51 protein-coding genes and 3 tRNA genes (1 of these 54 cut by a window edge) are annotated in these 50,415 nt (G+C 65.9%); 24 read left to right on the forward strand and 30 right to left on the reverse strand.

Features of this window, described 5'->3' with window-relative positions:
• The 5 genes in view from C4N9_RS15370 to C4N9_RS15390 are tightly spaced (at most 9 nt apart) and all read right to left on the reverse strand, a layout consistent with a single transcriptional unit that may run on beyond the window.
• Nucleotides 1-427: the 5' portion of an ABC transporter ATP-binding protein gene (locus C4N9_RS15370; protein ID WP_109534228.1), read on the reverse strand. Its footprint begins 332 nt before the window's first position; the window shows 427 of its 759 coding nt (coding positions 1-427); it begins with the start codon at nucleotides 425-427; its stop codon lies off the left edge, out of view.
• Nucleotides 424-1,218, reverse strand: coding sequence for an ABC transporter ATP-binding protein (locus C4N9_RS15375; protein ID WP_109534229.1), 795 nt, complete (start codon nucleotides 1,216-1,218; stop codon nucleotides 424-426). Before C4N9_RS15375 ends, C4N9_RS15370 begins: the two co-directional genes overlap by 4 nt.
• A complete protein-coding gene (locus C4N9_RS15380) occupies nucleotides 1,215-2,201 on the reverse strand; it encodes a branched-chain amino acid ABC transporter permease (protein WP_146195175.1) in 987 nt (328 codons plus the stop codon). The genes C4N9_RS15375 and C4N9_RS15380 overlap by 4 nt, the downstream gene beginning before the upstream one ends.
• A complete protein-coding gene (locus C4N9_RS15385) occupies nucleotides 2,194-3,063 on the reverse strand; it encodes a branched-chain amino acid ABC transporter permease (RefSeq protein WP_109534231.1) in 870 nt (289 codons plus the stop codon). Before C4N9_RS15385 ends, C4N9_RS15380 begins: the two co-directional genes overlap by 8 nt.
• Nucleotides 3,064-3,072: 9 nt before the next feature.
• On the reverse strand, nucleotides 3,073-4,233 hold the full coding sequence (locus C4N9_RS15390; RefSeq protein ID WP_168192251.1) for an ABC transporter substrate-binding protein: 1,161 nt from the start codon (nucleotides 4,231-4,233) through the stop codon (nucleotides 3,073-3,075).
• 218 nt (nucleotides 4,234-4,451) lie between these two features.
• Here C4N9_RS15390 and C4N9_RS15395 point away from each other — a divergent pair, with 218 nt between their 5' ends.
• Nucleotides 4,452-4,991, forward strand: coding sequence for a MarR family winged helix-turn-helix transcriptional regulator (locus C4N9_RS15395; RefSeq protein WP_109534233.1), 540 nt, complete (start codon nucleotides 4,452-4,454; stop codon nucleotides 4,989-4,991).
• Nucleotides 4,992-5,003: 12 nt separating this feature from the next.
• Here C4N9_RS15395 and C4N9_RS15400 read toward each other — a convergent pair whose 3' ends face one another.
• The 7 genes from C4N9_RS15400 to C4N9_RS15430 form a co-directional block, all read right to left on the reverse strand.
• The gene (locus C4N9_RS15400; RefSeq protein ID WP_109534234.1) at nucleotides 5,004-5,492 is read right to left on the reverse strand and encodes a GFA family protein; all 489 of its coding nucleotides are present in this window, start codon (nucleotides 5,490-5,492) and stop codon (nucleotides 5,004-5,006) included.
• Complete coding sequence (locus tag C4N9_RS15405) at nucleotides 5,492-5,908, reverse strand: acyl-CoA thioesterase (protein WP_210404053.1); 417 nt, start codon at nucleotides 5,906-5,908, stop codon at nucleotides 5,492-5,494. Before C4N9_RS15405 ends, C4N9_RS15400 begins: the two co-directional genes overlap by 1 nt.
• Entirely contained in the window at nucleotides 5,908-7,329 is a 1,422-nt protein-coding gene (locus C4N9_RS15410) for a phenylacetate--CoA ligase family protein (RefSeq protein WP_109534235.1), read from the reverse strand. The genes C4N9_RS15405 and C4N9_RS15410 overlap by 1 nt, the downstream gene beginning before the upstream one ends.
• A 63-nt stretch (nucleotides 7,330-7,392) precedes the next feature.
• Complete coding sequence (locus C4N9_RS15415) at nucleotides 7,393-8,592, reverse strand: thiolase family protein (RefSeq protein WP_109534236.1); 1,200 nt, start codon at nucleotides 8,590-8,592, stop codon at nucleotides 7,393-7,395.
• A gap of 81 nt (nucleotides 8,593-8,673) precedes the next feature.
• Nucleotides 8,674-10,128 carry an aminomethyltransferase family protein gene (locus tag C4N9_RS15420; RefSeq protein WP_109534237.1) on the reverse strand — a complete coding sequence of 485 codons (1,455 nt, stop codon included), beginning with the start codon at nucleotides 10,126-10,128 and terminating at the stop codon, nucleotides 8,674-8,676.
• Between the two features lie 219 nt (nucleotides 10,129-10,347).
• Nucleotides 10,348-10,704, reverse strand: coding sequence for an Hpt domain-containing protein (locus C4N9_RS15425; RefSeq protein ID WP_109534238.1), 357 nt, complete (start codon nucleotides 10,702-10,704; stop codon nucleotides 10,348-10,350).
• A 41-nt stretch (nucleotides 10,705-10,745) separates the two neighbouring features.
• Complete coding sequence (locus C4N9_RS15430) at nucleotides 10,746-11,750, reverse strand: response regulator (RefSeq protein ID WP_109534239.1); 1,005 nt, start codon at nucleotides 11,748-11,750, stop codon at nucleotides 10,746-10,748.
• Nucleotides 11,751-12,023: 273 nt separating this feature from the next.
• Here C4N9_RS15430 and C4N9_RS15435 point away from each other — a divergent pair, with 273 nt between their 5' ends.
• A complete protein-coding gene (locus tag C4N9_RS15435) occupies nucleotides 12,024-13,856 on the forward strand; it encodes a sensor histidine kinase (RefSeq protein ID WP_109534240.1) in 1,833 nt (610 codons plus the stop codon).
• A gap of 58 nt (nucleotides 13,857-13,914) precedes the next feature.
• Here the strand turns inward: C4N9_RS15435 and C4N9_RS15440 are convergent, their stop codons facing one another.
• From C4N9_RS15440 to C4N9_RS15450, 3 genes are all read right to left on the reverse strand, one after another.
• A complete protein-coding gene (locus tag C4N9_RS15440) occupies nucleotides 13,915-14,892 on the reverse strand; it encodes a response regulator (protein WP_109534241.1) in 978 nt (325 codons plus the stop codon).
• An 82-nt stretch (nucleotides 14,893-14,974) separates the two neighbouring features.
• The gene (locus C4N9_RS15445) at nucleotides 14,975-15,358 is read right to left on the reverse strand and encodes a response regulator (RefSeq protein ID WP_109534242.1); all 384 of its coding nucleotides are present in this window, start codon (nucleotides 15,356-15,358) and stop codon (nucleotides 14,975-14,977) included.
• A 304-nt stretch (nucleotides 15,359-15,662) separates the two neighbouring features.
• A tRNA-Ala gene (locus C4N9_RS15450) sits at nucleotides 15,663-15,738 on the reverse strand.
• Between the two features lie 171 nt (nucleotides 15,739-15,909).
• Here C4N9_RS15450 and C4N9_RS15455 point away from each other — a divergent pair.
• Complete coding sequence (locus tag C4N9_RS15455) at nucleotides 15,910-16,380, forward strand: GatB/YqeY domain-containing protein (RefSeq protein ID WP_109534243.1); 471 nt, start codon at nucleotides 15,910-15,912, stop codon at nucleotides 16,378-16,380.
• A 4-nt stretch (nucleotides 16,381-16,384) separates the two neighbouring features.
• Here C4N9_RS15455 and C4N9_RS15460 read toward each other — a convergent pair whose 3' ends face one another.
• The 3 genes from C4N9_RS15460 to ctaD all read right to left on the reverse strand — a co-directional run bounded on the left by C4N9_RS15460 (nucleotide 16,385) and on the right by ctaD (nucleotide 18,990).
• The gene (locus C4N9_RS15460) at nucleotides 16,385-16,879 is read right to left on the reverse strand and encodes a DUF2244 domain-containing protein (RefSeq protein WP_109534244.1); all 495 of its coding nucleotides are present in this window, start codon (nucleotides 16,877-16,879) and stop codon (nucleotides 16,385-16,387) included.
• A 4-nt stretch (nucleotides 16,880-16,883) separates the two neighbouring features.
• Complete coding sequence (locus C4N9_RS15465) at nucleotides 16,884-17,234, reverse strand: cupin domain-containing protein (RefSeq protein ID WP_109534245.1); 351 nt, start codon at nucleotides 17,232-17,234, stop codon at nucleotides 16,884-16,886.
• Nucleotides 17,235-17,334: 100 nt separating this feature from the next.
• Complete coding sequence (gene ctaD / locus C4N9_RS15470) at nucleotides 17,335-18,990, reverse strand: cytochrome c oxidase subunit I (protein ID WP_109534246.1); 1,656 nt, start codon at nucleotides 18,988-18,990, stop codon at nucleotides 17,335-17,337.
• 362 nt (nucleotides 18,991-19,352) lie between these two features.
• Between ctaD and C4N9_RS15475 the strand changes: the two genes are divergently transcribed.
• Nucleotides 19,353-20,591 (forward strand): aminotransferase-like domain-containing protein, encoded by a 1,239-nt coding sequence (locus C4N9_RS15475; RefSeq protein WP_109534247.1) that lies wholly within the window; start codon nucleotides 19,353-19,355, stop codon nucleotides 20,589-20,591.
• 83 nt (nucleotides 20,592-20,674) lie between these two features.
• Here C4N9_RS15475 and lipB read toward each other — a convergent pair whose 3' ends face one another.
• Nucleotides 20,675-21,457 carry a lipoyl(octanoyl) transferase LipB gene (gene lipB / locus C4N9_RS15480; RefSeq protein WP_109534248.1) on the reverse strand — a complete coding sequence of 261 codons (783 nt, stop codon included), beginning with the start codon at nucleotides 21,455-21,457 and terminating at the stop codon, nucleotides 20,675-20,677.
• Nucleotides 21,458-21,649: 192 nt separating this feature from the next.
• Here lipB and C4N9_RS15485 point away from each other — a divergent pair, with 192 nt between their 5' ends.
• Complete coding sequence (locus tag C4N9_RS15485; protein ID WP_168192252.1) at nucleotides 21,650-23,341, forward strand: peptidoglycan-binding domain-containing protein; 1,692 nt, start codon at nucleotides 21,650-21,652, stop codon at nucleotides 23,339-23,341.
• Between the two features lie 43 nt (nucleotides 23,342-23,384).
• On the opposite strand, the gene C4N9_RS15490 is transcribed toward C4N9_RS15485, so the two are convergent.
• Nucleotides 23,385-24,185, reverse strand: a complete 801-nt coding sequence (locus tag C4N9_RS15490) for a LytTR family DNA-binding domain-containing protein (protein ID WP_109534250.1) — start codon at nucleotides 24,183-24,185, stop codon at nucleotides 23,385-23,387.
• Nucleotides 24,186-24,280: 95 nt separating this feature from the next.
• Between C4N9_RS15490 and C4N9_RS15495 the strand changes: the two genes are divergently transcribed.
• The 6 genes from C4N9_RS15495 (at nucleotide 24,281) to C4N9_RS15520 (ending at nucleotide 29,708) form a co-directional block, all read left to right on the forward strand.
• The gene (locus C4N9_RS15495; protein ID WP_109534251.1) at nucleotides 24,281-24,778 is read left to right on the forward strand and encodes a DUF2306 domain-containing protein; all 498 of its coding nucleotides are present in this window, start codon (nucleotides 24,281-24,283) and stop codon (nucleotides 24,776-24,778) included.
• Between the two features lie 64 nt (nucleotides 24,779-24,842).
• Nucleotides 24,843-24,929: transfer RNA gene (locus C4N9_RS15500), tRNA-Leu, on the forward strand.
• A gap of 238 nt (nucleotides 24,930-25,167) precedes the next feature.
• A complete protein-coding gene (locus C4N9_RS15505; protein WP_109534252.1) occupies nucleotides 25,168-26,265 on the forward strand; it encodes an ABC transporter ATP-binding protein in 1,098 nt (365 codons plus the stop codon).
• A gap of 88 nt (nucleotides 26,266-26,353) precedes the next feature.
• Nucleotides 26,354-27,469, forward strand: coding sequence for an extracellular solute-binding protein (locus tag C4N9_RS15510; protein ID WP_109534253.1), 1,116 nt, complete (start codon nucleotides 26,354-26,356; stop codon nucleotides 27,467-27,469).
• A 106-nt stretch (nucleotides 27,470-27,575) separates the two neighbouring features.
• On the forward strand, nucleotides 27,576-28,850 hold the full coding sequence (locus tag C4N9_RS15515; RefSeq protein ID WP_245902581.1) for an ABC transporter permease: 1,275 nt from the start codon (nucleotides 27,576-27,578) through the stop codon (nucleotides 28,848-28,850).
• A gap of 6 nt (nucleotides 28,851-28,856) precedes the next feature.
• Nucleotides 28,857-29,708, forward strand: a complete 852-nt coding sequence (locus C4N9_RS15520; RefSeq protein WP_109534254.1) for an ABC transporter permease — start codon at nucleotides 28,857-28,859, stop codon at nucleotides 29,706-29,708.
• A 132-nt stretch (nucleotides 29,709-29,840) separates the two neighbouring features.
• Here C4N9_RS15520 and trxC read toward each other — a convergent pair whose 3' ends face one another.
• The 8 genes from trxC to C4N9_RS15560 all read right to left on the reverse strand — a co-directional run bounded on the left by trxC (nucleotide 29,841) and on the right by C4N9_RS15560 (nucleotide 34,696).
• On the reverse strand, nucleotides 29,841-30,287 hold the full coding sequence (gene trxC, locus C4N9_RS15525; protein ID WP_109534255.1) for a thioredoxin TrxC: 447 nt from the start codon (nucleotides 30,285-30,287) through the stop codon (nucleotides 29,841-29,843).
• Between the two features lie 65 nt (nucleotides 30,288-30,352).
• Nucleotides 30,353-30,982, reverse strand: a complete 630-nt coding sequence (locus C4N9_RS15530; protein ID WP_109534256.1) for a trimeric intracellular cation channel family protein — start codon at nucleotides 30,980-30,982, stop codon at nucleotides 30,353-30,355.
• Between the two features lie 20 nt (nucleotides 30,983-31,002).
• On the reverse strand, nucleotides 31,003-31,455 hold the full coding sequence (gene rnhA, locus C4N9_RS15535; RefSeq protein WP_109534257.1) for a ribonuclease HI: 453 nt from the start codon (nucleotides 31,453-31,455) through the stop codon (nucleotides 31,003-31,005).
• Between the two features lie 42 nt (nucleotides 31,456-31,497).
• Nucleotides 31,498-31,908, reverse strand: coding sequence for a class I SAM-dependent methyltransferase (locus C4N9_RS15540; protein WP_109534258.1), 411 nt, complete (start codon nucleotides 31,906-31,908; stop codon nucleotides 31,498-31,500).
• Nucleotides 31,905-32,516, reverse strand: a complete 612-nt coding sequence (locus C4N9_RS15545; protein WP_109534259.1) for a LysE family translocator — start codon at nucleotides 32,514-32,516, stop codon at nucleotides 31,905-31,907. Before C4N9_RS15545 ends, C4N9_RS15540 begins: the two co-directional genes overlap by 4 nt.
• Before the next feature lie 93 nt (nucleotides 32,517-32,609).
• Nucleotides 32,610-33,560, reverse strand: a complete 951-nt coding sequence (gene ispH, locus C4N9_RS15550) for a 4-hydroxy-3-methylbut-2-enyl diphosphate reductase (RefSeq protein WP_109534260.1) — start codon at nucleotides 33,558-33,560, stop codon at nucleotides 32,610-32,612.
• Between the two features lie 95 nt (nucleotides 33,561-33,655).
• Complete coding sequence (locus C4N9_RS15555) at nucleotides 33,656-34,087, reverse strand: YqaA family protein (protein ID WP_109534261.1); 432 nt, start codon at nucleotides 34,085-34,087, stop codon at nucleotides 33,656-33,658.
• A 3-nt stretch (nucleotides 34,088-34,090) separates the two neighbouring features.
• The gene (locus C4N9_RS15560) at nucleotides 34,091-34,696 is read right to left on the reverse strand and encodes a LabA-like NYN domain-containing protein (protein ID WP_109534262.1); all 606 of its coding nucleotides are present in this window, start codon (nucleotides 34,694-34,696) and stop codon (nucleotides 34,091-34,093) included.
• Nucleotides 34,697-34,811: 115 nt separating this feature from the next.
• On the opposite strand from C4N9_RS15560, the gene folK reads away from it, so the two are divergent.
• From folK to C4N9_RS15610, 10 genes are all read left to right on the forward strand, one after another.
• Entirely contained in the window at nucleotides 34,812-35,396 is a 585-nt protein-coding gene (folK, locus tag C4N9_RS15565; RefSeq protein WP_245902582.1) for a 2-amino-4-hydroxy-6-hydroxymethyldihydropteridine diphosphokinase, read from the forward strand.
• Nucleotides 35,397-35,498: 102 nt separating this feature from the next.
• Nucleotides 35,499-35,855: a DNA-directed RNA polymerase subunit omega gene (rpoZ, locus tag C4N9_RS15570; RefSeq protein ID WP_109534263.1), complete on the forward strand. Its 357-nt coding sequence runs from the start codon at nucleotides 35,499-35,501 to the stop codon at nucleotides 35,853-35,855.
• A gap of 22 nt (nucleotides 35,856-35,877) precedes the next feature.
• Nucleotides 35,878-38,031 (forward strand): RelA/SpoT family protein, encoded by a 2,154-nt coding sequence (locus tag C4N9_RS15575; RefSeq protein WP_109534264.1) that lies wholly within the window; start codon nucleotides 35,878-35,880, stop codon nucleotides 38,029-38,031.
• A 70-nt stretch (nucleotides 38,032-38,101) separates the two neighbouring features.
• The gene (locus C4N9_RS15580) at nucleotides 38,102-38,755 is read left to right on the forward strand and encodes a DUF2062 domain-containing protein (protein WP_245902583.1); all 654 of its coding nucleotides are present in this window, start codon (nucleotides 38,102-38,104) and stop codon (nucleotides 38,753-38,755) included.
• Nucleotides 38,752-39,507, forward strand: a complete 756-nt coding sequence (locus C4N9_RS15585; protein ID WP_109534265.1) for a pyridoxine 5'-phosphate synthase — start codon at nucleotides 38,752-38,754, stop codon at nucleotides 39,505-39,507. The genes C4N9_RS15580 and C4N9_RS15585 overlap by 4 nt, the downstream gene beginning before the upstream one ends.
• Nucleotides 39,508-39,531: 24 nt before the next feature.
• Entirely contained in the window at nucleotides 39,532-40,155 is a 624-nt protein-coding gene (locus C4N9_RS15590) for a LysE family translocator (protein WP_109534266.1), read from the forward strand.
• Between the two features lie 79 nt (nucleotides 40,156-40,234).
• Nucleotides 40,235-40,693: a hypothetical protein gene (locus C4N9_RS15595; RefSeq protein WP_109534267.1), complete on the forward strand. Its 459-nt coding sequence runs from the start codon at nucleotides 40,235-40,237 to the stop codon at nucleotides 40,691-40,693.
• A 24-nt stretch (nucleotides 40,694-40,717) separates the two neighbouring features.
• Nucleotides 40,718-41,146, forward strand: a complete 429-nt coding sequence (gene acpS, locus C4N9_RS15600) for a holo-ACP synthase (protein ID WP_109534268.1) — start codon at nucleotides 40,718-40,720, stop codon at nucleotides 41,144-41,146.
• A 130-nt stretch (nucleotides 41,147-41,276) separates the two neighbouring features.
• Nucleotides 41,277-42,851, forward strand: a complete 1,575-nt coding sequence (locus C4N9_RS15605; RefSeq protein ID WP_146195176.1) for a trypsin-like serine protease — start codon at nucleotides 41,277-41,279, stop codon at nucleotides 42,849-42,851.
• 137 nt (nucleotides 42,852-42,988) lie between these two features.
• Nucleotides 42,989-44,509 (forward strand): MORN repeat-containing protein, encoded by a 1,521-nt coding sequence (locus C4N9_RS15610; RefSeq protein WP_109534270.1) that lies wholly within the window; start codon nucleotides 42,989-42,991, stop codon nucleotides 44,507-44,509.
• Nucleotides 44,510-44,700: 191 nt separating this feature from the next.
• Here the strand turns inward: C4N9_RS15610 and C4N9_RS15615 are convergent, their stop codons facing one another.
• The gene (locus tag C4N9_RS15615) at nucleotides 44,701-45,351 is read right to left on the reverse strand and encodes a ribonuclease T2 family protein (RefSeq protein ID WP_109534271.1); all 651 of its coding nucleotides are present in this window, start codon (nucleotides 45,349-45,351) and stop codon (nucleotides 44,701-44,703) included.
• A gap of 139 nt (nucleotides 45,352-45,490) precedes the next feature.
• Between C4N9_RS15615 and C4N9_RS15620 the strand changes: the two genes are divergently transcribed.
• A complete protein-coding gene (locus C4N9_RS15620) occupies nucleotides 45,491-46,273 on the forward strand; it encodes a DUF1013 domain-containing protein (RefSeq protein ID WP_109534272.1) in 783 nt (260 codons plus the stop codon).
• 75 nt (nucleotides 46,274-46,348) lie between these two features.
• Here the strand turns inward: C4N9_RS15620 and C4N9_RS15625 are convergent, their stop codons facing one another.
• Entirely contained in the window at nucleotides 46,349-46,732 is a 384-nt protein-coding gene (locus C4N9_RS15625; RefSeq protein ID WP_109534273.1) for a hypothetical protein, read from the reverse strand.
• 257 nt (nucleotides 46,733-46,989) lie between these two features.
• On the opposite strand from C4N9_RS15625, the gene pheT reads away from it, so the two are divergent.
• Entirely contained in the window at nucleotides 46,990-49,407 is a 2,418-nt protein-coding gene (pheT, locus tag C4N9_RS15630; protein ID WP_109534274.1) for a phenylalanine--tRNA ligase subunit beta, read from the forward strand.
• A 449-nt stretch (nucleotides 49,408-49,856) separates the two neighbouring features.
• Nucleotides 49,857-49,933 (forward strand) — tRNA-Pro (locus C4N9_RS15635).
• Nucleotides 49,934-50,415 lie beyond the last annotated feature (482 nt).

The raw sequence follows: 50,415 nt of genomic DNA on the forward strand, positions 1-50,415 counted from the left end.
GTGCCGTCAGGTCGCACAGATCGAGGATCCGGGCGATCTGCGCGCGATGCTCGCGCTCCTGTCGTCGCGCGCCGGGCAGGCCCAGCATTTCGGACAAGGGATTCGAGCGGATCGCCAGATGCCGCGCGGCCATCAGGTTGTCGGCGACATTGAGCCGCGCGAAGACCTCGCCGTGCTGGAAGGTGCGCGCGATGCCGAGGGCGGCCACCTCATGCGGCTTCTTGCCGATGATGTCCTGCCCGCGAAAGCGCACCGCGCCCGTCGGCCGGTAAAGCCCGCTGATGCAGTTGAACACCGTCGTCTTGCCCGCCCCATTGGGGCCGATCAGCGCCAGAAGCTCGCCCTCGTTCACCGAGAGCGACACCTCGTTGAGGACCTGCAGACCGCCGAAGGACAGCGAGATCTTGTCGACCACCAGTTCGCTCATGCCTTCAGCTCCTTGTCGCGCGCCATTGCCAGATCGCGGTAGCTGCGCCGCCCCTCGCTGCCGGTGCCCAGATAGGCGTTGCGCACGGCGTCATTCGATTCCAGCTCGGCTGAACTGCCGCTGAGCACCACCCCGCCATGCTCCATCACGAAGGCCCGTTCAGCCAGACGGAAGGCCACGGCGGCGCTTTGCTCGACCAGCAGGATGGTCAGGCCCAGATCGGTGCGGATGGATTTCAGATGCTCGACGATCTCTTCCACGATCACCGGCGCCAGACCCAGCGACAGCTCGTCGATCAGCATCAGCCGGGGCGCGCAGACGATGGCGCTGCCCAGGGCCAGCATCTGCCGCTCGCCGCCCGACAGAAGCCCCGCCTCGCGTTTTTTCAGCGCGCCGAGACGCGGGAAATGGGTATAGACCAGATCCTGCAGCCGCGCGCGCTCGGCCCCGTCGCTGCGCGACGAGACGACCTCGAGATTCTCGTGCACGCTGAGATTGGGAAAGACCTTGTCGCGCTCGGGCACAAGGGCGATTCCCTGCCGGGTGATCTGATAGGGCGGGCGGCGGGCCAGTTCGGTTCCGTCGAAGCGGATGCTGCCCTGTGTCACGCGCGCATTGTCCAGCCCGATGAAGCCCGAGATCGCGCGCAGCGTCGTGGTCTTGCCTGCGCCGTTCGCGCCGAGGATGGCGACGATCTGCCCCGAATCCACGCTGAGCGACACGCCGGTCAGCGCCGTGATCGCCCGCTGATACGAGACATGCAGGTTCTCGACCGTCAGAAGCGTGCTCATCGCGTTCCCCTCTTGCCGCCGATGCGCCGCAGGATGCCGACCAGCCCGCCCGGTTCGAACACCAGAAAGGCGATCATGATCAGCCCGAAAGCCGCGTAGTTCATGGCGAAGATTGACCCGGCCAGACCGCCGCTTGACGGCAGAACGCCGCTTGCGGCTTCGATGGCATGGGGCAGGATGGTCACGAAAGCCGCGCCCAGCACCGCGCCCAGCAGGCTGCCCATGCCGCCGATGATGATCATCGCGACATACTGGATGGTGACGAAAAGCGAGAACGCCTCGATCGACACGAAGCCGCGGTAATAGGCGAACAGCGCACCCGCCATCGCGGTGATGGCCGAGCTGATGACGAAGGCCCATAGCTTGGTGCGCGCCACGTTGATGCCCAGAGCCGCCGCGACCGGCTCGGTGTCGTGGATCGCCGCCCAGGCCCGCCCGGTGCGCGAGCGTAAAAGGTTGCGCGCCAGCAGCCAGACCAGCACCGCGACCACCAGCAGAACGGGGTACCACGCGACCGGGTCCCAGAATTCAAAGCCGAAGACGACGGGCGGGTCGATCAGGATGCCCGTGGAAAAGCCGCGCCGCGTTTCGTATTCGCCGCCGACATAGACCACGAGGAAATGCAGCGCCAGGGTACTGACGGCCAGATAGATGCCGCGCAGCCTGAGCGAGGGCAGGCCGAAGATCACGCCCAGAAGCGCGCCGGTCAGCGCGGCGGCGGGGATGCCGATCCAGAAAGGCGCCGCGATCTCCTGCGCGAGGATCCCGGCGGTGAAGGCCCCCGCCGCCAAGAGCCCCGCGTGGCCCAGCGAGATCTGCCCGGCAAAGCCCGTGAGCAGCATCAGCGCGATGGCGCCGATCGTGGCCAGCAGGATCTGGTTGGCGATGTCGAGCGTCGCGCCCGAGGCAAGGAAGGGCAGCGCGATCAGGGCCGCGATGGCGACCAGCGCCGTCACGACGCGCATAGGGGACAGGTCAGACACGGTCCAGCGCCTCCCGCGTGCCGAAAAGGCCCCAGGGCCGCACGACCAGCATCACGATCAGGATCAGGAAGGGTACCACATCGGCCAGCAGCGGGTTGACGTACTGGATCAGCAGCACCTCGGCCGCGGCCACGATCAGCGAGCCGATCAGCGCCCCCAGCAGGCTGTCGAGCCCGCCCACCAGCGCCGCCGGGAAGGCCTTGAGCCCGATCATGATCAGCGTCTGGTCCAGCCCTGCATCCAGCGAGATCAGCATCCCCGCGACCGACCCCGTGAACATCGCGATGGCCCAGACCATGGCATAGATGCCGTGCAGGTTGATGCCGCGCTGCGCGGCCAAGAGCGGGTTCTGCCCCGCCGCCCGCATCCGCAGCCCCCAGCGGCTGAGCCGCAGGAAGGCGAAGAGCGAGGCGTAGACCAGCGCCGTCACGATCACCAGGATCAGCGACAGGCTGGAGATCCGCGCGCCGGGCAGGACCTGCACCGAGCTGGAATGAATGCCCAGCGGGACCGCCGGGTATTGATGCGCGGCCGAGAAGAAGATGACGATCAGCCCGCGCAACAGGATGCCCAGAGCGATCGTCGTCAGGATCGCCGCCAGCACCGATTCGCCGGTCATCCGCCGCATCAGCAGCAGGTAGACCAGCGCCCCCATCGTCAGGCTGAGGATGGCCGCGACCGGAATCGCGACCATCGGGTTCGAGGTGAAGCTGGCCGTCATGAGAAGCAGATACGCCCCCACCATCATCAGCTCGCCATGGGCAAGGTTCAGAACGCGGCTGACGCGGTAGATCAGGACGTAGCCGCAGGAAATCAGCGCGTAGATCGCGCTCAGGACGATGATATTGGCAACCAGCTGCATGGGACGTCCTTATTCGACGGTATAGGCGGCCCAGTCCTGGACCACGTCGATTGCGCCTTCATCGGCATTCCAGCGGTAGACGCGGTAATATTGCGTCGCGCGGAAATGGTTCTCGGGCGTCCATTCGATGGGACCGCCGCGCAGGCCCTGCGTATCGACGTTCAGATTCTCCATCGCGGCGTTGACGGCCTCGGCATCCGCGGGCCAGCCCGCCGATTGAAGCGCCGCGTCGATCACCAGACCGGCGATCCAGCCCTCGGCCATCTGGTCGGGGGCATAGGTCGCGCCCGCCGCTTCGGCCGCTGCGCGGATTTCCTGGTGGACCGGCAGATCCTCGGCGAAGAGCGAATTGGCACCGATGGCGTAGAAGCCTTCATCCTGCAGACGCGCGAGTTCGCCTTCGGCTTCCAGATGGGCCCAGGCGATGTATTCGCCCTCCCAGCCCAGACGGCGCAGGGCTTCGAAGGTGCGCACTTCGGTCACCCAGGGCGCCCAGGAATAGACCCAGTCCGCTCCCGCCTGGCTGATCGTCGTGGCGAAGGGCGTGTAATCGGCGGTGGGCGGCGGCACGATGGTCGGCGCCTGCGGGCGCATCCCGCGCTCGGTGGCGAGCCCCTCGGCGGCTTCGATCTCGCCGCGCGACAGCGGGATCGCCATGGCCGACAGGCCCAGCGAGATATCGGTGCCCGCCTGCGCCTCGATGAAGTCCAGCGTGGCCTGGCTGTCATAGCGCGCGGCGAAAGCGGTGGTGCAGAACAGAAGCGGCTCGGCCGGCGGATAGACCTCGGCCGGGCAGGCCGAAGCGGCAAAGAGCAGCGGCACCCCGGCGCGGCGGGCGTCGGCCATCATCGGCGCATAGGTCGAGGACAGGCTGGCATTGATCATCAACACCACCTCTTCCTGGCCCAGCAGGCGGCGCGAATTGGTGGCGCCGCGCGACGGCTCGCCGCTGTCGTCAAGCACGATCAGCTCGACCGGGTGGCCGTCGATGCCGCCGCCCTCGTTCAGGCGGTTGATATACAGCTGAAGCCCCTCGATGGCGGGCGCGTAGCTGCCGGCAACGGGGCCGGTGAGCGCGCCGCTCAGACCGATGCGATAGGCGTCTTGTGCGCCGGCTGCCGTACCCAAAAGGCCGGCCGCCGCCGCAAGGGCGATGGTCCGCGAAATCATGGTGTCCTCCCCTGGACGGTTTCCTCCCCGGACTGCTTTCGCAGCCGGTCCATGGAAAACCATGGACAGCGACAGGTTGTCATAGCAATATTTGCTATGTCAACGCTTTTGATGCGGTGACGGCCGTCCCTGCGACGATGGCTTGCGCTGCAATGCGGCAGTGGTCTTCGCGGCGATGCGCCAGTAAAAGGGGGACGTGACCTGAGGAGAGAGACGCCATGACCCGCGATGCGGCCCGCGCGGCACCGAGCGACCTGAGCAACGGATCGAACCTGCCCGCGCTGGACCGCGACGGGCATTCCGTTCTGGATCTCGACGGCTATATTCCGTTCCTGATCAGCGCCGTCGGCAACAAGTGGTCGCGCAGTTCATCGAACCTGTACCTGAAGGAATTCGGCATCGGCGTGACCGAGTGGCGGATGCTGGCGATGCTGGCGATCGAGCCGCGCATCACCGCCTACCGGATGTGTCAGGTCATCGGCCTGGACAAGGCCGCGGCCAGCCGGGGACTGAAGGCGATGGAAGCGCGCGGCCTCGTGCGCAGCTGGCAGGAAGACCCGCAGAATCACCGCAAGCTGATCGAGCTGACGGACGAGGGCTGGGCGCTGCATGATCGCATCATCGTCGTCGCAAGGCGGCGCGAGGCGCTGATGCTGGCCGATCTCAGCCGCGACGAGGTCGCCACGCTCGCCGCACTGCTGCGCCGGATGCACAAGCGTATCCCCGACCTCTTGGCCATCGACAGCGAGGATTTCTGAGGCACCGGCCCGCTACTGTCCGCTGATGCGGGGTGCATCCAGACAAAGCGGCGCGATGCGCGCGCCCTCGGGCGTCGACAGATCCCCGCCATAGACCCGCGCGCCTTCGGGCATCACCGTCCAGTCTGCCGCCTGATCGGCGAAGATGTAATGCGTCCGCGCCGGGCTGCGGTCGAAGCCGTTCGGGTCGTCCAGCGTGCCGGCGTAGATCCCGACCAAGTCGGGCCAGCGCTGAAACTCCAGCCACAGTTTCGTGCCGCAACGCTGACAGAAACGGATCTGCACGATGTGGCCGCTGCCCTCGGACAGGTGGTCATAGGTGGCGGGTTGCCCCTGAACCAGCCGGAACCGCGCCCGTTTGTAAAGCGCATCGACCAGATAGGCGCCGCCGGTCGCGCGCTGGCAGAAGCGGCAGTGGCAGACCGTCACGGTGGACGGCTGCCCCTGTGCCTCGTAGACCACATCGCCGCACAGGCAGCGCCCCTGATGCGGCTCGCTCATCAGCCTTCGCCCTTGAAGCGCGCGACCAGCTCGGCCGGGATCGGCGCCGACTTGATGCCGCGTTCGGGGTCCTTGACGGTCCAGACGCGGGTTTCGAACCCTTCGACGCAAAGCTTGCCGTTCAGGGTCAGCGTGTGGCGGATGTCGAAACTGCGGTCCTTCACCTCGGCGATCTCGGTGGTGATCTCGACATCGTCGCCATAGCGGCAGGGCGCCTTGAACACCGCGCGGGTATCGACCAGCGGGCAGCCCGCCGCGTCGAAGCGCTTCAGCATTTCCTGCTTGGGCCAGCCCGCGGCTTCGTACAGCATGGTCGTGCCGTGGTCGAACCAGCGGAAGAATTGCGGATTGAAGACGATGCCGGCGGGGTCGCAATCGCCCCATTCGACACGGCGGCTCAGAGTGGATTTCAGCATCAGCCCTTGTTCCTCAGGTCGTTCACGCGCTTGGCTTTCATCTCGGTCTTGGGCAGCGTGTCGGGCGCCAGAACCTCGACCGCGCAGCGGATCTCGCAGCGTGAGCGGATTTCCCTGGCGACCGCCTCGCCCGCCGAGGGATCGGTGTGCTCGACCAGCACCGTCATCACATCAAGCCCGTCTTCCTGCGTCACCAGCTTGATCTGGAACTCGTCGCCGGTGCCGCGCACGGCGCGCACGGCTTCCTCGATCTGCACCGGGAAGAACTTGATGCCGCGCAGGTTGATCAGGTCGTCCGAGCGCCCGGTCATGCAGCCCATGGCGCGGACGTGGTTGCGGCCACAGGCGCAGGGCTCGGTCGACAGGCGGGTGTAATCCCCCACCAGAAACCGCAGCTGCGCCGAGCTTTCGCTGTTGAGATTGGTGCAGACGGTGAGGCCCCTTTCGCCTTCGCCCACCGGCTTCAATTGCGTCGGGTCGACGGTTTCCCAGACCTGGATATCTTCCATCAGGTGGATGAAATTCTCGTCCCCCTCCTGGTATTCCGGGCAGGAATAGCCGCCGCAATGGGGCGAGACCTCGGTGCAGCCGTAGAATTCCAGCGACTTCGCGCCCCACAGGTCCTGCAACCGCTCCAGCGTGCCCGCGACGCCCGAAAACGGCTCGCCGCCCGTCACCAGCCACTTGACCGACGACGCGGCCGGATCGAGGCCCATATCCTGCATCACCCGGCCCAGATACAGCGCGTAGGACGGCGTGCAGACCAGAACCGTGGGTTTGAAACGGTCGATATGATGGACCCGCGCCTTGCCGTCCATGCCGCCGCCGGGAATGACCGGCAGTTCCATCTTGGCCAGCGTGTATTGCACCCCCCAGGCAAAGACATGGGGGCCGAAACCCACCATCGGGAAGGCGACATCGCCCTTGCGCAGCCCGCCGGAAAAAAGAGCCCTGGCATTGGCCTGCTCCCAGAACCGGCGGTCGAAATGGGTGTAGCGGAAGACGCGCGGCACGCCGGTCGAGCCCGAGGACGAGAAATGCATCCAGCCGCGATCGGCCCATTCCGCCTGTCCGCAGGTGGTGTAGGTGCCATAGGGCGGATGCGCGACCGCGTCCTCCATCATCTCCTGCTTGGTGACGACGGGCCAGTTCGCGACCAGGCTGTCCACGTCGCGAAGATCGGTCGGCGCCACGCCCAGCCTGTCGAAGCGGCGGCGGTAGAAATCGCTGTTCTCGTAGAGAAACGGCGCCACGGCAGCGATCTTCTCATCCTGCACGGCGCGGATCCTGTCGCGCGACCAGGTGTCCTTGTCGGACCAGTATTGCGCGTTCAGAGGCGTGCTGCGGTCCTCGTCGTACTTTTCGAGCACCGCTTTCCACGCTGCGCGGGTCTCCTCGGCCCGCTTGGGTTCTTGTGCCATCTTTCCCTCCCTCGATGCCGCCCGCCAGCCTCTGCCGGGCGCGTGTTGCGCGTCAAGGACCGCTCAGCGGACCTCGATAATCACCGCCATGCCGCTATCCCCCGCGGCACAGCCCTGAAACAGACCATAGCCGCCCCCGCGCAGTTCCAGCTCTTCGATCATCTCGATGATGGCGCGCAGCCCGGTCGGGCCCTGCGGATGGCCCCAGATCAGTGACGAGCCGAAATTGTTCATGCTCTTCCAGTCGAGCTGAAAGGCGCGGGCAAAGGCGATGTCGTTCACCGCGAAAGGGTTGTGCGACTTGATGACGTCGATCTGCGTCATCTCCAGCCCCGCGCGCTGGAGCGCCTGTTTCGCCGCAAGGATCGGTGCGGCGGGCATGAAAGCCGGGTCTTCGCGTCCCGATCCGGTCGCCAGCACCCTGACCAGCGGCCCGTCTCTGACCGGCGACAGGTCGCGGGCGCGCTCGGCGGTCTTCGTCATCACCAGCGCGGCGTTGCCGTCGGCGGGATGGGTCTGCCCGGCATAGGTCACAGTGCCGCCCGGACGCATGGGTTTCAGGCCCGCCATCTTGTCGGCGCTGGTCGGATAGACGCCTTCGTCGCCCCTGAGCGTCGTGACGGTCTTGCGGAACTTCGCGTCGGGAACGTCGAAGCTGTCAGCCATGAAGCGCTTCTGAAACGCCCGGTCATCGGCCAGAGCCGCCTGGTATTGTTCGTGACGGTACAGCGCCACGTCGTGTTGTTCCTCGGTCGTGATGCCGAATTTCCGCGCGACATTCTCGGCCGTGTCGACCATCGCGCATTTCGCGAAGGGATCGTCCATGAAATTGTCGAACATCACGTTCTCGGTGACGCCGGCACCGCCGGGCGCGTGGGGCGCCGGGTAATAGACCTGCGCCGCGTTCGAGGTCCGGTCGCCCGACATTAGAAGCGCGACCTCGCTGTTGCCCGCCGCCATCTCGCCCACGCCCGTCGCGACCAGCCGCGCGCCGGTGGCGCAGACCTGATTGACGGTCGGGCCGGGCAGATGCTCGATGCCCATCATCGCCGTGACCCAGGGCAGGCCGTAGAACGCGTGATGCTGGATCATCGTGATGCCAAGCGCGGCGAAGTCGAAGACGCCGGGGTCGATATTCCGCCGCGCCAGTTCGGATTTCGCGGTGTGGGCCAGGAATTCCATCGAATGCAGATGCGAGAGCGACCCCTGCCAGCGGGCGAAGGGTGTCGACCAATAGGCCCCGTAAGGGATGTAGGTGTGCATGGCTTCTCCTCTTGCGTCAGGAGCCGACCGACCGGCCTTCTGGCGATAGCCCCGGCGCCGGGAGCGCCGGGGCCTTGCCGGTCACACGTCCTGAAGCGAGCCGCGCTTGATACCGATATCCGAGCGGTAGCTCTGCGCCGCGCGGCTGATCGGGCTGGGCGCGACGGTGGCGCGGATCTTCACCTGCTTGTGCGGCTCGATATTGCCCGCGCTGCGGCTGCCGCCGCCATCCTCGCCCCAATACAGCACGACCTCGGTGCCCGGCTCGGCGAAATCGGCATCGACCGAGGCCAGCGACATCATCGCGCGCTCGTTCTCGGTATAGCCGGGATAGGTGGCCAGACCGATCATGTTGCCGTCCTTGTCCGTCACCTTGTCGTAGTGCATCCGGCCAATCGCGGCCAAGGGCAGGGTGATCGGCAGCGGCTTGTCCTTGGCCTCGCCGCCCTCGAACTGCGCCTGCATTACCGACAGCACGTCATCGGCGTTCCAGACCAGCGTCACCTTCCGGCGATGCGGCTTGTCGGCCATCGCTTCCAGCGCCTCGCGGCCGATGAAATCGTGGTCAAACTTGATGATATGGCCGTAATTCACGTCATAGGGCGTGACGTAGTAATCCTCGATGTTTTCGCTATAGAGGCTGCCGCCCAGCGACATCCGCATCGCCGCGTTCTTGGCCGAGCACCAGTCGCGATAGGGTTTCGTGCCCTGACCGGTATAAACGCCCGAGACCGGAACGGCCCACCAGCCGCTCTCGATCACGGTGGTGAAATAGGCGATCGAGCCGACCATGCGCAGGCCGTATTTCTTGCCCGCCTTCTGCAACAGCCGCTTCACGTCCTTGTACTCGGCCCAGGGACCCGAGATTTCCAGCCCCGGCATCCCGCCCATCGAATGGCGCATCCCGCGCGCCTTGTGCGGGCCCATGTTGATCTCGGCCGATTTGAAGAACTTGATTTCGGGCAGCGGGCCGCCGTTCAGCTCTTCCAGCAGCTCCCAGGCCTTCGGGCCTTCGACCTGGAAGCGGTAGAATTCGCGCTTCTTGGCCTTGTTGAGCGTCCACATCGGGTCCAGCTCGGTCGTGACGTCATAGGAAAGCGTCTGGGCGTTGAACTCGACCCATTCGGTCGTCGCGGGGTTGCCCACGACCATGTAATCGTCCTCGTCCATGCGGTAGAGGATCGCGTCGCCGATCAGGTAGCCTTCGGGCGAACAGCAGACGAGCTGCTTGGCCGCGCCGATGCCGAAATTCTTGAAGCTGTTGACCGACAGGTATTGCGTGAAGGCCAGCGCATCCTTGCCGCGCACATGCAGCGACTGCATGTGATAGCTCTGGTCGTGCACGGCGATGGTGTTCCGCCACGCCCATTGCTCGTCGCGCCATGTGGTGAATTCGGGCCGCACGCCGTCGCCGGGCATCATCTGGCTGTAGATGGTCAGCGCCGCCTTGGGGGCATTGCTGAACAGATGGTCGGTGATGTTGGGCACGGTTTCCATCAGGTCGCTGAGCGACTGGGCCTTGTCCTGAGCATTCATTGTGTCTCTCCTCCACGGGTCACGAACGCGTCCTGAGCCGGGAAACGAGAGCCGACCGGAATGCGTTGCCATGACAACGGTTCAGGGATGACGGATCGACGTTGTTATGTCAACGGTTAACTTGACGCGCAAAGGAAAGCCCCCGCCGAAGGGGCGGGGGCCGGGGTCTTGCCTGTCTGTAGGAAAAGAAAAGCCGCCGCTTTTTCAGCGCGGTCTTTGTCAGCGCAAGCGTCGGGGCGTCGCTTCGGCGCGCGTCGCCCTGAGCAGCATGTCGCGCAGCTTTCGGACCGGTGTCAGGTGGCGATGCGAATCGCAAGTCTCGGCGTCGCAGCCGGTCATCAGCGTATCCACCTGCGCGGCATGGGCGCCGATCTCGCCCCAGCCGAAGGATTCCGCCGTGCCTGCCAGCCGGTGCGCCACGAACCGGATCTCATCCAGGGCCGCATCATTGGGCCCGGTGCGGGCCTGCTCGTCCAGTGCCGCGCTCAGGCGCTCGGAGAAATCCGTCATGGTCGACACGTAGCGCGGCCTAAGGCGGTCGATTGCCGCGTTCAGCTGTTGCTGCGATTCGTCCATCGTTTCCGGTCCATTCCCAACCACAATTCTTGCATTCGTGTTCACGCGATGCTCCAGCGACTGTCATTCGCCGGGATCGCCCGCGGCCGGTCCACGTGGTGGTGCACCGACGCGAAGGCCACGTCGAGCGACCTGTCGACAGCGCCATGCGAGAACAGAACGCCGATCCGTTGCGGCGTTCCGCCCTGAAACGCGGTCGTCGTGCAGTCGAAGCTGCCGGGGAACCCGGCATTCCACAGCGCCAGACTGGCCTTGCGGGCGATATCGGCGCCGTCGAGGCCCGTCACGCTTTCCAGTTCGGCGATGAAACACCCTTCGCCGGCATAGGCGATCAGCGCGTCGGGATGCCCGATCGCCTGTTTCAGCTTGCGCGTGGCCAGCGTCAGCAGCGCACGGAATTCCCGCGCCGAGAGACGGCCATAGGCATGATTCAGTCCGTCCAGCCGGAACGCGACCAGCGCCGTCGAGAACAGGCGCGAGCGCGACAGCTGCTTGAGGTAATTCTTCATCGCCACGTAGTCGATCACGCCGGGAATGCCCTCGATCACGATGGCTTCGTCAAAGCCGACGCTTTGCCGGGCAGGGCCATTGGCAGAGGCGCTGCCGGTCTCGCGGGTCGCGGCGATCAGGCGCTCTGCCATTTGCGCGCGCGACCGCAGCTCGGCCATGTCGAACGGCTTGGTGATGTAATCTATGGCCCCGGCGGCAAAGGCATCCCGGATGAACGCGCGTTCAGAGCGCGCCGTCACCATGATGGCCGGGGTTTCGCGATACTGCTCGTGGCTCTTGATCCAGCTGCACAGCTCGATCCCGGAGCCGCCCGGCATCTCGATATCGAGAAAGAAGCAATCGTAGGGACGCGTGCGGCGGGTGATCGCCTCCATCGCCTCTGCGGCGCTGTTGACGGATTCGACCTTATAATTGCCGAACGCGCCGAGCCCGGCCTTCAGCAACTCGCAGGCGATCTCATCGTCATCGACCACCAGCATGGTCAATGAGGCGGGCTGCCAGTCCGAATCGGAATCGTACCTGTTTCTCGGTTGCATCGCGCCGGTTTCTCCTTCGCTGAACCCAATGTGGTCGGCGAATGTGGCGCAAGTTTGGCGTGTTTTTAGTAATGTTTAGTTCAACTGAGGGGGCTTTCGGGCCCGTGGCGACGCCTCTCGGCGTGTGTGTGCAGGACTCGTGCGCCGGCGCGCCGGGAGCCGGATTTTTCCATCGGATCCAGAGTTTAGCCACATTCTTGGCCGAGAATATATGTCGAATCATGGTGAACCGGCTCCTGCGGTTTCCCACGGACCAAGACGGATAGACGCCCAATGATCACTGCCCAGGTGAAGCCGAATTGCCGCAATTGCGGGATTCCGATGCTGATTGTCGGACGTGACGGACATGTCGCCGATGTCTGCGAGCTGCTCGAACCGTTGCTGGGCGGCCCTGCCGATGAGATCGTCGGCCATCCGATCACCGACTTCCTGCCGGGATACTCGCTGGAGCGGCTGATCGAACACGTCAACCCGGCGGCCTCGGATGCCGTGGTGCGGGGGGTGGCAGGGCGCGATCTGAAGGGCCGGGATCTGGATCTGGGGCTTTTTATCTCGCCGTTCCTCGATCCCGACGGGGGCATGTCGTGCTCGATCCTGGTGCGCGACATCCGGCACGAGGTCCGCACCGAACGGCTTTTGCGCGACGAGCTTCTGTTGTCGGACAGCGTGGTGCGAAGCGCCCGGATCGGCGTGTTCGAGTTCTATCCCCGGACCGATACCGTCAAGGTTTCGCGCGTGTGGCGCGAAATGATGGGGATTTTCGGCGGCGATTCCGATTACCTGCAATCGGAATGGCGTCGCCGCGTGCATCCCGACGATCTGGAACGGGCCCTGGCGCCGGTGCGGAAATGTCTGGACGGTCGGGCACGCCATGCGCATTCTGACTACCGGGTGCGCAAATCCGAAGACGAGGAATGGCGCTGGGTGCGCGCAGGCGTCACCGTGGGCGAACGCGATGCCGACAACAACCCGATCTGCCTGACCGGAGCGATGATCGACGTGACAGACATGAAGGAAACCGAGCACGAGATCCGGCGCAGTGCCGAAACGCTGCGGCTCGCCTTCGACCATGCGCCCATCGGCAAGGCGATCAACGGGCTGGACCTGCGGATCCTGCGCGCCAATCAGGCGCTTGCCGATCTTCTGGGCTACACGCCCGAAGAACTGTCGCAGCTCAGCTTCCAGGACATCGTCCGCCCCGAGGATTGCGAACAGGCCACGGCGCGTGTCCGGCGCATGATCGCGGGCGAGATCGGCACCTATCAGGTCGAGAAGAGGTTCGTGCGCAAGGACGGGTCGCTGATCTGGGGGCTGATGATCGCCGGCGTCGTGCATGATAGCGACGGCCAGCCCGTCGAATGGGTTCTGCAGATCGTCGACGTGTCAGAGCAGCACCGACTGACCGACATGAAGGGCGAGTTCATCGCGACCGTCAGCCACGAATTGCGCACGCCGCTGACGGGGATTTTGGGCGCGCTGACGCTGCTCAATTCGATGATGGCGGACAAGCTGCCCGAACAGGCGGCGCGGCTTTTGTACATCGCCGAGGAAAACGGCCACCGGCTGCACGCGCTGATCGACGATATCCTCGATTTCGAGAAATTCTCGACCGGACGGGCCGCGTTTTCGATCACCCGGTGCGAGATCGTGCCGATGCTCGAAGAGGCGATCCTGGCCAACGATCCGATCGCCCGGGAATACGGCGTTCATTGCAGCATCATCGCCTATGACCGCTCGCTCAAAGGCTATTGCGACCCAAAGAAATTCCAGCAGGTCATGGCGAATTTCCTGTCCAATGCCTCGAAATTCGCGACGCCGGATTCAACCATCCGGGTGATCGCGATCCAGTCGGGCGATGCCATCCGCGTCAGCGTCACCAATGACGGGCCGGGCATTCCGGACGATTTCCGCGACAGCGTGTTCAAGCCCTTCGCACAGGCCGAGATGTCGTCGAAGCGCAGCCGCGGCGGCACCGGGCTGGGGCTGAGCATCTGCAAGGAGATCGTCGAGCAATCGGGCGGCACGATCGGTTTCGACAGCGAACCGGGCGGCCAGACGATGTTCTGGTTCACCGTGCCGACGGATCAGGCGCAGGCCGCCGAATAGGCACCGCCTGCCAAGCCACCAAAGGACTGTACGTTCAAAGCGCAGGGGCCGCGGTCTTTCAGATCGCGGCCTTGGCATGGGCGCGCTCGATCGCCCGGTCGAGGATCTTGCGCACCCGGTTGGCATCCCCCGCGATCGAGTTGATCGGGTTGCTGATCGTGATCGACACGTCGGGCAGCCGCTCCTGCCGGTTCCCGGCGATGGCGCGGTCCAGAACCTCTTGCACCTGTTTCTCGATCTCGGCCGATTGGCGGATGCTTTCGTCGCGGAACATCACGACGAAACTGCCGCCGCCGCAATAGGCCAGCACGCTGTCGAGCGGGTCGAAAACCTCGCTGACGCTCTGGGCGATCTCGGCCATGAGGGCCAGGAAAACCTCGGAATCGTTTTCGCGCACGATGCGGTCGGCGTCGCGCAGGGCCACGGCCGCGACCTGCACCTGGCCCAGCTTGCCGCGCGACAGCTGCATCAGGTAATTGACCAGCGCGGCGTAATCCAGAAGCCCGGAAATTCCCAGAACCGGCGCCGTTCTTTCGAACGCGGTGGCGTCGTTCTTTTTCTCCTGCACGCTTTCCTGGGCATCGCGCAGCGCTTCGACGATCTGGTTCGCGCTTTTGAGCCGCGCGCGCAGCTCTAGCATGTCGATGGGCTTTGTCAGGTAATCGGTCGCCCCGGCGCGGAAGGCCCGGTCGACGTAATCGCGTTCGGTCATCGCCGTCAGCATGATGATCGGCGCGCGCGCATATCCCTCGACCTTGCGGATTTCACGGCAGAGTTCGATACCGTCCATGCGCGGCATGCTGATATCGAGCAGCAGGCAATCGAATGCCTTCGTGCCTTCGCGGATCGCGTCCAGCGCCTTGAGCGGGGAATCGAACGGCACAACGTCGCAGGCGCTGACCTCGTTGATGAAAAGCTCGACCAGTTCCAGAATGAAGGGGTCGTCATCGACGACGGCCACCCGCATCGCGGGGCGATCGTCATCACCCGTTTCGGCGGCGTGATCTTGGCTTGCGCCAATATTGGCTCGCTTCATCCTGTGATCCTCCTGATCCGCGCCTTAGCCGTCTCTTAATTGTCTACGCGGATGAAACAGGTATTGCGTTGCATCAAAAAAACTACACCGGCCTTTCCAATCCCATTGCATCGCGGATGCTCTGGGACAGGGTCATGGCATCGAAAGGTTTCTTCAGAAAGCCGATAACGCCCGGCTCCTTTCCGATGCCACTTTCTGCGGTGTCCGTCCGCCCGGTCATAAAAAGAACCGGAATATCGGCGCATGATGCGATCTGGCGCAATCCCTGCAGCACATCCTGACCCCCGAGCCGGGGCATCATGAGATCGAGCAGGATCACATCCGGCGACAATGCCGCGGCATTGTCTATCGCGTCACGACCGTTCTGGAACTGATAAACCTCATTCCCGCCTATGTCCTCGAGGGCAATGCGCGAGATTTCCAGGACGTGAGGATCGTCATCGACCTGTAAGATACGAAGTTTCATAGCTCCTTCCGGAACACACCTGACCGATGTTCGAATACTGGGAACGCAAGGACGGTGAACAACAAGAACAAGGGTCACACCAACCACTTGACCTTACTCTACTGCCCCATGTCCGGGTGTAAAGGCGATTTTGTCACACCCGGGGGCAGGGCCGCCCGCGAGTCGCGAACACAGCGTTTCGGTTTCGCGGAATCCCTGCTGCTGCGCGTCCTTTGACCCGGCGAGCCGGCGGCTTGCAACAAAGCGGCAGACCCGCTCAGGGCAGGGCCGTCAGCGGGGAAAGAACGCCAAAAAGAGAGAGAAGTGGTGGAGCTGAGGGGGATCGAACCCCTGACCTCGTCATTGCGAACGACGCGCTCTCCCATCTGAGCTACAGCCCCCACGCGGCGCTATTTGCGGTATCGCCGCGCGCGTGTCAAGGGCCTGAACCCCGGTCATCGCGCAGGAATTTCCGGCCCGGCTTTCGCTGTTTGCAGGTGCGGCGAAAACATTGCCCTCGGTGGGGCATGCGCGTATGGTGCGCGACTGTTGACCCAAACAGGACCGACCTGATGACGCTTCGCGCCCGGATCACAGACGACCTCAAGCAGGCGATGAAGAACAAGGACCAGCTTCGGCTGTCCACGCTGCGCCTGATCAATGCCGCGATCAAGGATCGCGACATCGCCCTGCGCGGCGACGGCGAGGATCGGGAAATGTCCGAAGACGAGATCACCGCCGTCCTGTCGCGGATGGTCAAGCAACGTCAGGAAAGCGCGCGCGCCTATGAAGAGGCGGGGCGGCTGGAGCTGGTCGAGCGCGAAGAGGCCGAGATCAAGGTGATCGAGACCTATCTGCCGCGCCAATTGTCCGAGGACGAAGTGGCCGCCGCGATCGAAGAGGTCATCGCCGAGCTGGAAGCGGGATCGATTCGCGACATGGGACCGGTGATGAACGCGCTCAAGTCGCGCTATACCGGGCAGATGGATTTCGGCGCGGTCGGCCCGCAGGTCAAGGCGCGGCTCAGCGGCGCGGCGTCCTGAGCGCTCAGACGTAGGATTTCAGGCTAATGAACAGCGCGGCCAGCTCGTCATGCAGCGTCGCGCGTTCGTCGGGGGTCAGGAACGCGCCCAGCTCGACCTCGCGCCCGCCACCGCCCAGGATCAGGTAATTCTCGACCGGGCCGCCCCTCGGGACCATGCGGATCGTCGCCCAGTGCGGGTCTGCCTGCCAGTCCTGCTGCGGCCCCCTCGGGTTCTTGCGGATCAGCGACAGGCCCTGTCGCGACAGGGTCATTTCCTCGACGATCTGGCGGTCGCGCCAGTTCCGGTCCAGCCCGAACCACAGCCCCCACAGCGCCAGCCCGGCAAAGGGCAGAAGCCCCCACAGAACCGGCGATCCCAGCACCGCGATCAGCGGCAACGCCAGCGTTGCGGCACTCATGCCGATGGTCATGGCGAAGCCGCGCGGGTTGAGCGCGTTATGCGGCCAGGCGCGCAGGTGGGCCGCCGTCGCCGTGTCGCGGGTCAGGACATAGGGCATGGGGTTACCTCGTCATGCCGGCGGCGTCCTCGCGGTCGCCGCGTGTCGAGGGGGCCGAGATCACCAGGAATGTGGTTTCGGTCTCGCAATGGGCGCGGTGCCATGTGCCGGGCGGAATTTCCAGCGACTGGCCTTCGGACAGCGTGTGGATCGTGTCGGGCGTGGCAATCCGCAGCTGCCCGCTCAGGCAGCGAAAGACCTGCCGGGCGTGCGCGTGACGATGGGCCGTTTCGCTGCGTCCGGCGGGCATGCGTTCGTGGATCACGCTCAGCTCGGGCGTGTCGCACAGGCGCCAGCCCTCGCAATCGCCGGCCCAGAGATAATGCGGCGCCTCGCTCCAGTGGATCGGGTTCATGGTCTCTCTCCATCGGCGGCCGCCGGCAGGGGCGCCCCCATTGAAAAGGCCCCGGAGTGAACTCCGGGGCCTTTGTCTGTCTTGCTGGCCAGGCCCGCGCTCAATGCGCGTGGCTGCGGTCCCAGTCTTCGCGCTTCGGCAGCTGCTCGAACGTGTGTTCGGGCGGCGGCGAGGGCAGGGTCCATTCCAGCGTGTCGGCGTATTCGTTCCAGTAGTTGTTCTCGGTCACGCGCTTGCCGCGGGTCAGCGTGTAGAACACCACGCCGATGAAGAACAGGAACGAGGCAAAGGACAGGAACGCACCGATCGAGCTGACATAGTTCCACAGCGCGAACGCGTCGGGATAGTCGATATAGCGGCGCGGCATGCCCTGACGGCCCAGGAAGTGCTGCGGGAAGAAGGTCAGGTTGGCACCGATGAACATCGTCCAGAAGTGCAGCTTGCCGGCCCATTCCGGGTATTGGCGGCCCGACATCTTGCCGATCCAGTAATAGATGCCGGCGAACAGGGCAAAGACCGCGCCCAGCGACATCACGTAGTGGAAGTGCGCCACGACGAAATAGGTGTCGTGATAGATCCGGTCCAGCGGCGCCTGCGACAGCACGATGCCGGTCACGCCGCCCACCGTGAACAGGAACAGGAAGCCGAACGCCCACAGCATCGGGGTTTCGAAGCTGATCGAGCCCCGCCACATGGTGGCGATCCACGAGAAGATCTTGACGCCCGTGGGCACCGCGATCGTCATCGTGGCCAGCATGAAATAGGTCTGCTGGGTCAGCGACATGCCGACGGTGTACATGTGGTGCGCCCAGACGACGAAGCCCAGAGCGGCAATCGCGACCATCGCGTAGACCATCGGCAGGTAGCCGAAGACGGGCTTGCGCGAGAAGGTGGCGATCACGTGGCTGATGATGCCGAAGCCCGGAACGATGATGATGTACACTTCCGGGTGGCCGAAGAACCACAGGATGTGCTGGTACAGGATCGGGTCGCCGCCACCGGCCGGGTCGAAGAAGGTCGTCCCGAAGTTACGGTCGGTCAGCAGCATGGTGATGGCGCCGGCCAGAACGGGCAGGGCCAGCAGGATCATCCACGCGGTGATGAAGACCGACCACGCGAAGAGCGGCACCTTGTGCATGGTCATGCCGGGGGCGCGCATGTTCAGGAAGGTGGTGATGATGTTGATCGCGCCCAGGATCGACGAGGCACCCGACAGGTGGACCGCGAAGATCGCGAAGTCCATCGAGAAGCCCGATTCACGGGTCGAGAGCGGCGGATACAGCACCCAGCCGGTCCCGGCACCCCGGCCGCCCTCGCCGCCCGGAACGAACAGCGACACCACCGCCAGCGAGGCGCCGGCGACATACAGCCAGTAGGACAGGTTGTTCAGACGCGGGAACGCCATGTCCGGCGCGCCGATCTGCAGCGGCATGAAGTAGTTGCCAAAGCCGCCGAACAGGCCCGGGATGACGACGAAGAACATCATCAGCACGCCGTGCGCGGTCACCAGCACGTTCCACAGATGGCCGTTCGGCGTGGCGCAAGAGCCATCCTCGGCCCATTGCGAGCACATGTACTGAACGCCCGGCTCCATCAGCTCGAGGCGCATGTAAACGGTGAAGGCCACCGCGACGAAACCGACGATCCCTGCCGTGAACAGGTAAAGGATGCCGATGTCCTTGTGGTTGGTGGACATGAACCAGCGGGTAAAGAACCCGCGCTGGTCTTCATGTCCGTGGGCGGCTGCGTTGGCCATTCGTTGCTCCCGTTCCCTTGCGAACATTTTTTCTCACGCGATCTCTGCCCGTGAATCGCGAGACTCCGGCAAAGACTTGGTCCCGTTCTAGAATGCCCGTGCTGCGGCGGCAATGTCCCTGATGTCGCAGAGGGGAAAAATTTGATGCAAGTCAAGGACCGCTCGCGCGGCTGTGACCGGGCGGGAGGGGCGAATCGCCTTGGGCTTTGCCGGGGCGAAACCGGGCTTCCGGACGGGTCATGCCTTGCAGGTTTGACCTGTCCGATCACAAATTCGGCCAGCCTCTGAAACATCTAAGTCAGCAATATTGACTTATATGCCGCCGGGGTGCCTTGTCGCCCGGACAAAGCCGGAGAATGACCATGGATTGGCAAAACGTGCTCGCAGCCCGCAACGGACGCATGAAAGCGTCCGAAATCCGCGAGCTTTTGAAACTTCTGGATCAGCCCGACATTCTGTCCTTTGCGGGCGGCATCCCGGATCCGGCGCTTTTTCCCACCGAAACCTTCCGTGATGCGATGACCGAGGCCCTGTCCGGCCCCGCCTCGGGCGCCGCCCTGCAATATTCGGTGTCCGAGGGTTACCTGCCGTTGCGCGACTGGATCGCCGGGCGGATGGCGCAGATCGGCATCCCCTGCACGGCGCAGGATGTGCTGATCACCTCGGGCTCGCAGCAGGCGCTCGATTATCTGGGCAAGCTGATGCTCGATCCGGGCGACACCGCGCTGGTGACCTGGCCCGCCTATATGGGCGCGCTCGGTGCCTTCAACGCCTATCAGCCGCGCTATGACCGGCTCGATCCCAAGGGCAACCGAACAAGCGCCGACATCGCCGAGGCGGCGCAGGCCGACGGCGGGCGGGTGAAATTCGCCTATCTCTCGGCCGATTTCGCCAACCCGACGGGCGAGACGCTCGACCGCGCCGGGCGCGAGGCGCTGCTCGATCTGGCCGAGGAGCTGGATATCGCGGTGATCGAGGACGCGGCCTATCAGGCGCTGCGCTACGATGGCGAGCCGGTGCCGCCGATCCTGGCGCTGGAACTGGCGCGCAAGGGCGATCTGCAAGAATGCCGCACGATCTATTCGGGGTCGTTTTCGAAGGTGCTGTCGCCGGGGCTGCGCGTGGGCTGGGTGGTGGCGGCGCGGCCGGTCATCCAGCAACTGGTGCTGATGAAGCAGGCCGCCGACCTGCATTCGCCGACGCTCAACCAGATCGCCACCAACCATGTCGCCCGCGCGATCTTCGACGATCACGTCGCGAGGCTGCGCACAACCTATGCCGCGCGGCGGGACGCGATGCTTTCGGCGCTTGCGCGTTACATGCCCGAGGGCGTCCGCTTCACCAAGCCCGAAGGCGGCATGTTCGTCTGGCTGACCCTGCCACCCGGCATGGACGCGGCCGAGTTGCTGGCTCAGTCGCTGAAGACCGAACGCGTGGCCTTCGTGCCGGGACGGGCGTTCTTTGCCGACGGATCGAACGGCAACACCCTGCGGCTGAGCTTTTCCTGCGCAAACGCGGCGCAGATCGAGGAAGGCATGAAGCGGCTCGGACGCCTTCTGTCATCGGTCGGCGCCCGTTCCGAAGCCCCGGTTGCCGGCTGAGGGGCGCGACCCGAAGCGCAGCACACAGAACGATTGAGCCGGGCGGCGGTGCGCATGTAAGCGCGTGCGTCGCCGCCCCGGTCTTACAGGTCGCAGGCGATGCCGTCCGCGAAGACCTGATCGAATTGCCGCTTCAGCGCCACGTCCAGGTCCGTCATCGTCACCGGCAGGCCCAGATCCACCAGGCTGGTCACGCCATGTTCGCGGATGCCGCAGGGCACGATTCCGCCAAAATGGGACAGGTCGGGTTCGACATTGATCGAGATCCCGTGAAAGCTGACCCAGCGGCGCAGCTTGATGCCGATCGCGGCGATCTTGTCCTCGCGCGGGGTGCCGTCGGGATTGGGCGCCTTGTCGCGCCGCTGGACCCAGACGCCCACGCGGCCCTCGCGCCGTTCGCCGGTGACGTTGAACTCGCCCAGCGTGCGGATCACCCAGTCTTCCAGACGGTGTACGAAACAGCGCACATCGCGCCCGCGCTTGTTGAGATCCAGCATGACATAGGCCACGCGCTGGCCCGGGCCGTGATAGGTGTATTGCCCGCCGCGCCCGGCGGTGAACACCGGGAAACGGTCGGGCTGGGTCAGATCCTCGGGCCGGGCCGAGGTGCCGGCGGTATAGAGCGGGGGGTGTTCCAGCAGCCAGATCGCCTCGTCCGCCTCGCCGCGCGAGATCGCCGCGACGCGGTCCTCCATCGCCGCCAGGGTTTCGGCATAGGGCTGCAGCCCCTCGAGCACCGTCCATTCCATGCGCCGAACTTTCTCTGAACCCCGATTGAACCGATCCGGGCAACGTAACGACAGACGGACAGGGATCAAGCAGAGGCGCCGCGAAAAAGGGCGCCCGACATGACAGGGAGAGACCATGTTTCACGTCAGTCAGACCGCCTTTGCCACCGCTCTTCTGGTGGCCTCGCTCGCGGCCTTGCCGGTCATCGCCGCCTGGCCCGGGTGATTTTACCTTATTTTATTCACCCGACCCGCAGACATTGCTTGGCGCAGGCCGCAAGCGGGTGCTAGCCTTTTCGCCATACAGTTGTTTCGTTCAGGATGCTTGCCATGACCTCAAAGATTTTCACCACCACAGCCCTTGTCGCCGCGCTTGTCGCCACCAGTGTCGAACGGGCGGAAGCCCAGCGCAGTCTCGCCGCCGGCGTGCTGGGCGGGATCATCGGCGGCGCCATCGTCGCCGGGGCCGCGCAATCGCAGCAACGCACCCGCACCGTCGTGCGCCAGCGGACGGTCGTCGTGGATACCGCCGCCCGGCAACAGGCGCGGGATATTCAGACCGCGCTGAACCATTTCGGCTGGAATGTCGGCGTCGTCGACGGCTCGCTGGGCCCCAATTCGCGCAACGGCATCCGCAATTACCAGGGTTATCTGGGCTTCCCCGTCACCGGCCAGTTGCTGGAATTCGAACGTCTGGTCCTGGTCACGGCCTATCAGCGCGCCATCGCGGGCGGGCCTGACGTGACCCGCGTGTCGTCGCGCCACCGCGACGGCATCCGCGGTCTTCTGGAAACCGTCCGGGACGAGATGCGTGGCGGCGGCTCGCGCACGGCGGGCGCCTATGGCCTGCCCGGCGAGGTGGCCGAGGCCGTGGACCGCATCGCCGAAAGCTCGGATCCGTCGGCCGAACAGCTTGTCGAACGCTCTGGCTTCATCCAGCTCAGCGACCTGAACGGTGACGGGCGCACCGATTACATCATCGATACCTCGGTCACCGGCTCGGCCTTCTGGTGCAACGCACAGGCCTGCACGGTCCAGGTCTTCGTCTCGACCCCGGACGGGTATGCGCGCAACGATTTCCAGTCGAACGACGCAACCCCCGCGGCCTTCGACTGCCTGCAATCGGCCTGCCGCCTGAGCGACGGCGCAACCGTCTCGGTCTCGGCCCCGGTCGTGCCGCAGGGCACCGCGCCCGCCGGGTCGCTGGCCGCGCCGGTTGCCGCCGCGCAGCCCATGGTTCCCAATCCCGGCGCCAGCCCGGCCGCCGGCAGCGCGGCGACGGCCGCGCGTCCCAGCTTCCTGGGCGGCGGCGCCCGGGCGCAATCGGCCTCGCTCGCCTCGCATTGCAACCGCGTGGGCCTCGTGACCTCGGCCAATGGCGGCTACAGCGACCTGGGCAACATGACCGATCCGGTCTTTACGCTGAATGAGCAGTTCTGCGTCGCGCGCGGCTATGCCATCGCCGATGGCGAAGCGGTGATGAGCCAGCTGGGCGTCACCCCGGCCAGCGTGAGCGGCGATTGCGAGGCGCTCGGCGCCGAGCTTCAACCGCAGGTCTCGGCCCTGTCGCTGCAGGCGCGCGACGTGGTGCTGGGGGCGACGACGCAATGGATGCTCGGCTCGGGCATGAGCACGACGGATCTGGCGACCTATGCGCGGATCTGCCTGTCGGCGGGCTATTCGGCGGATAACCTGGATGTCGCCATCGCCTCGGCGCTGGTCCTGTCGGCGCTGGGGGAAACCGCCTATGGCGAGTTGCCCGCCCATCACCTGATGCAGGGGATCGGCGCGGTGCAGCGCCGCGACCTGGCGGCGGAATGGTTCAACGCCTCGGTCCCCGTCTCGCTGACGACCGAGGTCGCGTTCCAGCCCGGTCCGGCCTCGCGCAATCAGCTGGTGTTGCAGGCGCTGGCCGCCGCGAGTGGCGACGCCCCCGCGCCGATGCCGGTGGCTACCGCGCCGCAGGTTCAGCCTGTCGCGCCCCAGCCGCAGCCGCAGCCTGCGCCGTCCGCCGGCAAGTGACCGGGCGTCCTGCCCGCTGATCGGAAACGCCACAAGGCCGGGCTCACAGCAGCCCGGCCTTTTTCGCATCCGGCAGATAGGTCCGGCTGACCGGGATCTCGCGCCCGTCCGACAGCGTCAGCACGCCGCGCGCCCCTTCGCGCCGCGCCGCGCGGACCTGATCCAGCGCGACCCAGTGCGAGCGGTGCACCTGCAGGCCCGCGCAGCCCTCGGTTTCGGCGATGGCATCGCTCAGCCGCATCAACAGCATCTCGTGGCCGCGCGTGGTCACCACGTCGACATAGTGATCCTGTACCGACAGCGACAGCAGGGCGCCACGCTTGTCCAGGGGCAGGCGGGCCAGCAGGCGGGGCAGGGGGCCGGCCTGCGTTCCGGCGACAGGGGGCGCCACGGTCGCAGGCGGCGCATCGCTGCCGCCATAACCCAGGCTGAAGGCCGCCGTGATCAGCAGCGCAATCGGCGTTGTCGACAACAGCAGGTCGCCTATCTCGCCCGGCGACAAGGGGGAAATGCCGAAGGCCACGAGGTTCACAACCCCGACTTCGAGCGCGACGATCACCGCCACGACCGCGCTGCCCACAAGCCATTGCACGATGCGCGCCGCGCCGCGCCGCATCAGGGCGATCACCGTCCATTGGCTGAACAGCCAGCCCGAGAACAGCGTCACCAACCCGATCACCGCCCAGTAGATCAGCCTTGCGCCGAACCCAAGCGAGTGCAGCGTCCCGAACGGCCCCGAGAGTCCGGCGGCCACGATCACCGCGCCGAGAATCACCCAGGGCGAAGGGCGCGAGAACACCTGTTGCAGGTCACGCATCGCAAGGCGCAAGGGGCTGTCGTTCACGCGGAACCTCGTTGACTTCGCGGATTCGTCGTCGATCCGGCTGATGGGGTGGGGCAGGTCTGCCGCATCGCATACAGACACGACGAGGCCCCCCCATGACAAGTCTTGCTCCTCTTCTCGAGGCCGCTCCTGTGATCCAGATGCACGCCGCAAGCGCGCTGGCGGCGCTGGTGCTCGGGCCCGTGGCGATCCATCGCCGACGCCGCGACCGGCTGCACAAGACCGTCGGCTATGTCTGGATCGTGGCAATGGCCGCCGCCGCGATATCCAGTTTCTGGATCCATTCGATGCCGGTGATCGGACCTTTCGGGCCGATCCACGCGCTGTCGGCTCTTGCCCTCGTGTCGCTGGTGCGCGGCCTTGCGGCAGCCATCCGGCGCGATATCGCCACGCACCGCGCCGTCCTGCGCGGCCTTTACTATTACGGGGTGGGCGTGCCGATGATCTTCACCCTGTTGCCGGGCCGCGTGATGAGCCGCGTCCTGTTCGGGCCGGACAGCGCGGCCGGTCTCTGGGTGGTCGCGGTGCTGGGGCTCGTGGCTGTCGCGTGGCACCTTCTCGGCCGGCGCCGGGCGCCGCGCAGAAATGCGTAAGTCTCCCCGATTTTCCTCTTCACATCCCCGGGCGAACCGGATACATGCAGCGCACCAATCCAGTGCGGTCGTGGCGGAATTGGTAGACGCGCAGCGTTGAGGTCGCTGTGGGCTAACCCCCGTGGAAGTTCGAGTCTTCTCGACCGCACCATTTTCCCCCTGAATGAAAAGCAAGCCCATCGGGCGCCCCCGTCCGCGGGGCCGCAGTCGATTCGACTGTCTGGTGCGGGAAATTAAGGCCACTGTCCTGCAGATGACGGGTTTGATGCGTCTATTGTCGCCTTTGGGCGGCGATCGCGGGAATCGGCGGTTTAACGCTTGAAATCAAGTGGTGGGGCCGTTTTACTCTTCCACAAGAACAAAAAAGCACTTCCACAGGGGGAAGCTAAGTGTCAGAAACCCGCACCGACGGTTTCGTCGTGTTCGATCGTGTGCAAAAAAGCTATGACGGTGAGACCCTCGTCGTCAAAGACCTGAACCTGAGCATGCCGAAAGGGGAATTCCTTACGATGCTCGGGCCGTCGGGGTCGGGGAAGACGACCTGCCTGATGATGCTGGCGGGTTTCGAAACCGCCACCCATGGCGAAATCCTTCTGGACCACAAGCCGATCAACAACATCCCGCCGCACAAGCGCGGGATCGGCATGGTCTTCCAGAACTACGCCTTGTTCCCGCACATGACGATCGCCGAGAATCTCAGCTTCCCGCTCGAGGTGCGCGGCATGGGCAAGTCCGAGCGCGAAGGCAAGATCCGCCGCGCGCTGGACATGGTGCAGATGGGCGAATTCGGCAACCGGCGTCCGGCGCAGCTTTCGGGCGGTCAGCAGCAGCGTGTCGCGCTGGCGCGGGCGCTGGTCTTCGAGCCCGAGCTGGTGTTGATGGACGAGCCGCTCGGCGCGCTCGACAAGCAGCTGCGCGAGCACATGCAGTTCGAAATCACCAATCTCGCGCATACGCTGGGCATCACCACGGTCTACGTCACGCACGACCAGACCGAGGCGCTGACCATGTCGGACCGCGTGGCGGTGTTCAATGACGGTCGCATCCAGCAGCTTGCCCCGCCCGAGGACCTGTACGAGCGCCCCGAGAACAGCTTCGTGGCGCAGTTCATCGGCGAGAACAACAAGCTGGAAGGCGTGGTCGAAACGATCAACGGCGACCGCTGCACCGTGCGGCTGGACGATGGCACGGTGATCGACGCCAAGCCGGTCAACGTGACCAAGGCGGGCGAGCGGACGCGCGTGTCGATCCGCCCCGAGCGTGTCGAATCGAATCCGGATCGTCTGGCCTCGGATGCGCATCTTGTCGATGCCGAAGTGCTTGAATTCATTTACATGGGCGACACGTTCCGGGTCCGCCTGCGGGTGGCCGGAAACGACGACTTCATCATGAAGTACCGCAACGCTCAGGATCAGGGCCGCTATTCGCCGGGTCAGAAGATCCAGATCGGATGGCAGGCCGAGGATTGCCGCGCGCTGGACGCCTGACAGCGCCGCGCGTGGGAAACTCTTGCCGATTCCTTGCCCGCAGGACGGCTTGCGACAACAGCGGGCAACTCGACTAGGGAGTAATTCAATGAAACTCAAGACCACAATGATGGGGGCCGCCGGCGTCCTCGCGCTGACCGCTGGTGGCGCGTTCGCCCAGGATATGGCCAATGAAATGACCATCGTGTCCTGGGGCGGTGCTTACCAGCAGTCGCAGGTGAACGCCTATCACGAGCCCTATCAGGAAATGCATCCCGAGGTGACGATCATCACCGACGAAAGCTCGGGCGATGCCGTGGCGCGGATGCGCGCGATGTTCGAAGCCAACAACGTCACCTGGGATCTGGTCGACGTGGTCGCCTCGGACGCGATGCGTCTGTGCGACGAAGGCCTGGCGATGCCGATCGAGCATGACGAAGTGCTGGCCGCTGCGCCGGACGGCACCTCGGCGTCGGAAGATTTCGGCGACATGATCATCTCCGAGTGCTTCATCCCGCAGATCGTCTATTCGACGACCTTCGGCTACCGCACCGACATGGTCCCCGAAGGCGCCGAGCCGCCGACCGATGCCTGCGCCGTGTTCGACCTGGAAACCTATCCGGGCCGCCGCGCGCTGGAGCGTCGTCCGATCGGCAACATGGAATGGGCGCTGCTGTGTGACGGCGTGGCCATCGAAGACGTCTACGACATGCTGGAAACCGACGAGGGCGTCGAGCGCGCTTTCGCCATGCTGGACACGATCAAGGACGAAACCATCTGGTGGACCGCCGGCGCCGAAACGCCGCAGCTTCTGGCCGATGGCGAAGTCTTCATGGGTTCGACCTATAACGGTCGTCTGTTCTCGGCCATCGCCGAGCAGGACCAGCCCATCGGCATGGCCTGGGGCTACCAGATGTTCGACCTCGACGGCTGGGTGATCCCCGAAGGCCTGCCCGAAGACCACCTGGCCCGCGTGATGGACTATCTCTATTTCGCGACCGACACCCAGCGTCTGGCCGATCAGGCCGCGTATATCTCGTATGGTCCGGCCCGGACGTCCTCGGCCCCGCTGGTCGGCAACCATGCCGAGCTGGGTATTCCGATGGGTCCGCACATGCCGACCGCGCCGGATAACATCGAAGGCGCCTTCGTGTTCAACTACACTTGGTGGGCCGACTATCGCGACGAGATGGACGCCCGCTTCCAGGCCTGGCTGGCCCAATAACGATGTGAACTGGATCCGGCCTCGTCCCGAGGCCGGATCCTGACCGTTGCACCGGCGCCCGAGCGACTTCGCTCGTCCGGGCGCCGACCCTGACAGGGACCCGAGGATGAGCTCCAGCGATACCAAAACGGATATGCTGTCGACCCATGACGGCGAGCCGCTCAAGAAAAGCCTCGGCCGCGCTTTGCGCCGACAGAAGATGCGCGCCCTGCTGCTGATCGCGCCGCTTCTGGCCTTCATCATCCTGGGCTTCCTGATGCCGATCGGCTCGATGCTGACGCGCTCGGTCGATAACGAAGTCGTCGAGGAAATCATGCCGCGGACCGTTGCCGCGCTTGAGGACTGGGATGTCGACAGCACCGAATTGCCGCCCGAAGAAACCTTCCGCGCGCTGGTCGCCGACCTGCAGGTCGCGGTCGAGAACCGCACCGCGCTGACCTTCGCGCGACGCATGAATTACGAGCTGGCGGGTTTCACCACGATGGTGCGCCGCGCCCAACGCGAGGTCCGCCGCATCGACCTGGAGACCGACGGCCCGTTCCGCGACATGATGATCGAGTCGCATGAGGGCTGGGGCGAGCTGGCGACCTGGCGCGCGCTCAAGGCCTATTCCGGGGATCCGACCATCGGCTATTACCTGTCGGCCGTGGACCGCACCATGGTTTCGGGCCATATCGAGCCCCTTCCGGACGACCGCTCGATCCACCTGATGCTGTTCTGGCGCACGGCCTGGATGTCGGGGCTGATCTGTTTCCTGGGGCTGCTTCTGGGCTATCCCATCGCCTTCCTTCTGGCGAATGTGAAGGAACGCTATGCGAACCTGCTGCTGATCATGGTTCTGCTGCCCTTCTGGACATCGCTTCTGGTGCGGACCTCGTCCTGGAAGGTGCTGTTGCAGGAACAGGGCGTCATCAACCAGATGCTGGTCTGGATCGGGCTGGTGGCCGATGACAACCGGCTGACGATGATCAACAACAAGTTCGGCGTGATCGTCGCGATGACGCAGATCCTGCTGCCCTTCATGATCCTGCCGCTCTACTCGGTGATGAAAACCATCCCGCCCAGCTATGTCCGCGCCGCCAAGAGCCTGGGCGCGAATGACTGGACGGCGTTCTGGCGGGTCTATTTCCCGCAATCCGTCCCCGGTATCGGCGCGGGCGCGATCCTCGTGTTCATCATGGCGGTCGGCTACTACATCACGCCGGAACTGGTGGGCGGCCCGTCGGGCATGTTCATCTCGAACCGGATCGCGCACCAATGGTACGTCTCGGGCAACTGGGGTCTGGTCGGCGCGCTGGGCACGATCCTGCTGGTCGCCGTCCTGGTGCTCTACTGGGTCTACGACCGCGTGGTCGGTATCGATAACGTCAAGCTGGGGTAACGAGACATGGCGCTTCCAAGCTACGCATCCCCGCTGCAACGGGTCTGGTACTACGCTTTCCGCGTGATCTGCGCGCTGGTGTTCTTCTACCTGATGTTCCCGATCCTGGTGATCGTGCCGCTGAGCTTCAATGCCGAGAACTTCTTCACCTTCACGCCGGAAATGCTGGCGCTGGATCCGGCCGGGTTCTCGCTGAAGCATTACGTGGACTTCTTCACCAATCCCGACTGGCAGCTCGCCACCCGGAACTCGCTGACCATCGCGCCGATGGCGACGCTGATCTCGGTCAGCCTTGGCACGCTGGCGGCGATCGGGCTGAGCCAGGCGCATGTCCCGTTCAAGCGGGCGATCATGGCGATCCTGATTTCGCCGATGATCGTGCCGCTGATCATCTCGGCGGCGGGGATGTATTTCTTCTTCTCGGCGATCGGGCTGCAGGGGACCTATTGGGGCGTCGTGCTGGCGCATGCGATCCTGGGGATCCCCTTCGTCATCATCACCGTCACCGCGACGCTGGTGGGGTTCGACCGCTCGCTGACGCGGGCGGCGGCATCGATGGGGGCGGGGCCGGTGAAGACCTTCTTCAAGGTGCAGCTGCCGCTCATCCTGCCGGGGGTGATCTCGGGCGCGCTGTTTGCCTTCATCACCTCGTTCGACGAGGTCGTGGTGGTGATCTTCGTGGGCTCGGCCGCGCAGCAGACGCTGCCCTGGCAGATGTTCATCGGCCTGCGCGAGCAGATCTCGCCGACGATCCTGGCCGTGGCCTCGCTGATGGTGGCCTTGTCGATCCTGCTGCTGGCGACGCTGGAAATCCTGCGGCGGCGCAACGAGCGGCTGCGGGGGATGAGCCCGGGTTAAGGAAGCAGGGGGGCTGTCTGCCCCCCTCTTTGCCTGACGGCAAATTCACCCCCCGAGGATATTTTCGGCGTAAAGATGACAGGGTGTCCCGCGACGGGGCACCCTTTCGCTGTCGGGATACGGTTCGGGCGTTTAGCGGGTGAGGGCGAGCTTGTCCTCGACGAAGCGCAAGAGGTCGCTTGCCGGGCGGGCACCGGCGAGGCGGGCGACTTCGCGGCCGCGATGGAACAGGATGAAGGCCGGGATGCCGCGGATATTGAAGCGCACGGTGGCGTCCGGGTTCGACTGGGTGTCGATCTTGGCCAGCCGCACCTTGCCTTTCAGCGCGCGCGCGGCCTTTTCGAATTCGGGCGCCATCTGGCGGCAGGGTCCGCACCACGGCGCCCAGAAATCCACCAGCAGCGGCAGGTCGTCGTTCTTTGCCATCTTCTCGAGCGTCTTGAGGTCGAGCTTGGCGACCTTGCCGTCATTGAGCGCATGACCGCAGATGCCGCATTTCGGCGAGGCTTCGGCCTTGTCGGCGGGGAACTGGTTCACCTGCGCGCATTCCGGGCAGGTCAGCTTGATCTTGGTAGCCATGGCGATGTCTCGTATTCATTGTGTTGAATGCGAAATGGGGGCGGACGGGCGCGGAATCAAGAGGGTCAGACGCGGTTGCGCGGCGGGCGCGATTTGTAGACCGGCAGTTTCCAGCCATAGGTCATCGAGCCGGCGCGCAACAGGAAGGTCACGGCGGCGCAGCCCAGCAGCGCCAGCGGCGTGGGGCCGACACCCCAGCGGATGAGCAGCGCAGCGGCGGCGCCCGCGAAGGCGGCGGAGAGATAGAGTTCGCCCTGACGCAGCACCAGCGGCACCTCGTTGCAGACGACATCGCGCATGAGCCCGCCGAACGCGCCGGTCATCATGCCCATCATCACCACCACCGCCGGGCCATGGCCGAGATCGAGCGCCACACCCACCCCCGCCGGAACCGCGACCGCGAGCGCGCCGGCATCGAACCAGTCGATGGCGCGGCGGCGGTTTTCCAGCCGGTGGGCGAAGAAGAACACCAGCAGGGCGGCGGCGGAGGCCACGCCGATATAGCGCGGATTGGCGATCCAGAAGATTGTCTCGCGGTTCAGAACGAGGTCGCGCACAGTGCCGCCGCCCACAGCCGTAAGCGAGGCGATGAACAGAAAGCCCAGCAGGTCGAGCTGCGCGCGCGAGGCAACCAGCGCGCCGGTCAGCGCGAAGACGAAGACCGAGAGGTAATCGAGAAAGGCGACGGCGGTCATGGGCGGCGCTCCGTTAGGGCTCAGCCCTTATAGGGTGCCATGCCCGCGCGGGCCAGTTCGTCGGCGCGCTCGTTCTCGGCATGGCCGGCATGGCCCTTGATCCATTTCCAGGTCACCGAATGGGTTTTCTGCGCCGCATCCAGCCGCTGCCAGAGTTCGGCGTTCTTCACCGGCTTCTTGTCGGCGGTCTTCCAGCCGTTGCGTTTCCAGCCGTGGATCCACTGGGTGACGCCGTTCTTCACATAGGCCGAATCGGTGGTGATGGTGATGGTCGAGGGCCGGGTCAGGGTTTCCAGCGCAGAGATCGCCGCCATCAGCTCCATGCGGTTATTGGTCGTGTCCGCCTCGCCGCCCTGCAGGGTGCGTTCCTTCAGCACGCTGTCGCCCTCCATGGCGCGCATCAGCACGCCCCAGCCGCCGGGGCCGGGATTCCCGGAGCAGGCGCCATCGGTCCAGGCGAAGAGTTCGGGCATGGGGCATCGTCCTTGCGGCTGTTTCCGGGGCAGGGGGTGCCGTCAAACGGCGCCGGGGTCAACCGTTCGAGCGCGGGTCGCGCGCAGATGCAGGGCGCTGTCACGCCCCGCGACCCCGGCCGGGGCAGGGGCGCGGGTGGTGGCGACATCGCGAAAGCCCGCCTCGGACAGAAGCGCGGTCAGGTCGGCTTCGGTGACGAAGGTATAGGGCAGGCCGCGCGGATCGCGGATCTGGCCCTTGCCTTCGAGCATCGCCAGGGCGATCCTGCGCGCCACCGCGAGCAGCCGTGCGGACGGGTCGAGCCCGGTCACGTCGAAGCCGGCATTCGCAAGATGCGCCGCCGCGACGCCATGGCCGCAGCCCAGATCGAGGATCGTGGCCCCGGCGGGCAGCGCGTCGCCCAGTCGTTCCGCCGCGGCATTGTAGAAGCGCAGCGCCTCGGGGTCGGTCATGCGCGCTCGAAGGCCAGTTTCGCGCCGAGGCCGGCGAAGGAGGCGGCAAAGGCGCGGCGCAGCCAAGTCATCGCGCGCTCGGATCCCAACACGCGGCTGCGCAGCCAGCCCGCCGCCAGCGCGTAAAGCAGGAACACGCCCGCCGTCATCGCCACGAAGCCGAGGCCCAGCTCGATCAGGAGGGCGGTGGCATCGGGCGCACCGGCGGGGATGAATTGCGGCAGGAAGGCCACGAAGAACATCGGCAGTTTCGGGTTGAGCAGGTTCAGAAGCACCCCGCGCCGGACCAGGGTGGCGGGGGCGTGGCGGGTCGTGTCGGGCGTGACCTGCAGCGCGCCGGTGCCCTGCAGCGTGCCCCAGGCCATCCACAGAAGATACGCGACGCCCGCGTATTTGATGGCGCTGAACAGCAGCGCCGAGGTCTGCAGCACGGCGGCGAGCCCGGCCATGGCAAAGCCCAGATGCACCAAAGTGGCCAGCGTGCAGCCCAGCACCGCCCAGAGCCCGGCCCCCAGCCCGCGGCCCAGCACGGTCGAGAGCGTGAAGATGACGCCGACACCGGGGGCAAGGCAGACGATGAAGGCGGTGAAGAGGAATTCGGGGCTCATGGCGGGCTCTCGCTGGGGGCTGTTTCGGGGGGATCTTAACGGCCCGGGCTGCGAAAGCCAGTCTCGCGTTACGGTTGAGCGACCCGGGGCCCCTCAGCTGGCCTGACGCAAGACGCGGGGCACCTTGAACTCGACCGACTCGACCGCCGTCTCGACGATCTCGCGGGTCAGGTCGAAGCGGTCATCGAAGGCGTCGATCACTTCCTGGATCAGCACTTCCGGGGCCGAGGCGCCCGCCGTCACACCGACCGAGGCTGCGCCTTCAAGCGCACGCCAGTCGATATCGGCGGCCCGCTGGATCAGTTGCGAATAACGGCATCCGGCGGCGCGGCCGACTTCGACCAAGCGCTTGGAATTGGACGAATTGGGGGCGCCGATCACCAGAAGTGCGTCGATCCGCCCGGCAATCGCCTTGACCGCTGCCTGCCGGTTGGTGGTGGCGTAGCAGATGTCTTCCTTGTGGGGGCCCACGATGGCCGGAAAGCGCGCCTGAAGAGCGGCGACGATGTCGCTCGTGTCGTCGACCGACAGCGTGGTCTGGGTGATGAAGGCCAGCTTCGACGGATCGCGCGGCGCGATATGGGCGACATCCTCGACGGTTTCGACCAGCAGCACCTCGCCCTCGGGCAGCTGGCCCATCGTGCCCACCGTCTCGGGGTGACCGGCATGGCCGATCATCACCATCTGCAGACCGGCGGCATGGTGGCGCTCGGCCTCGATATGAACCTTCGAGACAAGCGGGCAGGTGGCATCCACGAAGGTCATGTTGCGCGCCTGCGCGGCCGAGGGCACGGATTTGGGCACGCCATGGGCCGAAAAGATCACCGGCCGGTCATCGGGGCATTCGTCCAGCTCTTCGACGAAGACCGCGCCCTGATCGCGCAGGCTGTCGACGACGAACTTGTTATGCACGATCTCATGGCGGACATAGACCGGCGCGCCCCATTTCGCGATCGCCATCTCGACGATCTTGATGGCGCGGTCGACACCGGCGCAGAAGCCGCGCGGGGCGGCGAGATACAGGGTCAGGGGGGGCTTGGTCATGACATACTCCGCTTGGCCCCACAGGTAAGCAATCGAGCCCGCGACGTCCAGCCATCAGGTCCCGGCGCGGGCGATCACGATTGCGCAGGCGGCGCTCAGCCGAAAATTCCGGCGGTGATGAGGGCGAGAAGGACGTAGCGGGTGGTCTTGGTCACGGCCACCAGCAGGGTGAACAGCCAGAGCGGAGTGCGCATTGCGCCCGCCAGCACGGTGGTCGCGTCGCCGATGGGCAGCCAGGACAGCAACAGCGTCCAATAGCCCCAGCGATCCCACCAGCGGCGCGCCTTGGCGAAGGTCTCGTCGGGGATCTTCAGCCAGCGATGGCCGCCGCGCGTCTCGAGCTGCCAGCCCAGCCAGTAATTGACATAGGTGCCCAGCGTGTTGCCGAGAGAGGCCACGACGACAAGCGCCCAGACGGGCGCCACCCCGCCCAGTTGCAGGGCGGCAAAGATCAGTTCGGACTGGAACGGCAGAACGGTCGCGGCGACGAAAGCCGCGGCGAACAGGCCCAGAAGCGACAGGAGCAGCGGTCAGTCCTGGGTATCGCCGCCGGTATCGGCCTCGGCCTCTTCGCGCGGGGCCCGCATGTCGCGCGGCTCGCGCGGTTCGCGGGGCGGGCGGCCGATCACGTCGCGCAGCTCGTCGAGTTCGATGAAGTTGTCGGCCTGGCGGCGCAGTTCATCGGCGATCATCGGCGGCTGCGAGCGGATGGTCGAGACGACCGAGACCCGCACGCCCTGACGCTGCAGCGATTCCACCAGCGGGCGGAAATCGCCATCGCCCGAGAACAGCACGGCATGGTCGATGCGGTTGGCGATTTCCATCGCGTCGACCGTCAGCTCGATATCCATGTTGCCCTTCACCTTCCGGCGCCCCATGGAATCGGTGTATTCCTTGGCGGGCTTCGTCACCATCGCGTAGCCGTTGTAGTTCAGCCAGTCGATCAGCGGACGGATCGGCGAATAGTCATCGTTTTCAAGCAGGGCCGTGTAGTAGAACGCGCGCAGCAGCTTGCCGCGGCGCATGAACTCCTGGCGCAGGAGCTTGTAGTCGATGTCGAAACCAAGCGCCTTCCCCGCTGCGAAAAGGTTCGCGCCATCGATGAAGAGGGCGAGACGCTCATCCTTGTAAAACATCGTCTTTCCTTTCAAAATCGCAGCGTCATAAAACACACTGGCCGCGACCGGCTATCAGCCTTAACACCCTGGTGACCTGGTCTGGCGGGTCGTCGAAATAGCGACACGTACCAACTTGGACAAAATTCCCCCCTCCGTCCACCGCAACCTGCACCTTCTGGCACTCGGGAGCAACGCGTCGGTCGAATCGTCCGCGAACAGGTCGCTACTTAATCGCGCGCTGGACATATTCAATAGCCTGAGCGGTGTAACGCTGCGTTGCAGCCGGTTCTATGTCACGCCCGCTTTCCCGGCGGGGGCGGGCCCCGATTTCGTCAATGCCTGCGTGGCGGTGGAAAGCGACCTGTCCCCCGCCGAGATGCTGGCCCTCTGCCACCGGATCGAGGCCGATCTTGGACGCGTGCGCAAGGAGCGTTGGGGGCAACGGGTGATCGATATCGACCTGCTGGCCTGCGGCGACCGCGTGTTGCCCGACGGCGAGACGCTGCGCCGCTGGATGGCGCTGCCGCTTGCCCGCCAGATGAAAGAGGCGCCCGGCGAGCTGATCCTGCCGCACCCGCGCCTGCACGAGCGGGGCTTCGTCCTGGTGCCGCTGGCCGACGTGGCGCCGGACTGGGTGCATCCCGTGCTGGACAGAAGCGTGGCGCAGATGCTGGCGGCGCTTGCCCCCGAGGAAATCGCCGCGATCAGGCCGATTTGACCCGATTGCCGGCGATTGCCGGACGGCTGCGCTTGTCAAGGCGGGCAAATGCGGTTACATGCCGGGGGCTGATCCTCCCTTTTGTCGTAGATGGAGTGCTCCATGGCCCGCGTGACGGTCGAAGATTGTGTTGACAAGGTTCCGAACCGATTCGAGCTGGTGATCCTGGCTGCCCATCGTGCGCGCGAGATCGGGGCCGGTTCGGCGCTGACCGTCGACCGCGACAATGACAAGGACCCGGTGGTCGCGCTGCGCGAAGTCGCGGACGAGACGCAGGGCGCCGACCAGCTGCGCGAGCGGCTGATCGAAAGCATGCGCACCCAGAACGAGGTCGACATGCCGGAAGACGACGACATGGCGATGCGCATGGGCTCGCAGCCGGACCGTCCGCAGCTGGACGATCTGACCGAAGAGCAGATGTTGCGCCAGCTGGTCGCCGCGCAGATCGACAACGACTGAACTGACACGGGCGGCCCGAGCTGTGATCACGCCCGATGATCTCGTTGCTCTGATCCGCAACTATAACCCGACTTGCGACGAGGCATTGATTCGCCGCGCCTGGGATTATGGCGAGGCGATGCATGCCGGTCAGATGCGGCATTCGGGCGAGCGGTATTTCACCCACCCGGTGGCGGTGGCGTCGATCCTGACCGAGATGCGGCTGGACGATGCGACCATCGTCACCGCGCTGCTTCACGACACGATCGAGGACACGCGCTCGACCTATGGCGAGGTCGAGCACATGTTCGGCCACGAAGTGGCCGAGCTGGTCGATGGCGTGACCAAGCTGACCAATCTGCAACTGAACGCCTTCGAGCCTGCCGGCGCCTCGGGACGGCCCTCGCCCGAAGCCAAGCAGGCCGAGAATTTCCGCAAGCTGTTGATGGCGATGTCGCGCGACCTGCGGGTGATCCTGGTCAAGCTGGCCGACCGCCTGCACAACATGCGCACGATCCGCTCGATGCGGCCCGAGAAACAGGCGCAGAAAGCGCGCGAGACGATGGAGATCTACGCGCCGCTCGCAGGCCGGATGGGCATGCAATGGATGCGCGAGGAGCTCGAGGATCTGGCGTTCCGCGTGCTCGACCCCGAGCGTCGCAACGCGATTCTGCGCCGCTTCATCACCCTGCAGCGCGAATCGGGCGACGTGATCGCCCGGATCACCGCCGATATCCGTTTCGAGCTGGAAAAGGCGGGGCTCGACGGGACGGTTTATGGCCGCGCGAAGAAGCCCTATTCGGTCTGGCGCAAGATGCAGGACAAGGAGCTGGAATTCAGCCGCCTGTCCGACATCTACGGATTCCGCATCATCGTCGACGACGTGCAGGAATGCTATCAGGCGCTGGGGCTGATCCACCAGCGCTGGCGCGCGGTGCCGGGCCGGTTCAAGGATTACGTCAGCCAGCCCAAATCGAACGGTTATCGCTCGATCCATACCACCGTGTCGGGCCGCGACGGAAAGCGCGTCGAGGTGCAGATCCGCACCCGCGAGATGCACGAGGTGGCCGAGGCCGGGGTCGCCGCGCACTGGGCCTACAAGGACGGCGCGCGGTCGGTGAACCCTTTCGCCATCGACCCGGCGAAATGGATCGAGAGCCTGACCTCGCGGCTGGATCGCGACGAGGATCACGACGAGTTCCTGGAACATGTGAAGCTGGAAATGTACGCCGACCAGGTGTTCTGCTTCACGCCGAAGGGCGATGTGGTGCAGCTGCCGAAAGGCGCGACGCCGCTCGATTTCGCCTATGCGATCCATACGCGGATCGGCAATGCCACGGTCTCGGCCAAGGTCGACGGGATGCGCGTGCCGCTATGGACGCGGCTCAGGAATGGCCAGCAGGTCGAGATCATCACCGCCGACGGTCAGCGTCCGCAGACCAGCTGGATCGAGCTGGTCCATACCGGGCGCGCCAAGGCGGCGATCCGGCGCAGCCTGCGCGAAGAGGACCGCGAGCGATTCGTGCGGCTGGGCCGCGAGCTGAGCCGCGTGGCCTTCGACCGGGTGGGGCGCAAGGTTACCGACAAGGCGCTCGATACCGCCGCGCGCTCGATGGCGGTCAAGGGACCGACCGAGCTGTTGGCAAAGATCGGCGCGGCCGAGATCAGCGCCCGCGCGGTAGTCGAACAGCTTTACCCCGAGATCGCCTCGATGGGGCAGGCCGAGGTCGATGCCAGCCGCCCGGTCGTCGGGCTCGATCCCGACATCCCGTTCCGCCGCGCCAATTGCTGTCAGCCGGTGCCGGGCGAACGGATCGTCGGCATCACCTATCGCGGCAAGGGCATCGTCGCCCATGCCATCGACTGCGAGGTGCTGGCCTCGCTGGAGGAACAGCCCGAGCGCTGGGTCGATCTGCACTGGCACGAGGGCAAGCACGCGGCGGTGCACAATGTCTCGCTGACGCTGACGATCACCAACAGCGCGGGCGTGCTGGGCCGGGTCTGCAGTCTTGTGGGCGAGCAGAAGGCGAATATCTCGGATCTGCGCTTTCTCGACCGAAAGCCCGATTATTTTCGTATTTTCGTCGAGATCGAGGTATCGGATGCGGCCCATCTTCACCGTATCCTGACGATCCTGTCGGCAGAGACCGATATCGCGCAGGTAACCCGAGACCGCGACCCGACCCGAAAACCCTGACCCGCCCCGATCCGCCGAACAAGGCGACCCTGCCATCCGACACCGCCACCCCTGAACAGGACGGCCGCGCGTGATCTTCAAGCGTCGAAATCCCAGACCTGTCCTGACCGCGATCGGCGAGTTCTTCTGGCCGCGCGGCGGGTGGCGGCGGGCGGCGACTTACGTCCTGCACCGGATGCGCCGTCTGCCCGACACGCCCGAGAGGATCGCGCTGGGCATCTCGGCGGGGCTGTTCGTGTCCTTCCTGCCGATCTTCGGGCTGCATTTCCTGTCCGCCGCGCTGGTCGCCTGGGCGATCCGGGGAAATGTTCTGGCCGCCTTGCTGGGCACGTTCTATGGCAACCCGATCACCTTTCCGCTGATGGCGGCAGGCGGGATGGAGCTGGGCGGTTGGCTTCTGGGTCGCGACGTGCAGATGTCGGTGGGGGGCGTGATGGCCGCCGTGGGGCGCGCGGGCGGCGAGCTGACGCATAACCTTTTGACCGTGGTGACGGGCGATGCCGCGCATTGGGGCCGGCTGGCGGGGTTCTATTCCAACGTGTACCTGCCCTATTTCATCGGCGGTCTGCTTCTGGGCTTGCCCTTTGCGGTGGCGGCGTATTTCGTGCACCTGCCGCTGGTGCAGGCCTATCAGCGCAGCCGCCAGAAGCGTCTGGAGGCGCGCTTCAAGGCCGCGCGCGAACGCCAGCGCCAGAGCAGGCCAGAGACCGGAGAGATGCCATGACCGCCACGCAGTTCCCTCGTCAGCGCCTTGGGGTGAATATCGACCACGTCGCGACGCTGCGCAACGCACGCGGCGGCGCCTATCCCGATCCCCTGCGCGCGGCCCGCATCGCGCAGGAGGCGGGCTGCGACGGCATCACCGCGCATCTGCGCGAGGACCGGCGCCATATCCGCGATGCCGATATCGAGGCGCTGATGGACGTGCTGGACGTGCCGCTGAATTTCGAGATGGCCGCGACCGCCGAAATGCAGGCCATCGCGCTGCGCCACAAGCCGCATGCCGTCTGCCTGGTGCCCGAGAAGCGCGAAGAGCGCACGACCGAGGGCGGGCTCGATGTCGCGGCCGATATGAACCGGCTGGCGGATTTCATCGCGCCGCTCTCCGAGGCCGGGTGCCGCGTGTCGCTGTTCATCGGCCATGATGCGCGCCAGATCGAGGCGGCCGTCCGCGTGCGCGCGCCGGTGATCGAGCTGCATACAGGGCGCTATTGCGATCTGGTGGCCGAGGGCGCGGCGGAAGAGGCGGCGCTTGAACTCGCCGAGCTGCTGGCAGGGGCGCGCCGCGCGCACGAAGCCGGGCTCGAGGTGCATGCGGGCCACGGGCTGAGCTACGCGACCGTCTCGCCCTTTGCCGCGACACCCGAGATCCGCGAGCTGAATATCGGTCATTTCCTGATCTCCGAGGCGGTGTTCCTGGGCCTTGACGCAGCGATCCGCGAAATGCGCCGCCTGATGGACGACGCGCGGGGCTGAGCCCGCGATGCCCGGAGACCCGTCATGCCGATAACCGACCTGTTGCCGATTCTCGTCGCCTGGGTGATCGCCATCGCCTCGCCCGGTCCCGCAACGCTGGCCATCAGCGGCACCGCGATGGAGCGGGGGCGCGCGCATGGGCTGGCGCTGGCCTGGGGCGTGACGGCGGGCTCGGCGGTCTGGGCGCTGGTGGCCGGGGCAGGGCTGGGGGCGGCGATGGTCGCCCATGCCTGGCTGGTCGAGCTGATGCGCTATGCCGGCGCCGCGTACCTGGCCTGGCTTGCGTGGAAATCGGCGCGCTCGGCCTGGCGCGGCGGCGGGGTCGCGCAGGCGCGGGTGGTCGAGGGATCGCTGCGCCGCTCCTGGGTCAAGGGCGCGCTCATTCACCTGACCAACCCCAAGGCGGTGCTGTTCTGGGGCGCGGTCTTTGCCGTGGCGGTGCCGGCCGGGGCGCCCGCATGGGTGCTGTGGCAGGTGGGACTGTCGTGCCTTGCTGTGTCGGTCGTGACCTTCACGCTGATGGCGCTTGGGTTTTCCGCCGGTCCCGTCTCGCGCGCGTATCTGAAGGCAAAGCGCGGATTCGACGCGGTATTCGCGGCGCTGTTCGGCTTCGCCGCCGTGAAGATCCTGAGCGCGCGGCTGGCGTGATCACACTTGCGCAAGGGGGCTTGGCGGAACCGGGCGGGTGGCCGACACTGGGCGCCTGCGTCATCCGAGGGAGATTGCCATGAAATCCGTACTTCTGGCCGCCGGGCTTTTGGCCCTGCCGCTCAGCGCCCCCGCGCAGGTCATCGCCGACTGCGACTGGGCGGGCAGCGCGGCGACGATCGTCGAGCCGTGGGAGCAGACCTCGCGCACCTTCGCCAATGGCGCAATCCGAATCGCGTGGTCCGATACTGCCGAACCTGCCTGCTGCGCGGCGCATGTGATGATCCTGCATCCCTCGGGCGACGGGTCGGACGAGCCGGCCTATCGGCAATGCTCGCTGTTGTCGGCGGACCGGAACACAGGCTTTTACGATGTCGACATCCCCGGGGTCACGGCCAGTTACGACCCCGCCAAGGGCCTGCTGCTGACGGTCCCGGTGCGCTACTGGCACGAAGGCGTCGAGCGGGGCGAACCGGGCCTGCCCGGCGCGGTGCGGGTGCGCATCAACCAGGCGACCGGCACGGTTTCGGTCGAGTGATCCCGTGATACCGAAAGTCTTCCCGTGATCCTGGGCATCGGCACCGACCTTGCCAATATCGAGCGTGTCGAGCGCACGCTGGCGCGCTTCGGCGACCGCTTCCGCAACCGGGTCTTCACCGAGATCGAACTGGCCAAGGCCGCGCGGCGCAAGGACGAGGCCGGGACGCTGGCCAAGCGCTGGGCGGCGAAAGAGGCCTGTTCGAAAGCGCTGGGCACCGGGCTGGCGATGGGAATCTCGTGGAAGGATATGGCGGTGGTGAACCGGCGCGGAGGCCAGCCGACCATGGTGCTGACCGGCTGGGCCGCCGAGCGGCTGGCCGCGATGACCCCGGCGGGCCATCACGCCGTGGTGCATGTCTCGCTCACCGATGACCATCCCTGGGCACAGGCCTTCGTCGTGATCGAGGCGCTGCCCGACCCCGTCCCCAACTCCGCACGCGCGGGCGCCTGAGCCGGGTATGGCCTTCAAAACAAGGCCCCGGTCGCCCGCCAGGGACATGATTTCATTTGACACAATCGCCGGAAGAACGGCTTAGTCTTTGCGGACCGGTCCTGTTCTCTTCAGTCAGTTAGGTGTGCAGATGAGCATCCATTCATTCACGAAAACACATTTGGCGCCCCGCGCGCTGGCCCTCGCGCTGGCGGGGGTGGTCGGGTTCTGGGGCGCGACCGCGCAGGCGGACGAACCCAAGCCCGAAGACCTGAATTTTGCCGAACAGGTGGCACAAGCCGCCGAAGAGCCGACGATGGCGCCCGATATCGTCGGCGGGACGCCCGTCTGGGACTGGCGCTGGCGCAACAATTTCCGCTGGATGGTCGCGCTGACCTACGAGCCGACCGGAGCGCAATTCTGCGGCGGCAGCCTGATCGACCAGCGCTGGGTGCTGACCGCGGCGCATTGCCTCCCGGGGCTCGTCGCCTCGCAGATCGAGATCCTCGTGGGTACGCCGACCCTGTCGAGCGGCGGTCGCCGCGTCGCGGTGGCGGGGATGGTGCCCCATCCCGATTATGTCGAGGCAACGCACGAGAACGACATCGCACTTCTGCGCCTGGCCGAGCCCGTTTGGGGCCCGACCGTGACCCCGGCCGACTGGGCGGCCAACCGCACCTACGCCGCGCCGGGCCGCAACGTCTGGGCGATCGGCTGGGGGGACCTCACCGAAGGCGGCGACGGTCCCGACCGGCTGCATCAGGTGCAGCTGCCCATCGTCTGGCCGCGGCAGTGTCAGAACAATTACGCGGACGAAACGATCCCCTATTCGATGCTCTGTGCGGGTTACTGGAACGGCGGGCGCGACAGCTGCCAGGGTGATTCCGGCGGGCCGCTGGCCGCCTGGACGCCCAATGGCTGGGTTCAGGTCGGCGTCACCAGCTGGGGCTATGGCTGCGCCCGTCCGCGCCTGCCCGGCGTCTATACCCGCGTGGCCTCGTACCGCGCCTGGATCGATCAGGTGATCGCGGATCGTGCGGTCTGCATCGACACCGACCTGCCGTGGATCTTCCGCCGGCCCTTTAGCTTCGATTGCTTCGGCGTGCCGCATAACGACGATTCCGCCTCGGGCCCGGTGCCGATCGGCTTCCCGGTTCGCTTGGGCACCACGACGTACTGGCAGCTGTCGGTGAACAACAACGGCAACCTGACCTTCGGCGACAGCCTGTCGACCTTCACGCCGAACACGCTTCTGTCGAACCTGCGCCTGCCGATCATCGCGCCGTTCTTCGCCGATGTGGATACCCGCGATTCCGACAGCCGCATCGTCTATTACGGCACCGGCTGGCATGCCGGAAGCCGGGTCTTTTCGGCGATCTGGCAGGATGTTGGCTATTATTCCCGCCATGCCGACCGGCTGAACACCTTCCAGGTGGTGCTGATCGAGAATGGCTGGAACAGCGGCAACTTCACCATCGAGTTCAACTACGATCACATCGAGTGGGAAACCGGTGACGCCTCGGGCGGGCAGGGCGGCCTGGGCGGCAGCAGCGCGCGCGTCGGCTTCAGCATGGTGCCGGGTGTCAGCGGCAGCGCACTGGAACTCGACGGCTCCGCGGTGCCCGGCAGCTTCATCGATGGCGGGCCGCGCGCTCTGGCCGAGAACTCGAATATCGGGGTTCGCGGGCGCTATTCCTGGCGGATCGTCGACGGCGCGCTGCGCTGACGGCATCGGCTGAAACCCGATCACGAAGAGAGGCGCGGGCGCATGGGAATGCGCTCGCGTCTTGTCTTGCGGCGCCCGACTATTCTAGGTTGGCGCCACCTTTACCAAGATGCGGTCACGAGACGGCCAGGAGACCCATGATACGCCCGACCAGTTCCCTGTTGCTCGGATTGTCGCTGATCCTCGGCCTGTCCATCCTCCCCGCCATCGCGCCCTCCGTCATCCCGGCGCCGGTCGGCCCCGCCGCCGCGCAGGACACGGCGCCCGATCTGGGCGAGGTGATCACCCGCCAATACGCCGATGGCGGCATCTACGAGGGGACCTTCCTCGACGGGCTGCAACACGGGCAGGGGACCTACCGGCTGCCCAACGGGTTCGAGTATTCCGGCGAATGGATGCAGGGCCAGATCACCGGCACCGGCACCGCGCGCTATCCCAACGGCTCGGTCTATACCGGTGCCTTCGAGGACGGGCGCCCGCACGGACAGGGGCGGATGGTCTTCGCCGACGGCTCCTCCTACGAGGGCAACTGGGATGCCGGGCGCATCATGGGGCAGGGCACGCGGCGCTACGTGACCGGCGTGGTCTATACCGGAACCTTCGACGACAGCCAGCCCGACGGCACCGGCACGATGACCCGCCCGGGCGGGCTGACCTACGAGGGCGAGTGGGAAAATGGCCTGCGCGAAGGGCAGGGCACGATCACCTATCCCGACGGCTCGACCTATACCGGCGCCATGCATAACGACCAGCGCCACGGCGAAGGCACGCTGACCCGGCCCGACGGCACCACCTATACCGGCGAATGGTCCGAAGGCATGCTCCACGGCGCGGGCGTGCTGACGCTGCCCAATGGCGACCGGCGCGAGGGCACGTTCGCGCAGGGCATGCTGCAGGGGGTGGGACGGCTCATCATGGCCGACGGCTCGGTCTACGAGGGCGATTTCGTCAACGACCAGCGCGAGGGGCGCGGTCGGCTGTCGACCGCGACGGGCTATGTCTATTCGGGCGAATGGCAGAGCGACCGCATCAACGGCGCGGGCGTCATGACCGCCCCCGACGGCGCGCGCTACGATGGCGGCTTTTCCGACGGGGTGCCCGATGGCGAGGGGATCATCACCTATGCCGACGGCACCGGCTATAACGGCCAGTGGCGGCAGGGCCGGGTCGAGGGACAGGGCCGCGCGCGGCTGGCCGAGGGGCTGATCTACGAGGGCAATTTCCGCGCCGGCCAGCCGCATGGGCAGGGCCGGATGCAATTTCCCGACGGCCGGATCTATGTCGGCGATTTCGTCAACGGCGTGCGCGAAGGACAGGGCGTGATGACCTATCCCGACGCTACCCGCTACGAAGGCGGTTTCGTCGCGGGCGAGCGCGAGGGGCAGGGCACGATCACCATGGCCGACGGCTTTACCTATACCGGCCAGTGGCGCGCGGGCCGGATCGAGGGGCAGGGCACCGCCACCTATCCCTCGGGCGATGTCTACGAGGGCGCCTTCGTCGACGGCCAGCGTGTGGGACAGGGGACGCTGACCTATGCCACGGGGCAGGTCTCCAGCGGCCGCTGGGAGCAGGGCGTGCTGGTCGAGCCCGATCTTTCCGCCCCCGCGCAGGACGTGCAGGACGGCGCCGAGGCGGCCCCGGAAAGCGACGGCTGACGCGCCGCCCCTTTCACTTTGCCGAAAATACTCCGGGGGTCCGGGGGCAGCGCCCCCGGCGGCTGGATGCGGGCACCGCGGCGGGATCAAAAAGAAGGGGGGCTGTCTGCCCCCCTCGGCCTGCGGCCTCACCCCCCGAGGATATTTCCGGAACAAAGATGCGGCCTGTCCGGTCGGTGCGGGCCGGTTTGTCAGCGCAGCGGCAGCAGGGTCGTGGCCGTGCGGTTGCATTCGCGGCTGGTCAGGGCCGGGGCGCAATCGGTGGGTTCCAGCGCGCGGGTCAGGCACAGGCGCAGTTCGACGATCTCGCCGCGTGGACAGGTGGTGATCATCTGCGCGCGGGTGAGGGCGGGATTGGCCTCGATGAAGGCGGCTTCGACGATATCGGGATCGATGCGGAATTCGCGGTCGATGCCGTCGAAGATTTCCGGCAGGGTGACGCGGTCCGCAGCTTCCTGTACCAGCCGGTAGTAATTCGCCGCGGACAACCCGGTGCAGCGGCCGTGCTTGTTCCATTGATGCCAGGCCGCGCCCGAGGTGCCGAACAGATCCGCCTGCGCCTCGGTCTCGCGGCGCGAGGGGCGGCGTTCGGTGGTGTTGCAATATTCCGGCCAGTCGCCGTCATCGTATTGCGGCCAGAGCCCGTGCACGGCCCAGCCGATCGCGCTGCCATCGTCGCAGCGCGGGTCGTCGCGCTCGTCGCCGTCCATGGCGCAATAGGCCGGGATCCAGCTCAGCGCGAGCAGGTAGCTGTCGAAGGCCCCCGCGCGGTCCTGCGCGGGGGCGGCGGAAGCGGCGAAAAACGGCAGGAGGGCGGTCAGGGCAAGGGTCAGGCGCTGCATTTTCTCTTTCCTCGGGGCGGCAGCCCGCTTATATACGGCCCATTCCCCGAAATCGAGGATGCACGGCCCGCGGCCGTGGCCGGGTCGCCCCGGCGAGCGCCGCGCCATGCGGTTCTCGCAGGTTGAAGGACGATTGACGATGGCAAAACCCCTGATGGCCAAGGCGACCGCCGTCTGGCTCGTTGACAATACCACGCTGACCTTCAAGCAGGTGGCGGATTTCTGCGGTCTTCACGAGCTCGAGGTGCAGGGCATCGCCGATGGCGATGTGGCGACCGGCGTGAAGGGTTTCGACCCGATCGCGCATAACCAGCTTGAGGAAACCGAGATCAAGAAGGGCGAGGCCGATCCGCTCTACAAGCTGAAGCTGAAATTCAACCCGGCCTCGGTCGGCGAGGAAAAGCGCCGGGGGCCGCGCTATACCCCGCTGTCCAAGCGCCAGGACCGCCCGGCGGCGATCCTGTGGCTGGTCAAGTTCCATCCCGAGCTGGCCGATGCGCAGATCCGCAAGCTGGTGGGCACGACCAACCCGTCGATCCAGGCGATCCGCGAGCGCACGCACTGGAACATCCAGAACATCCAGCCGATCGACCCGGTCGCGCTGGGCCTGTGCCGTCAGTCCGAGCTGGACAGCGAAGTGCAGAAGGCCGCGGCGAAGAAGGCGGCCGAGGGCTCGGTCATGACCGATGACGAGCGCCGCAAGCTCGTTTCCACCGAGCAGTCGCTGGAGATGGAGCCCGAGCCCCGTCTGCCGCGCAACATCGCCGGCCTGGAGACCTTCACGCTGGGCAGCGGCAACGACACCGAGGAAGAAGAAGCCGCCTCGGCGCGCGATTATTCGAACGCGGACAGCTTCTTCAACCTCCCCGATGCCGACAAGGACGACGACGAGGACGACGACAACGACGATCCGCGCCGCTGATCCGGTTCTTCCTGTTACAAGGAAAAAGGCGCGTCCCTCGGGGCGCGCCTTCGTCATTCTGCGAGGGGCGCGCGCTCAGGCCTGCCGCGGCCAGAAATGCAGGATCAGCGCGGCCACCGCGACCTCGAGCAGGCTGAGCGGCACCGCGTAGAGCAACAGCGCGAAGGGCAGGACGCCCAGATTGCCGGTCACCACCCACATCATCAGGAAGCCCGCGAACCACGCGACGCCGATGCCTTCGATCAGCGCGAAGCGTTTGAGCAGCATCCACAGCAGGACCGACAGGCAGAGCGACCACAGCGCCCAGGTCGCGCCGTTGAGCGCCGCGTCGGGAAAGGCCAGTCCCATATCCGCGTAATGGCGCTGCCAATAGGATTTCAGCAGGAACTCGTTGCGCACGAATTCGCTGAGAACGATCCATATCGCGGCCGCGAGGATCGGGATGACGGGGTGTTTCAAGGCGGGACTCCGGGCAGTGGCGGGACAGCGGACCGGGACATTGGACCGGGGGCTGGTCGGGGCTGGTCTGGTCGGATCGGGCGCAGGAATCCTGACACCGCATTAGGGTTGACACTGCGGCAACGGCGCGCGGCTGCCAAGCGGCAAATGCGGCATTCCGGCGGTTGGCCGGGCCGGCGGCCACCGTGGTTCGGCTTTCCTTATCCCGCCGGATCGGCTAACAGGACGCGCGTATATCTGAACCCGAAGGTCTGGCGATGAAATTCACCCTGTCCTGGCTCAAGGAGCACCTGGAAACCGAGGCCACGCTCGACGAGATCGTCGACGCGCTGACCGATCTGGGCCTCGAGGTCGAGGAGGTGGCCGATCCCGCCGCCACCCTGGGCGCGTTTCGCATCGCGCGGATCGCCGAGGCGGTGAAGCATCCCGATGCCGACAAGCTGAACCTGTGCCGGGTCGAGGTGATGGACGCCCCCGGCGGCGCGGTCGAAGAGGTGCAGGTCGTCTGCGGCGCGCCCAATGCCAGGACCGGGCTGGTGGGCGTCTTCGCGCCGGTGGGCACGCATATTCCAGGCACGGGCGTGGACCTGAAGCCGGGCGTGATCCGGGGGCAGGCGTCGAACGGGATGATGTGCTCCGAACGCGAGCTGGAGCTGTCGGAAGACCATGACGGCATCATCGAGCTGCCGTCGGACGCGCCCCTGGGCATGCGCTATATCGACTATGCGGGTCTCAACGACCCGATGATCTATATCAAGATCACCCCCAACCGCCCCGATGCGCTGGGCGTGCGCGGCATTGCGCGCGATCTGACCGCGCGCGGTCTCGGTGTCCTGAAGGCGCTCGACGTGGTGCCGGTCGAAGGCGGTTTCCCCAGCCCGGTCTCGGTCGCCATTGACCCGGCGCTGAAGGAAAAGGGCTGCCCGCTCTTCGGGGGTCGCGTGATCCGGGGCGTGCAAAACGGCCCATCGCCCAAATGGCTGCAACAGCGCCTGACCGCCGTGGGGCTGCGGCCGATCTCGGCTCTGGTCGATGTGACGAACTTCTTCACCATCGCCCTGAACCGCCCGCTGCATGTCTTTGATGTGGCCAAGGTCGAGGGCGGCGCGCTGCGCGTGCATCCGGCCGAGGGCGGCGAGGAGATTCTTGCGCTCGACGGCAAGGCGTACCGGCTGGCGCCCGGCATGATGGCGATTTCCGACGCCAAGGGCGTGGAAAGCATCGCCGGGATCATGGGCGGCGAGCATTCGGGCTGCACCGACGAGACCACGGACGTGTTCCTGGAAAGCGCCTATTGGGATCCGATCACCGTCGCCGCGACGGGCCGTGCGCTGAAGATCAATTCGGATGCGCGTTATCGGTTCGAGCGCGGCGTGGACCCCGAATTCACCCTGCCGGGTCTGGAACTGGCCACGCGCATGATCCTCGATCTGTGCGGCGGCGAGGCGTCCGAGGTGGTGACGGATGGCGCGGTGCCCGACACGGCACGGCAATACCGCTTCGACGCGGCGCGCTGTTCCAGCCTCGTGGGGATGGATATCCCCGAGGCCGAGCAGCGTCGCATCCTGCAGGCGCTGGGCTTTGTCCTGGACGGCGACAGGGTCACCCCGCCAAGCTGGCGGCCCGACGTGCTGGGCGATGCCGATCTGGTCGAGGAAGTGGCGCGTGTGGCGTCGCTGACGAAGCTGGAAGGCAAGCCGATGGCGCGGCCGCAGACCGGCGTTCCCGCGCCCATCCTGACGCCCTTGCAAAAGCGCGAGCGGCTGATGCGGCGCACGCTGGCGAGCCTCGGCTACCATGAATGCGTGACCTATTCCTTCATCGACAGCGCCTCGGCGGCTCTGTTCGGCGGTGGCGAGGACGCGGTGAAGCTGGAAAATCCGATTTCCAGCGAGATGACGCATATGCGCCCCGACCTGCTGCCGGGCCTGTTGCAGGCCGCCGCCCGCAACCAGGCGCGCGGCTTCATGGATCTGGCGCTGTTCGAGCTGGGCCCGGTCTTCCACGGCGGCGAGCCGGGGGAGCAGGAGATCCAGGCGACCGGCCTTCTGATCGGCGCCAACGGCCCGCGCGATCCGCATCATGCCCGGCGCGCGGTCGATCTGTTCGATGCCAAGGGCGACGCCGAAGCGGTGCTGGCAGCGATCGGTGCGCCGGCCAAGACGCAAAGCGACCGCAATGTCGCGGGCTGGTTCCATCCGGGCCGCGCCGGGCGTCTGACGCTGGGCAAGAACGCGCTGGCCACGTTCGGCGAGGTGCATCCCAAGGTACTGAAAGCCTACGGGATCAAGGGCGCGGCGGTGGCCTTCACGCTGCCCCTGGCTGCGGCGCCGATGCCGAAGAAAGCGGGCGCGACCCGGGCTGCGCTGGTGCTGAACGACCTGCAGGCCGTCGAGCGCGATTTCGCCTTCGTCGTCGACAGCACCGTCGAGGCGCTGGCCGTGACGAACGCCGCGCAGGGTGCCGACAAGGCACTGATCGAAGCGGTCCGCGTGTTCGACGAATTCTCGGGCGAGAAGGCCGAAAGCCAGATGGGCGCGGGCAAGAAATCGCTGGCCATCAGCGTGCGCCTGCAACCGCAGGGCAAGACGCTGACCGAGAAGGAGATCGAGGCGGTGTCGGCCAAGATCGTCGAGAAGGTGGGCAAGGCCACGGGGGGCGTCCTGCGCGGCTGACAGGAGGGCCGTCGCGCGCGGGGCGGGGCCTCGGGGGCATCGAGCCCCCTCGGCCCCGCGGGGATCTTCGATCCCCGGGCACCCCGGAGGATAGGGGCGGTTTCGGGACAAGGGCGCCGGCAGGCGCCCTTTTTGCGTCCGCGCGGGGCAACCCGGTGCCGTCTTCGCGGTGCATGGCGCTCCGGCGAATCGCCGGTTGGGAGCCTGCAACCGGGCGCCGCCGCGGGCTCGTCCGCGTGGTCCGCGAGGCGCCTGGCACTTTGTCTTGTTTGCGGCGGCGTGGACCGGTCTGGCAGCGCAGGAAGCGCTGATCCTGTGTCACCCACCGCGAACGTAGCTGCGACAGGACCGCGGGTGGCTGTCCGGGAACAAGACCCATAGTCGCCGCAGAAAGCCTGTTTTCGCCTCTTGCAAAGGGCGCGCGGGCGGGGTAATCCCGCGGCCACGGTCGGAGTGTAGCTCAGCTTGGTAGAGCACTGTCTTCGGGAGGCAGGGGCCGGAGGTTCGAATCCTCTCACTCCGACCAATGAAACCAATGGCTTGTGAGCCTCGACGGTTTCGAAAATTTCCCGGCGCTACAGCTTCGCCACAGGATCGCGCCGTTTGGTGCCTAGTCGCGATGCTGCAAGCCGGTTGGGTTGCTATCAGAACTCCAGACATTCACCACGATTCGCACGCCGGGCGGCGCTTCGCCACAGCTCCGTTTGTCCGTCGTGTTGGCCGGAAGGGCGGTGACCGGTCGCTCGCCGCACCTGCGGCGGACGTCCGCTTCCGGCCCTTTGTCCGAGACACATTACGGCAGCCCGGCATTTGACAGACATGATGATGGCTTTGACCAAGTTGTGCGCCGGATGTCTCAGGTTTCGTTTGGCCAATTTCTTCCTGTGCCAGATGTTGCTTCAATTAGCGGTCGACTCCGGATAGGTACTTTAGGAACGTCTGAAAAACCTGCGCGTTCTGGCGTGATCTGGTAGGGTCTTCGGGATGTGACGAGGAGCCCCGCCGATG

The organism is Pararhodobacter marinus, assembly GCF_003122215.1.
Classification (GTDB): domain Bacteria; phylum Pseudomonadota; class Alphaproteobacteria; order Rhodobacterales; family Rhodobacteraceae; genus Pararhodobacter; species Pararhodobacter marinus.

Excerpts from the sequence above, each read along its gene's own strand:
- rnhA (WP_109534257.1), bottom strand. The coding sequence starts at position 31,455 with ATGCCCGAACTCTTCGCCTGGACCGATGGCGCCTGCTCCGGGAATCCC.
- C4N9_RS15530 (WP_109534256.1), bottom strand. The coding sequence starts at position 30,982 with ATGACCGCCGTCGCCTTTCTCGATTACCTCTCGGTCTTCGTCTTCGCG.
- pheT (WP_109534274.1), top strand. The coding sequence starts at position 46,990 with ATGAAATTCACCCTGTCCTGGCTCAAGGAGCACCTGGAAACCGAGGCC.
- C4N9_RS15610 (WP_109534270.1), top strand. The coding sequence starts at position 42,989 with ATGATACGCCCGACCAGTTCCCTGTTGCTCGGATTGTCGCTGATCCTC.
- C4N9_RS15440 (WP_109534241.1), bottom strand. The coding sequence starts at position 14,892 with ATGAAGCGAGCCAATATTGGCGCAAGCCAAGATCACGCCGCCGAAACG.
- C4N9_RS15495 (WP_109534251.1), top strand. The coding sequence starts at position 24,281 with ATGACAAGTCTTGCTCCTCTTCTCGAGGCCGCTCCTGTGATCCAGATG.
- C4N9_RS15475 (WP_109534247.1), top strand. The coding sequence starts at position 19,353 with ATGGATTGGCAAAACGTGCTCGCAGCCCGCAACGGACGCATGAAAGCG.
- ctaD (WP_109534246.1), bottom strand. The coding sequence starts at position 18,990 with ATGGCCAACGCAGCCGCCCACGGACATGAAGACCAGCGCGGGTTCTTT.
- C4N9_RS15420 (WP_109534237.1), bottom strand. The coding sequence starts at position 10,128 with ATGAATGCTCAGGACAAGGCCCAGTCGCTCAGCGACCTGATGGAAACC.
- C4N9_RS15585 (WP_109534265.1), top strand. The coding sequence starts at position 38,752 with ATGACCGCCACGCAGTTCCCTCGTCAGCGCCTTGGGGTGAATATCGAC.
- C4N9_RS15405 (WP_210404053.1), bottom strand. The coding sequence starts at position 5,908 with ATGCTGAAATCCACTCTGAGCCGCCGTGTCGAATGGGGCGATTGCGAC.
- C4N9_RS15415 (WP_109534236.1), bottom strand. The coding sequence starts at position 8,592 with ATGCACACCTACATCCCTTACGGGGCCTATTGGTCGACACCCTTCGCC.
- rpoZ (WP_109534263.1), top strand. The coding sequence starts at position 35,499 with ATGGCCCGCGTGACGGTCGAAGATTGTGTTGACAAGGTTCCGAACCGA.
- C4N9_RS15485 (WP_168192252.1), top strand. The coding sequence starts at position 21,650 with ATGACCTCAAAGATTTTCACCACCACAGCCCTTGTCGCCGCGCTTGTC.
- C4N9_RS15545 (WP_109534259.1), bottom strand. The coding sequence starts at position 32,516 with ATGAGCCCCGAATTCCTCTTCACCGCCTTCATCGTCTGCCTTGCCCCC.
- C4N9_RS15540 (WP_109534258.1), bottom strand. The coding sequence starts at position 31,908 with ATGACCGACCCCGAGGCGCTGCGCTTCTACAATGCCGCGGCGGAACGA.
- C4N9_RS15605 (WP_146195176.1), top strand. The coding sequence starts at position 41,277 with ATGAGCATCCATTCATTCACGAAAACACATTTGGCGCCCCGCGCGCTG.
- C4N9_RS15595 (WP_109534267.1), top strand. The coding sequence starts at position 40,235 with ATGAAATCCGTACTTCTGGCCGCCGGGCTTTTGGCCCTGCCGCTCAGC.
- C4N9_RS15465 (WP_109534245.1), bottom strand. The coding sequence starts at position 17,234 with ATGAACCCGATCCACTGGAGCGAGGCGCCGCATTATCTCTGGGCCGGC.
- C4N9_RS15560 (WP_109534262.1), bottom strand. The coding sequence starts at position 34,696 with ATGTTTTACAAGGATGAGCGTCTCGCCCTCTTCATCGATGGCGCGAAC.
- C4N9_RS15620 (WP_109534272.1), top strand. The coding sequence starts at position 45,491 with ATGGCAAAACCCCTGATGGCCAAGGCGACCGCCGTCTGGCTCGTTGAC.
- C4N9_RS15510 (WP_109534253.1), top strand. The coding sequence starts at position 26,354 with ATGAAACTCAAGACCACAATGATGGGGGCCGCCGGCGTCCTCGCGCTG.
- C4N9_RS15390 (WP_168192251.1), bottom strand. The coding sequence starts at position 4,233 with ATGATTTCGCGGACCATCGCCCTTGCGGCGGCGGCCGGCCTTTTGGGT.
- C4N9_RS15400 (WP_109534234.1), bottom strand. The coding sequence starts at position 5,492 with ATGAGCGAGCCGCATCAGGGGCGCTGCCTGTGCGGCGATGTGGTCTAC.
- C4N9_RS15385 (WP_109534231.1), bottom strand. The coding sequence starts at position 3,063 with ATGCAGCTGGTTGCCAATATCATCGTCCTGAGCGCGATCTACGCGCTG.
- C4N9_RS15615 (WP_109534271.1), bottom strand. The coding sequence starts at position 45,351 with ATGCAGCGCCTGACCCTTGCCCTGACCGCCCTCCTGCCGTTTTTCGCC.
- C4N9_RS15425 (WP_109534238.1), bottom strand. The coding sequence starts at position 10,704 with ATGGACGAATCGCAGCAACAGCTGAACGCGGCAATCGACCGCCTTAGG.
- ispH (WP_109534260.1), bottom strand. The coding sequence starts at position 33,560 with ATGACCAAGCCCCCCCTGACCCTGTATCTCGCCGCCCCGCGCGGCTTC.
- C4N9_RS15375 (WP_109534229.1), bottom strand. The coding sequence starts at position 1,218 with ATGAGCACGCTTCTGACGGTCGAGAACCTGCATGTCTCGTATCAGCGG.
- C4N9_RS15395 (WP_109534233.1), top strand. The coding sequence starts at position 4,452 with ATGACCCGCGATGCGGCCCGCGCGGCACCGAGCGACCTGAGCAACGGA.
- trxC (WP_109534255.1), bottom strand. The coding sequence starts at position 30,287 with ATGGCTACCAAGATCAAGCTGACCTGCCCGGAATGCGCGCAGGTGAAC.
- lipB (WP_109534248.1), bottom strand. The coding sequence starts at position 21,457 with ATGGTCTCTCCCTGTCATGTCGGGCGCCCTTTTTCGCGGCGCCTCTGC.
- C4N9_RS15460 (WP_109534244.1), bottom strand. The coding sequence starts at position 16,879 with ATGCCCTATGTCCTGACCCGCGACACGGCGACGGCGGCCCACCTGCGC.
- C4N9_RS15455 (WP_109534243.1), top strand. The coding sequence starts at position 15,910 with ATGACGCTTCGCGCCCGGATCACAGACGACCTCAAGCAGGCGATGAAG.
- C4N9_RS15430 (WP_109534239.1), bottom strand. The coding sequence starts at position 11,750 with ATGCAACCGAGAAACAGGTACGATTCCGATTCGGACTGGCAGCCCGCC.
- C4N9_RS15435 (WP_109534240.1), top strand. The coding sequence starts at position 12,024 with ATGATCACTGCCCAGGTGAAGCCGAATTGCCGCAATTGCGGGATTCCG.
- C4N9_RS15590 (WP_109534266.1), top strand. The coding sequence starts at position 39,532 with ATGCCGATAACCGACCTGTTGCCGATTCTCGTCGCCTGGGTGATCGCC.
- C4N9_RS15410 (WP_109534235.1), bottom strand. The coding sequence starts at position 7,329 with ATGGCACAAGAACCCAAGCGGGCCGAGGAGACCCGCGCAGCGTGGAAA.
- C4N9_RS15515 (WP_245902581.1), top strand. The coding sequence starts at position 27,576 with ATGAGCTCCAGCGATACCAAAACGGATATGCTGTCGACCCATGACGGC.
- C4N9_RS15520 (WP_109534254.1), top strand. The coding sequence starts at position 28,857 with ATGGCGCTTCCAAGCTACGCATCCCCGCTGCAACGGGTCTGGTACTAC.
- C4N9_RS15445 (WP_109534242.1), bottom strand. The coding sequence starts at position 15,358 with ATGAAACTTCGTATCTTACAGGTCGATGACGATCCTCACGTCCTGGAA.